Raw genomic sequence first — 41,507 nt, forward strand, 5'->3', positions numbered from 1 at the left:
CCGGATGAGTGACGAGATCCGCGATGTCGCCGACAAGGTCTTCACAAGAGATCTGTTCGGAGCCGATTGAAGAAGATCGAAGAAGATTGAAACAGGGGGGTGCCGACCAGCCCTCTTGGGCACGTGCCGGAAAACCCTGCGCGCCGCTACCCCAATAACAGGGCCGTTTCAAGCAGGGCAAAGTTCCGCAGGACCGGATCCGGTCCTGCGGAAGCAAGCGCTCTGCGGGGAGGTTACCGCGCGGCGCGGGAAAGAAAATTTCCCCTTGGTGGAATCTCTCCCAGACGCTTAGACTTTGATTAAAGTCAAAGACCACTTGTCCAAATCAAACCATTTTTGACCCTGGGGGGTGCCGAAAGGCGCAATTGATTCCACGCAGGATGCAGCACGCAAAGACAGAAAGGGAATGCACCGTGTTCACGGCTTCTTTCCATTCGATTCTGATCCGCACGGCTCTGGCCGTTCTGCTGCCTGTGGCCGGGTCTTCGGCGCAGGCCTTTTCGGCGCAGGTCAACGGCTGTCAGTTGCTGCACGATCAGGCCTCGGTGATCTGCAAGGCAAAGGTCTCCTGCCGCGATGCAACCGCGGCAATCGAGGCCATTCGCCCCCTGTTTACCCGCTGCGCCGCCGGAGAGTCCGTGCGTCGCAACGATGTTGAAGACGCCATAGGCGCCTTCAAAACCCCGCGCTACTTCCGATGCTGCATCGGCAACGACCTTGTGTCGCTGTGGCCATCGCCTGTTCCATTTGACTGAAAGGATGCCGACCATGGCTTTTGATGATTACAGATCACTCTTGGTAAGCGACACCGAAGGCTGGCATGACGGCAGTGACGTCATCACCTATTCGTTCCTGGGCACCGACATGCCCAAATATTACCGCCGCCTGGACACCGATGGCGACGGCATCAAGGATTCCTGGAACATCGGCGGGGAGATCGTTCCCTTTACCAATGACTTCTCCATGACCGTGGAACAGCGGGCCATGACCTCCCTGGCCATCGAGGCCTGGAACGAGGTGGCCAATGTCAACCTGCAGCCCGGCACCATCGCCCGCGGCGGCACCGACAGCGATCACGGCACCCCGGTCACCGGCGACGGCACCCTGGTGGCAGCGGGCGGCGACGCCCTGCCCGTCAATGACGATGGCTATTCGCTGGTGGACATGTCGGCGGTCTTTGAAGAGGGGCTGAACTTCTTTGGCGTCGATTACGATGCCAGCCAGATCTACGTGAACACCAATGGCAACATCACCTTCGGCACCGGGCTGTCGCAATATACCCCCTCGGGGATCTCGGCCGGCACCATCCCGTTGATCGCCGCCTTCTGGGCCGATGTGGACACCCGCGCCGGCGAGCCGATCTACGTGGATGTGGACGCCGAGGCCGATGTGGTCACCATCACCTGGGAAAACGTCGGCTTCTATAGCCATCACGCCGAGCCCAGCAACTCGTTCCAGATGCAGCTGTTTGACCGCGGCGAGGGCGATTTCGACATCGTCTTCCGCTACGAGGACATCAACTGGTCGGCCGGCACCGCCTCGGGTGGCGATCCCGAAACCGGGCTTGGCGGCACCCCGGCCCGGGCCGGCTATTCGCCCGGTAACGGCGCCGACTTCTTCGAGCTGCCGCAATCGGGCATCGAAAGCGATATCACCAACCTGGAAAACATCACCGGCAACACCGGTGTCGAAGGGCTGTGGGTGTTCGAGGTCAGAAACGGTGCCATCGTCGGCGATATCGCCTTCGGCTCCACCGGCTTCGAAGATACCGGGCTTTATGGCTTTGTTGCCGATTTCCCCAACCCCGACCACCTGGGCGACCGCCCCTCGCGCGCGGGCGACATGTGGATCAACAACGCCAATACCGACCAATACATTCCCGGCGTCGGACCGATCTACGGTCACACCAGCTGGAACACCTATCTGCATGAACTGGGCCATGCCCTGGGCCTGCGTCACCCCAATGAGCGTCCCAACGACCCGGATACCAACGCCCAATACACGGTGATGTCCTATGCGGCACATCCGTCGGAAGCGGACGAAAGCCTGATCGACCAGTCCTTCTCGCTGACCCCGATGGTCTGGGACATCCAGGCGCTGCAGGAGCTTTACGGCGCCAACACCACCACCCGCACCACCGACACGGTCTATTTCGGCGATGGCGGCGGCGAGAACGGTGCGCTGGAATATCAATATGCCACCAATGCCGACAATGACCTTGGCATGCAGGTGCGGGGCCAGGATGGCAATTACCGCGATGTCCACCTGACCATCTGGGATGCCGGCGGCAGCGACCTGATCGATGCCTCGGACCTGAGCACCAGAAGCTTCATCGACCTGCGCCCGGGCCGCTATTCCACCATCGGCGAGGAAACGGACAATATCGCCGTTGCCGCCGCCGTGCGCGAAGGTGGCGAGGTCATCAACTATATCGAAAACGCCTGGGGCGGCAGCGGCCGGGACCGGATCACCGGCAACAATGCCGATAACGAGCTCCTGGGCGGTGGCGGTCGCGATGTGATCCGTGGCAACCGCGGTGACGACATGATCGAGGGCGAGAGCGGCAACGACAAGCTCTATGGCAATGGCGGCGGCGACCTCATCGAGGGCGGCAGCGGCAAGGACCGGATCAACGGCGGCAGCGGCGGCGACGTCCTATTCGGCGATGGTGGCAACGACAACCTGTCCGGCGGCAATGGCAACGATGACCTGGACGGTGGCGCCGGTAACGACAGGCTGCTTGGCGGTCGTGGTGCCGATACCTTCATCTTCGGCACCGGCAATGACACCGTGCGTGACTTCAACACCGGCCAGCGCGGTGAGGTGGTGGATCTCAGCGATGTGGCCGCGATCACCGACTTCAGCGACCTGATCGCCAACCACGCCACCGATGTCAGCGGCGGCGTGCGCATCAGCGACCTCGGCGGCAATACGATGCTGCTGGAAGATCTCACGGTGAGCGATCTGGCCGCCAATGATTTCTTGTTCTGATTGAAATCCTTGCTGTCCCCCCCGGTTTTCACCCGGGGGGGGACAGAAACCTGACTTGCCCAATCCCAAAAATGGTGAACACTAAAGATCCGACGCATTAACCATCTGCCGGAAACGGCCGCTCTTGATGAGCAGTGGAGGGATCTTTCTATGACCACCTATAATATCACCGGCTTTGCCGTCTTGCGCAGCAACCGCCAGGGACAAGAAGACGTCATCAGGGGCGTCGAAACCGGTATCGAGCTTTCAGCCTATGTGCCCGAGGGCACCACCACCCTCAGCTATACGAATTCCGCCAACCCCGACGAACCCGATCAACCCCTTGCCGATGTCACGGTCGAAGGTGCTCTCGCCTATATCGAGGGCGAGCCTCTGGACGATGACGAAACCGCGATCCTGCGGGTGCGCTGGACGGATGGCGGCACGACCCGCACCACCACGGTGCTCGTCCTGACCTTTTACGATGCCGAGGTCGACGGCTACAGAAATGTGGATGCCGATGCGATCTTCGTGCTCGATGGCGATCCCCTGCCCAATATCACCACCGCGGCCCAGTGGGAGGCCTTTGACGGCAGCATCGAGTCGGTCGGTCCGGCACGGGGCGATCTGGCGCCCGGGCAGGATATCCCGCTCAGCAGCTTCTTCACCTCCTCGAGCGAGAACGACCTGATCATCGGCACGGGTGGCAATGACGAGCTGATCGGCGGGGTCGGCAACGACACCATCAACCCGGTGGATAATGGGGATTCCGACTACATCCAGCCCGGCAGCGGCAATGACCGGGTGATCTTCTCGGATCTGGAGCGCGGCTATGTGCATCTGGATCACTCGGACCTTGATGCGGGCGTCACCATCACGATCAATGGCAATGCCAACACCGGGGTGATCGACAAGGGTAGCAATGGCAGCACCCGGCTGATGGATGTGCGCAACCCGATCCTGGCGGGCGCAGATATCGGTGGCCTGGGCGTGGTCGGCACCACTCACAACGATGTCTTCCGCGTCACCTCCGCCGATGGCGGCTGGATGCAGCTGCAGGGTCTCGGTGGCAATGACCGCTTCGTCATCGGCGACAGCGACGGCGCGGTGCGGCTGGATTACAGCAGCTCCAGCAGCGGCGTGGTGGCCAACCTCGGCCGTGGCCGCATCACCGATGACGGGATGGGTGGCGCGGACCGGATCTCCGGAAACGGGCAGATCACCGAATTGCGCACCAGCATGCATGACGACAGGGTGATCGGATCGGGCCGGAACGAAAGCTTCATCCTGATGGCCGGCGATGACACGCTGGACGGCAAGGGCGGGTTTGACCGTCTGCGCTATGACCGCTCCGGCGTCGATGCGGTCGAAGTGCACCTTGGTCGTGGCGAGGCCAGCGGCACCTGGCGCGGCGAGAGCTTCACCCACGATATCCGCGGCATCGAATACGTGCGCGGCTCGCGCGACGGCAACGACAAGCTGACCGGCAACGGTGCCGACAACCGCCTGGAAGGGCGCGGCGGCAATGACGTCCTGAAAGGGGCCGGTGGCAATGACACGCTGCTGGGCGACGAGGGCCGGGACAAGCTGATCGGCGGCAAGGGCAGCGACACCCTGGATGGCGGCGCGGGCAACGACCTGCTGGTCGGTCAGGCCGGCGGCGATACCTTCATTTTCTCGGAAGGCGCCGACCGGGTGAGGGGCTTTGGCGGCGCCGATGTGATCCAGCTCAGCAATGCCGCGGGGATCACCAGCTTCAGCGACCTCAGCAACAACCACATGCGCGAATCCCGGGGCAACGTGATCATCGAAGATGACAACGGCAACAGCATGACCCTGCTGAACCGCGACATCAGCGACCTGAGCGCCGACGACTTCCTGTTCTGATCCCTGCCGAGCAGCGCAGACACAATGACCACCGCCCGGCCCCGGCCGGGCGGTATTGTTTTTGGCAACTGCAAGGCAGAGCAGGCTCAGAACAGGAAGTCATCGGCATCAAGCTCTGCCGGGCGCAGATCCTCCAGCAGCACCCGGCCCGCGCCGGTATCGATGCGGGTGCCCGCCGCGCTGCGGGAGATCTCCAGATCCTCAAATCCCATGCCCCGTCCAAAGATCCCGGAAAGATCGATCAGATCCTCGCCGGGGGTGAAATCCAGGATCCGATCGGCGCCATGCCCGCGGGCAAAGACATCCGCCCCGGCGCCGCCAAACAGCCGGTCCTTACCCTTCAACCCCAGCAGCACATCGCTGCCGCCGCCGCCATAAAGCTGATCCTGCCCTTTGCCGCCCGCCAGCCGGTCATTGCCCAGCTCCCCAGAAAGGACATCGGCACCGGCATGGCCCTGCAACAGGTCATCGCCATCGCCGCAAGCTGGATCAAGATGCGGGAGGTGTCTTCCGAGGTCGAGGAATGGCTGCTGCTGTGACGCCTTATCCCTTGGTGCCTTATCCCTTGGTGCCCTGACCGCGGGCATAGACATCCTCGTAGCGGATGATGTCATCTTCGCCCAAGTAGCTGCCGGTCTGCACCTCGATCAGCACCATCGGCACCTTGCCGGGGTTTTCCATCCGGTGCACCGCGCCCAAGGGGATATAGACCGACTGGTTCTCGGTCACCAGTTTCACCTCGTCATCGACGGTGACCTTGGCCGTGCCCTCGACCACGATCCAATGCTCCGACCGGTGGTGATGCGATTGCAGGGACAGCGCCGCACCGGGGTGCACATGGATGCGCTTCACCTGGAAGCGATCGCCCACCACCAGGCTTTCGAACCAGCCCCAGGGGCGGTGATCCATCGGGAATTCGGTTGCCTGTTTCGCCGATTTTGCCTTCAGCACCGCAACCGCCTGTTTCACGTCCTGCGCGCGGGAGGCATCTGCCACCAGAACCGCATCGGGCATGGCCACGGTGATCACGTCCTTAAGGCCGATACCGACCACCTCGAGCCCCGCATCCTCGGAGCGAATGAGGCTGTTCGCGCAGTCGATCGCGGTAGCAGGCCCGGAGGTGACAACGCCGTTTTCATCCGGTTTCGTCTCACGCCAGACCGCGTCCCAGCCGCCAAGATCGGACCAGCCAGCCGCAAAGGGCACCACGGTCAGGTTATCGGCCTTCTCCATCACAGCATAGTCGATCGAGATATCCGGGCAGCCCTCCCAGGCGACAGGATCAAGCCGGAAGAAGCCGAGATCCGGCGCCCCATCGGTGATCGACGCAGTGACCGGCGCCAGAAGTTCCGGCGCATGGGTCGCAAAGGCCTCAAGGATGGTCTTCACCGAGAACAGGAAGATCCCGGCATTCCACAGGAACTGGCCCGAGGCCAGCATCGCTTCGGCGGTCTGCGCGTCGGGTTTTTCTACGAACCGCTTGAGACCGATGGCCCGCGGGGTGAAGTCACCCGGATCGCCGTCCAGTTCGAGATAGCCATAGCCGGTTTCCGCATGGGTGGGCTTGATGCCGAAGGTGACGATCTGGCCCGCAAGGGCCGCCGCCTGCCCGGCCTCGACGGCAGCGCGAAAGGCGGGCGCATCGGGCACCACGTGATCCGAAGGCGCCACCAGCATCAACGCCTCGGGGTCGGTCTTCTCAAGATAAAGCGCCGCCGCCAGCACCGCCGGCGCGGTATTGCGCCCGGCCGGTTCGATCAGGATGGCGCCGGGATCGATGCCCGCCCCCGACAGCTGTTCGGTGACGATGAAGCGGAAATCGGAGTTGGTCAGCACCATGGGTGCTGCGTAGCCCGCCCCGGACAGCCGCTGCGCCGAGGCCTGAAACAGGGTCTCCTCCCCCACCAGGGGCACGAACTGCTTGGGGTAGCTCTTGCGCGACAGGGGCCACAGCCGCGTGCCTGAACCACCGCAGAGCAGAATGGGAGTAATCATGGCAACACCTTCCGAGTTCATTTCATCCGCAGGTTTTCCAGCCCCTGCTCCAGGAACCAGGCATAGGTTTCCGCGATGCCCTCTTTGAGCGGGATGCTGGCCGTCCAGCCCAGGCGGGCCAGGCGGGAGACATCCATAAGCTTGCGCATCGTACCATCGGGCTTGCTGGGATCGGTGGAGATCTTACCCTCGAACCCGGTGACCTCGGCCACCATCTGCGCCAGCTCCAGGATGGTCACATCCGTGCCCGAGCCCACGTTGATATGGCTCAGCATCGGCTCGGTCTCGCGCTGGTAGGTCGCATCGTCCAGATCCATCACAAAAAGCGAGGCCGCCGCCATGTCGTCCACGTGCAGGAATTCCCGCATCGGCTTGCCCGAGCCCCAGATCGTGACCTCTTCCAGACCGTCCCGCGCCGCCTCGTGGAAGCGACGGATCAGCGCCGGCAGCACATGGGAGTTCTCGGGGTGGAAATTGTCACCGGGCCCATAAAGGTTGGTCGGCATCACCGAGCGGTAATCGACGCCATATTGCCGATTGTAGCTTTCGCAGAGCTTGATGCCCGCGATCTTGGCCACGGCATAGGGTTCGTTGGTCGGCTCCAGCGTGCCGGTCAAAAGCGCATCCTCGCGCATCGGCTGCGCCGCTTCCTTGGGGTAGATGCAGGAGGAGCCCAGCTGCAACAGCTTCCTGACGCCCGCCGCATAGGCCTGATGGATCACGTTGCATTCGATCATCAGGTTTTCATAGATGAACTGGCCGGGGTAGCTGTTGTTGGCAATGATGCCGCCCACCTTGGCCGCCGCCAGGATCACCTGATCGGGCTGTTCCTCTGCAAAAAACGCCCGCACCGCCGCCTGGTCGGTCAGGTCCAGTTCGGAGGAGGTCCGGGTGATCAGGGTCAGGTCTTCGCCTGCGGCCTTGCGGGCCTCCAGCTGGCGCAGGATCGCCCCCCCGACCATGCCGCGATGGCCTGCAACATAGATCTTCACCACGGGGTTACCCTTCCACGCTGACCGGCAGATCCATGCCGTGTTCTTTCAGCAATGCGTGGCGGCGGGCGGTCTTCAGATCCTCGGCCACCATTTCGGCGCACATCTCCTGGGTGGTGATCTCCGGCACCCAGCCCAGCTTTTCCTTGGCCTTGGCGGGGTCGCCCAGCAGGGTCTCCACCTCGGCGGGGCGGAAATAGCGCGGATCGATACGCAGGATCACATCGCCCACCTTCAGCGCCGGCGCCTTGTCGCCTTCGATGGCGGCCACGGTGGCGATCTCATCGACGCCTTCCCCGGAGAACTCCAGCTCAATGCCCAGCTCACGGGCAGACCAGGTGATGAATTCACGCACCGAATACTGCACGCCGGTGGCGATGACGAAATCTTCCGCCATGTCCTGCTGCAGCATCATCCACTGCATGCGCACGTAATCCTTGGCATGGCCCCAGTCGCGCAGCGCATCGATATTGCCCATGTAAAGGCAGGGCTCCAGCCCTTGCGCGATATTGGCCAGGCCGCGGGTGATCTTGCGGGTGACGAAGGTCTCGCCCCGGCGCGGGCTCTCGTGGTTGAACAGGATGCCGTTGCAGGCATACATGCCATAGGCCTCGCGGTAATTGACCGTGATCCAGTAGGAATAAAGCTTGGCCACCGCGTAAGGCGAGCGCGGGTAAAACGGCGTCGTCTCCTTCTGCGGGGTCTCCTGCACCAAGCCATAAAGTTCCGAGGTGGAGGCCTGGTAGAAGCGGGTCTTCTTCTCAAGCCCCAAGAAACGGATCGCCTCGAGCAGGCGCAGGGTGCCCATGGCATCCACATCCGCGGTATATTCCGGGCTTTCGAAGGAGACCGCCACATGGGACTGGGCGCCCAGGTTATAGACCTCGTCCGGCTCAACCTCCTGGATGATCCGCGTCAGGTTCGAGGTATCGGTCAGATCGCCATAATGCAGCTTGAACTTGGCGTGATCCACATGCGGATCCTGGTAGATGTGATCCACCCGCTGGGTATTGAACAGCGAGGCCCGGCGCTTGATGCCATGCACCTCATAGCCCTTCTCCAGCAGGAATTCCGCCAGATAGGAACCGTCCTGACCCGTCACCCCGGTGATCAGCGCCTTTTTCATATGTTGTCCTTACCAAACCCGTGCAGACAGAAACGGCCTGCAATATTTCCATATCTTCTCCCCTTGGGGGATTGGCCGCATATTAGGCGATGATCACAGAGGATGCCATTGATCACATGGCTTTTCATTCGGCATAACCGACACACTTAAGCTGACTTTAGAAACCAGACAAAGCTGTTTCCTCAGCAACTGCTCACGCAGAACAGGGGTCGATTCCGGCTGAGTGCAGAATGACACCCTAAGCGGCCAGGACGCGTTTTCCGTTCTCTCGGAGCTCCCCGTTAGGGCCAACGTATCGGTAAATGGTGACAGGTTTGACGCCGAGCTCCTTGGCGAGCTGCGCGACTGAGGTGTCACGGTTCGACATAGCCGCCTGCGCAAGACGCACTTGGGCTTTGGTCAGCGCAAATTTACGCCCCCCTTTTCGCCCTCGGGCCCGGGCCGCTTTGAGGCCGACGACGGTGCGCTCCCGGATTAGTTCCCGTTCAAATTCTGCCAGAGCTGCAAAGATGCCGAATATCAACCGCCCTGCAGCGGTGGTGGTGTCGATCTGCGCCCCTTGCCCAGTCAGGACGCGGAGGCCGATCTCGCGATCGGTCAGTTCCTGCACGATTGTAACGAGGTGTTTGAGATCACGGCCGAGGCGGTCGAGCTTCCAGACGACCAGGACATCGCCTTTGCGCAGAGCCTTGAGGCACGCATCGAGGCCTGGCCTGGTGTCGCGCTTACCGGAGGCCTGATCTTCGTAGATGCCATCTGCCGCTACGCCCGCTTCGATGAGCGCGTCTCGCTGTAGATCGAGGGATTGGCTGCCGTCGGCTTTCGAGACTCGGGCATATCCTATCAGCATGAGGCTATCTCATACGGTCGTTTGCGATGCTGTTTGTCGTGGCCTTGCATTTCCGGACCCAAGTAAATCTTAATATGTGTCGAAATCAAAGATACACAAACACCCTATAGAAAGCAAAAGAACTATGGCGCACCGCACCATCCTGACCGCGCGGCAACGCGTGGCGCTGTTCGACCTTCCGACAGACGAAGCCAGCATCCTCTATCACTACACGCTGTCGGATGACGACCTTGAGCACATCAATGTGCGCAGGCGTTCAGAGAACCGGTTCGGGTACGCGCTACAGCTATGCGCGCTGCGACATCCGGGTCGCCTGCTATCGTCTCGCGAGGTGATCCCTGAGTCGGTCGTCCGGTTTATCGGGGCCCAATTGGGCATGACCTTTGATGAGATCCTTCCCTACGCCGCTCGGCGTCAGACCCGTCAGCAACATCTCCATGACCTCCGTCAGGTCTACGGCTTCAGGATGTTCTCCGGTCACCGCGCACGCGAGCTGAAGGCCTGGCTGGCGGGCGAGGCGGAGAACGCGACCAGCAACCATCATTTGGCCCGCCGGTTTGTCGACGAGTGCCGCCGGACCAAGACCATCCTGCCAGGTGTATCCGTCATCGAGCGTCTCTGCGCGGATGCGCTTGTCGCGGCGGAACGCCGGATCGACAGTGCCATCGTGGCCCGGCTGGATGAGCCCCTGAAAGCTCGCCTTGATGCCCTGCTTACGGAGATGGTCGAAGGCAAGGTCAGCCGGTTCGTCTGGTTGCGCCAGTTCGAGGTGGGACAGAACTCGGCCGATGCCACCCGCCTCCTCGAGCGGCTGGAATTCCTGCAGGAGATGAAACTGTCGCCTGACATCCTGGCGGGCATTCCACCCCATCGGGTGACCCGCCTGCAACGTCAGGGGGAACGCTATTTTGCCGATGGTCTGCGCGACATCAGCAGTGATCGCCGCCTGGCCATCCTCGCGGTCTGCGCGGTCGCATGGCGTGCGGCGCTTGCCGATGCGGTGATCGAGACCCATGACCGGATCGTGGGCAAGACATGGCAGGGCGCCAAGAAGCTCTGCGATGCCAAGATCGCTGACGCAAAGACGGCGGTGCAGGACACCCTGCGCACCTTCAAATCCCTTGGTGCCGCCTTGCTCGACGCCAGAAGCGATGGCGCGCCCTTGGAGCAAGCCACGGAGCTGGCCTGCGGGTGGGAACGGCTTGAAGGGTTGGTTGCCACCGCCGCCGAGTTGACCGATACGATGGCCGCTGACCCCTTGGCCCATGTTGGCCAAGGCTATCACCGGTTCCGGCGCTATGCTCCGCGCATGCTGCGCGCGTTGGATATCCAGGCGGCGGGCGTCACTGCACCCTTGCTGCAGGCCAGCACGCTGATCGCGGACGATGAGAGACCCGAGAAACGACCGGTTGGCTTCCTGCGGCGCGGCTCGAAATGGCATCGCCATCTGAACGCCCAGGAGGAAGATGGCCACCGGCTCTGGGAAGTGGCGGTGTTGTTCCACCTGCGGGATGCGTTCCGCTCCGGCGATATCTGGGTGCCTCATTCCCGGCGCTACAGCGATCTGAAACTGGCTCTGGTTCCCGCCGAGGCGGTGAAGGATATGCCAAGATTGGCCGTGCCGCTTGATCCGGAAGCTTGGCTTGCCGACCGCAAGGCGCGCATGACCGACGGCCTGGCGCGGCTGGCCAAAGCGGCGCGTGCCGGGGCCATTCCCGGCGGGTCGATCGAGAACGGCATCCTGAAACTCGACCGCCTGACCGCTGCGGTGCCCGAAGAAGCGGACGAGCTGGTGCTCGACCTCTACGACCGGCTGCCCGCCATACGGATCACCGAGTTGATGCAGGAGGTCGATGCGGATATCGGCTTCACGGAAACCTTCATCAGTGCGCAAACCGGCGCGCCCTGCAAGGACCAGATCGGCATGCTGACGGTGTTGCTGGCTGAGGGTTTGAACCTCGGGCTCAGCAAGATGGCCGAGGCGACCAACACCCATGATTACTTCCAGCTCTCCCGTCTGTCGCGATGGCATGTGGAGAGCGACGCCATCAATCAGGCCCTCTCAATGGTGATCGAGGCGCAATCCCGCCTGCCCATGGCCAGGTTTTGGGGCGGTGGCGTGACCGCCTCAAGCGACGGACAATTCTTCCCCGCCGCCCGGCAGGGCGAAGCCATGAACCTCATCAACGCGAAATACGGCTCTGAGCCGGGCCTCAAGGCCTACACCCATGTCTCCGACCAGTTCGGCCCCTTCGCCACCCAGAACATTCCGGCCACCGTAAGCGAAGCGCCCTATATCCTGGACGGATTGCTGATGAACGAGGCCGGGCGGAAGATCACAGAGCAGTATGCCGACACCGGCGGGTTCACCGATCACGTCTTTGCCGTGACCTCGCTGCTCGGCTTTCGGTTCATCCCGCGTATCCGCGACCTGCCATCCAGACGGCTCTACCTCTTCGACCCGGCGTCAGCGCCAAACGAATTGCGCAGCCTGATCGGTGGCAAGATCCGCGAGGGCCTTGTCGTCCAGAACTGGCCCGGCGTGCTTCGGTCTGCCGCCACCATGGTGACAGGCGTCATGCCGCCCAGTCAGTTGCTCAAGAAGTTCGCCGCCTATCCGCGCCAGCACGAGCTGGCCCTGGCGCTCCGTGAAATCGGCCGCGTCGAGCGCACTCTCTTTGTTATCGAATGGCTCCTCGACGCCGACATGCAGCGGCGGGCCCAGATTGGCCTGAATAAGGGCGAGGCCCATCACGCCCTGAAAAACGCCCTGCGCATCGGTCGCCAAGGCGAAATCCGTGACCGTACCGCCGAGGGGCAGCACTACCGCATGGCCGGTCTCAACCTGCTCGCCGCCATCATCATCTACTGGAACACCAAGTATCTCGGTCAGGCCGTCGCCGCGCGGCAGCGGACCGGGTTGAATTGCGATCCCGCTCTGCTCGCGCATATCTCCCCGCTCGGATGGGCCCACATCCTGCTCACCGGCGAATACCGTTGGCGGCGGCAAGTCGGGGCAAAGTTGTGAAGTAATCACCTCTATTTCTTGCCACCTTCACGGCCACCAAACGGACGCACCACGCTCATAGCCACAACGCAGGCGGCCACAGGGCTCAAGACCGGGGAAAAAGCAGGGGGGGCGGGAGCCTTAGGGTGTCATTCTGCACTCAGCCGAAATCTACCCCTAGTGGAGCGATACTTCAATAATTTCAAATACTTTCACCGCATCTCCACGCACTTCGAAAAGCTCGCTGTCACATTCTTCTCAGCCGTCGTGCTCGCATCAGCCAAAGAATTTATGCCCCCACTACCTAGTCCAGCTGCAGCGTGATTTCTCCCCACGTACTACGCAATGCTAGGTGATCTCCGGGCCGGACGGGAACAGCGGGACACAAGCCCCCGGTGGCAATCCACTGTCCGGATGCCAATGGCATGTCATAGCGCAGCGCCAACGACATAAATTCCGCCGCAGCGCCAAGTGGTCCCGAGATCACATTTTCTGTGCTGCCGGTAATAGGATCCTGTCCATTCAAGAGCATCTCCACTAGAAGAGGATGCTCAAAGCAGGCTAAATCAAAGGCCCGGATGCCTGTCAGCCATAGAGCTCCGGCCCCGGCCCTGTCCGCGATCTGCCCCATGAGTTCTGGTTTCAGATCCGACGGAAGCACTGTTGCTGGGATTTCAAAGCCAAGCGCCATTCGGCTGAACCGCGCGATAGGCGTGGTCGCGTTCCAATCCGCGATCTCCAACATGACTTCCGGCTCGGCAAGAGGTGCGAGCAGGCCTTGCAAGGATAAAGTATCGGTGTCTGAAACGAGCTCCTGTTCATGCAAGGGACCAAAGAAAATCTCCTGGTTATTAAAAATTTTGCGTGACCATGGGTTTGCTCCACCAATCTTCCAGGCCCCGGCATCCCGGATCTGAGAGCGGCTCACGGCATAGGCTTGTTCTGGCGTTGCGGGAAGATCGGACAAGGCAATTGCAGCCTCTTGCCCTGCTGCACGCGCGCTGTTCAGCGCTTCCACAAGATGTACACTGGCGTCCTCAATCATCTTTCCGTCCGAATATCTGTTACATGATGTCTCTAAAGACGTTCTTTGTCCTAGAGGTTGTTATCTGAAGAGAGGTATGCGTCAAGTCGGCAACCACTGGCGACACAGCTGAGGGGGTTACGGCTTGCGCATCAAAACTTGCGCAACTAAGCTGTGTCCGCTTAGTGATCGAAATAGTTAAGTATCGATTGAACCCTACCCTCCGAAACAGAGAACAAAGACAAGTATGACACTACGCGCTGCCATCATTGGATACGGAAAAATGGGTCGTATCCGCCACGAGGCCATGGATCGTCACGGAGGATTTGAGGTTGTAGTTGCCTGTGATACCGCGCTTGATTCTGAAGCCAGCATTGCAATGGTGACCGATCCGATGGCGGTTTATGATTACGACCCCGACGTTATTGTCTGCAGTGTACCGAACATGATGATCCCAGATGTGGTTTGCACCGCTTTGGAACGGGGGAAGCACGTTTTTTCCGAAAAACCACCCGGCCGAAACTCTGGCGATGTGCGTCGGATGATAGCTGCGGAAGAGGCCGCGCGTGCCGCAGATGCAAATCTGGTTTTGAAGTTCGGCTTTAATCATCGTGTCCATGATGCGATCGAAGAGGCCAAGAAACTCATCGACGCTGGTACCATGGGAGATCTCTACTTCATGCGCGGCGTTTATGGCAAAGCGGGGGGACCCAACTACTCCCAGAACTGGCGCAATGACCCCGAGCTTTCCGGTGGCGGCATACTAATTGATCAGGGCATTCATATGCTTGATCTGTTTCAGATGTTTGCTGGCCGCTTCACCGATGTGCAGAGCTACGTTCAGCGCAAATTCTGGACAGATGTGCCCGTCGAGGACAATGCCTTTGCGTTGATGAAGAACGACGATGGCATCGTCGCCTCGGTGCATTCTTCTGCTACTCAATGGCAGCACACCTTCCGACTGGAGCTTTATCTACGCAACGGTTTCATCTCAGTAGACGGGATTCTCTCGGCTTCCGGCAGCTATGGTACCGAAGTGCTTACCGTGGCCCTCAACCGGCATGACGCCACAGGAAGCCCAATCCCGAACCCCGAACAACAGGAACTGCGCTTTACCGAGGACAGATCCTGGGATAAGGAAATTGCAGAATTTCACGCTGCTGTTGTGGCGGGGGTCCCGCTTAAATGTGGTACCTCTCAACAGGCGCTGGATGTGATGGAATTGGTCGAGGCGATCTATGCAGCCGATCCGGAGTGGAACGCCGCGCGTCAGAAGACCCCGCAGGCGGCAACGGGATAAGAACATGCATACCCCAGTTTTCCTCGACCATCTGCCCGATATTGAGGTTGTGGCCGGCCAGAAGCCCGCTGAGTACCGGCTACGCCGCAATCAAGCTCTCGGAGCACTGATGCTGGATGCATCCTGTTCCTGGACCGAGCGTAAGGCTTGCCCCGCCTGCGGCCAGAGCAGTGACAAGAACCCAATCTTCTCGCAGGCTTTGATGGAGTTTCGCCGCTGTGCGAGTTGCAATTCCATATATGCTGCGCGGAGTCCGCAACAGGCCACACTCGACCGCCTGCGGCTTGACCAAATTGCCCTCACCGAGGCGCAGGGTGACCGGGGCGATCGCGAATTCGAGTTCACCTCACTTCTGAACTGGATTAGTCTCACCGAGGCGCGGCTGGTGCGCAAGCTGGACCGGGTAATGGATATCCGCTTTGCCTCGCAAGCCCTTGCTTGGCCGGAGGCCACCGATCGGTTGAGCCACAACCGGGCCTGGGAGTTCTTGCTTCTGGAACCCGACAGCAACGATTTTGCAGGTCTGCGCGCGGCAATCACCCGTGCGGCACCAACTGCGATCTTGATGCCTGCGGAATTGGATCGTGTCGCCAACCCCGAAGCGCTGCTTGTGGCCCTGAAAGAGGTGCTACCGTCGGGTACAGTGATCTTTGTCGCCAGTTCCTGTGCCGACGGGCTTGAGTATGAGATCCTCGGAGCAGACTCTCCGAGTTTCGTGCCATTGGATCGGTTAACGATGTTTTCCGTCAAAGGTTTTGAGGATCTGACCACTCGCCTCGGCTTGCGCGTAATCGAGGTCTCCACTCCCGGTCGCCTCGATGCGGTGATCCTTGACCGCTATTTCAAAAGCGCTGAAACCAGCACTATTCCCTTCTGGTCCAGCTTCTTCCGCGAAGCCGATAAGAACCGCCTGCGCGATCTGCAGATCCTGCTGCAGCGTAGCTTGAAATCCGGTGTCATGCGCTTCGTTCTCGAGACGTGACCCCGGGGCGGCGCTTTCCTAGACACACTTAGGCCACTGCAAAGGTTTGCCAAATGACCGAGTTTTTCCCAATCGCCTCTTATGACAGCTGCGAAAGCTTTGCCGGAGACTATTTCGCAACCCTAGCCCATGCGACCCAGGTGAGCGACCTGAGCGCGCTGGACAAGGTTGCTGCTCTGCTGAGCGAAACCATCGCGGCAGGCAATTTCATCTATATCTGTGGCAACGGCGGCTCCGCCGGCATTGCCAACCACTCGCTCTGCGACTTTCTGAAATGCGTGCGCACGGATACTGATCTTGCGCCGCGCTTCATGTCCCTGTCGGCGCATACCGAAATGAACTCTGCCTTGGCCAATGACATCTCCTATGATGAGGTCTTTGCCTATCAGCTGCAGTCCATGGCACGGCCTGGCGATCTAGTTTGGACCGTCAGCTCTTCCGGTGACAGCCAGAACGTGGTGCGGGCACTGGAGGTGGCCAAGAAAACCGGACTGAAATCGATTTCCTTCACCGGCTTCTCCGGCGGTCGTTCCAAGGATCTGGCTGATGTGAATGTTCATGTGAATGCGCAGAACTATGGGGTGGTAGAGGACATTCATATGGCCTTCATCCACATCCTGACCCAATACCTGCGCATGACCAATATGGATGCAAGCCTGATCGAGGGGCGCAAGTTCTGATATGAGCGCCGCTCTTCATGATGCGCTTTGTAACCTCCTGCCCCGCCTGGTGCAGGAGGTTTTTGCGCAAAAGGTCGACATTCACGACAAGGGCGATGATGGTCTGGATCTGGTAACGTCGGTGGATCTGGCCATGCAAATGCGCTTGAAACAGGAGCTGCCAACCCTGCTGCCCGGGTCCGTTGTGGTGGGCGAAGAAGGCTATGCTGCCTATAAAGGTGGCGCGCCGGTCTGGCTGGTCGATCCACTTGACGGCACGGTGAACTTCGTGGCCCAGCTGCCTGCTTATAGTGTTGCCGTGGTGCTTTTGATGTCGGGCCGACCTGTACTTTCGGCGGTCTACGATGTCCCACAGGGCGATCTTTATTCCGCAGAAGCTGGGCGTGGCGCCCGCCTCAATCGCGCGCCTCTTATACGCCGCAGCCATAAGGCGCGCCTTGCCGTGATCTCATCAGGCTTGCTGAAGGATATGGCCAACCGTGCTCCGGAGGCGTTGGTCGAGCTTCTCACCGGCTTCAAACTGCGCAATTTCGGCAGTCAGGCGCTGCATCTGTGTTATGCCGCTGCTGGCCGTGTCAGCCTGGTCGCAAGTCGCGAAGCCAAGGGCTGGGACGATTTGGCCGGTGCGCTGGTCGCTCAAGAAGCTGGTCTGACCTATGGTAGCTACGTCCCGAGTGACACACCGCGCCCGATGGATCAGGACCAGCTAAGCCTCTGCGCGCCTCAAGACCTGTTTGCCCACACCGCATCGCTTTTTTCACGCGCGTCCCGCTGACAGCGCGCCGACTACTCGTAAGGATACGCCGATGAAAACCGTTGCCATGATCCCCGCCCGCATGGGTAGCCAACGTTTGAAGAAAAAGAATCTCGCGCCGCTCGCAGGCCAGCCCCTGATCACCCACGCGATCGAGAAATGCCAGACGTCACACCTGTTCGATGAAATCTATATCAACTCGGAAAACGCTGAATTCGGCCGGTTCGCAGATCAATACGGCGTCAAGTTCTATCAACGCCCTGAAGAACTCGGCAATTCAGTCGCCACCTCGGAACAATTCGTTTATGACTTCCTGAAGAACGTCGATTGCGATCTTCTGATCCAGGTGCATTCCATTGCCCCACTCCTGACCGCAGAGGAAGTGAAGTCCTTCACGCAGGCATTTATCGCTTCGGATGCGGATGTAATGCTGTCGTGCATCGAAGATCAGATCGAAGTGGCCTATGAAGACCAACCGGTTAATTTCACCTTTGCCGAGAAGACCAATTCTCAGGATCTAAAACCGACACAGCGGGTAACCTGGTCGATTACTGGCTGGCGCGCTAAATCCTACATTGAAGCGGTCGAGAGCGGTTCGATCGGTACCTATAACGGCAAGATTGCTTTCTATCCGGTTGGCGCCATCTCGGGTCATGTGATCAAGACCCAGGAAGATCTGGACATTGCCGAAGCGCTACTGAGCGTGTTGGCCAAACATAAAGACGCGTGAGGAACGAGTTAATGAAAGTTCTTGTGTCCAACATTATGATGATTAATGAGCGCGAGCGCTTTGATCAGATCCTGCGCGAGCGCGGTGTCACCCCGATCTGGCCCGAGGTGAACCAATTCATGGATGAGGCCCAGTGCCTAGAGTTTGCGGGTCAAGTGGATGGCTGGCTGGCCGGTGATGATCAGATCACAGAAACCGTGCTCAAAGCCTTCCTGCCGCGCCTCAAGGTGATCTCTAAATGGGGCACCGGTATCGATAGTATTGACCTAAAGGCTGCCAAGGATCTGGGCGTGCCGGTCTGCAATTCGCCGGGCGCCTTCCGTGATGCGGTCAGCGAATATGCCATTGGTCTTTTGCTGTCGGCGACCCGCCGACTGGCCCGCACCGACCGGATGATCCGGCAGGGCGAATGGCCCAAGGGGCGTTTCCCGGGCATGACAGGGAAAACCATGGGGGTGGTTGGTTATGGTGCCATCGGTCAGGGCGTCGGTCAGCGGGCACGTGGTCTCGGCATGGAGGTCATTGCCAATGATCCCTTCATGGCTCAGACCGTGGATGTTGCTCCCGATGGCGCGGCGCTGGTGTCTTTTGAGACGCTTTTGGAGCAGGCCGATGTGATCTGCCTGTGCTGCAATCAGACTGCGGAGAACTACCATCTGATCAATGCTGATACGCTGGCGCGCGCGCGTGATGGTGTGATCTTGTGCAATGTGGCCCGTGGTGGGCTGGTGGATGAGAACGCACTCATTGCGGCTTTGAACACAGGCAAGGTTGCAGCCGCCGCTCTGGATGTGTTTGAGGTTGAACCTCTAGCACCCGACCACCCCTTACTGAGTTTTGAAAATGTTTCTCTTTCCAGTCACAATGCAAATAGCACCGTGCAAGCCATTGAATATGTACATGACAATACGCTTAAAAATCTGTGGGAGCATCTGGGCCTCTAAATGACGGAATATTTCGGGCGTGGCATTGCCTATCGCCTGCAGGGTGCACGCGCATTGCCCGCCCAGCAGGACACAGCTTCAGCTACGACTTTCGATCTTGAGTATTGGGCGGCCAACAGCAACCTGACTTCTCTGGGTTTGGAATTATATGTCAGCCAAGGCAGTGCCCGGCTGCGCCTTTGGCATGAAGATGCCAAAGGGCACCGAAGCGAAATTACCGACCTGGACAGCCCTACTCCAGGGTCTCAGTTCAGCCCCCCCCTGCAGCTTGCTGGGCTGGCGGAAAAAGGCGGGCGTCTACTTGCCGAGCTTCTGTCTCCAGAAGCTGATGCAGGAACGATTGACATCTACTTTGGCACGAATGACCTTCCGACAACCCCAAGCGCACGCATTGCCTATGTTCTGCCTCCTCAGGCAGAAACAAAGCGCCTGACCGCGTGGTTCAACGCTGTTTTGGAGCGCCATGCCCCGCTGCGGTTGCGCGACCACTGCCTCCTTCTGCCCGCCCCCCAAGCGAAATCCGACAGTGGCTGGCAGCGCGAGGCGCTGTATGAGGCGGCCTACGGTACACATTCAGACAAGGGCATCACCCATCTGGCTATTGTGCCCGCTGACATTGATGTTCTGGGGTTTGATACCTTTGAAGAGATGGTGCTCCGTAGTCTCGGTCTCGCTTTCTTTCTGCGGGATCCTCCCCTGTCTCAAGCGCCGAATGCTCTGCCCTGGCCTGTGGCCCTGATCGACCTGCATCAGATTTATTGCCATGGGTTGCCCCCCTCAGGGCCATCCCTTGATCTGTCGGCTTATCTGGCCTGGATCCATACGCCTGAGATTGCGGGGGCCGCCCAGTCCGCGTTCAGGCGCACAGGGCGGTTGCGAACCTTGTTTCCCAACTTGTTTTCCCAGTCACCAGAGGTCTCGCCTATGCTCGCTCGTAGCAGGCTTGCTCTGAGCCGCCAGCTGCGCCGACAGGCCCAGAACAGCCATCACGCATTGCATCATCTGGAGCAACGCCTGGGTCCGCTCTGGGACATGGACCGGCTTGAAGCGGATCGGGATCGTGCCAATCGGCTGGCGCTGAGCTTGCTGCGGGATCGCCACAAGGGCTGTCGTGCCGTGATCGTCGGCAATGGTCCAAGCCTCACGATCTCAGACCTGGACCGGCTGCAGGGAGAGGTCACCTTTGCCTCTAACAAAATCTATCTCGCCTATCCGGAGACCTCCTGGCGCCCCACGTATTATTCGGTAGAAGATCATCTGGTTTTGCAAAATAACTGGCATGAAATTAAAGCGTTGCAAGGCAGTTTGAAATTGTTTCCCGCCAATACCCGTGATTATGGGTACCACGCCGCAGATACGGTCTTCGCGCCTTTTCTGCCGCCGCACTCTTTTGCAGACCCACTATCGGATCCAGAGTTCCCGGCCTTCAGTAGTGATCTCGTTCAGGGTATTTCATGGGGGTCGACAATTGTTTATAGCCAGATTCAGATGGCGGTCTTCATGGGGTGTCAGGAAATTGTGCTGATCGGCTTGGACCACAGCTATCAATTGCCAGACACCAAAGACGGCAACACCTATCGGCACGCGGGAGAACAGAACCATTTTCACCCGGGCTACCGCACTCCCGGGGAACTCTGGCACCAACCGAACCTTGATGTTTTAGAAGTGTCATACACGCGCGCCAGACAGATCTGTAACGAACGGGGAATACGGATTGTGAACGCATCGCGCAGATCAGAGCTTGGGGTGTTTGACCGGGTCGATTTCGACCAGGTATTCCCCGCTGAGGATCCCTTGAAAGATATGTCCCATGGCCACTGAACCGCAAATCTTCGATTCCCGCCCATGCACCTTGGGCGAAGGTCTTTTGTGGCACCCAACCCGTCAGCAGTTGTTCTGGTTTGACATCGTCAATTTCAAGCTCCTGTCCCGGCAGGGGGATCAAGCGCTGACCTGGAGCTTTGACCGCCATGTCAGCGCTGCTGCCTGGATCGATCACGACAACCTGCTAATAGCCAGCGAAACAGGTCTCAGCCGGTTTAATCTGGAAACCAGCCAGGAGACGATGCATTGCGAAATCGAAGCCAACAATCTTCTGACCCGCTCTAATGACGGGCGCGCCGATCCCTGGGGCGGTTTTTGGATGGGCACCATGAGCAAAGCCGGAGAGGCCGAGCAAGGCACGCTCTATCGCTGGGCGCGGGGCGAGCTGCGGGTGATCGAGACTCGGATGAGCACGCCCAATGCCATCTGCTTTGATGAAAGCCGCGCCTGCGCCTATTACGCTGACACTAAGACCCGGATCATTTGGCGCCAACCGATTGATCCAGCCACCGGCTGGCCAGCAGGGGATAAACAGGTCTTTGTCGATTTGCGTGCCACCGCCTTCAGCCTCGAGCACAAGCCCGACGGCGCCGTGGTGGATGCGGAAGGCTGCCTGTGGAACGCGCAATGGGGATCTGCACGGGTCGCGCGCTATAGTCCCGAAGGCCAGTTTTTGGAGGCGGTTGATTTCCCCACAGGGCACACATCTTGCCCAGCCTTCGGAGGGGCGGATATGTCCACCCTCTATGTCACAACGGCGCGACAGAAATTGCCTAAAGATTACCCGAACTGGGAAGATACCGCTGGGCAGACCTTTGAAGTCGCAGGCAATAGTGCCGGTTGGGCTGGCCAAACTGAACCTCGCATGATCCTATAAGCACACAACCGGAAATACTGACATGGCACTTTCGAAATCACACCCGAGCCAAACGGAACCCTCCCAGCCCACAGCCGACGCTGACTGTACCCGGTTTTCGCAAATCCACGGGATCTACCCGCTGCAACGCTATGTGCGAGAATTTGGCGCGTCGGTGATCAACAGTTTTGACGTGTCCGCCTGGAAGCACGCCAGTTGCCTCAATTGGCTGGGGATCCGCTTGGTGGTGCGCAGTGGCCATGTGCGCGTTACCCTGCGCCAGATCGGCGCAAACGGCCAGCATCTGGATCTCGGCCAAGTGGAACAAGACGGCGTCGGTACACAGTTGTTTCCCTCCCGACGCTTAGAAGATCTCAACGGGGCGCTGCTGCCGGTGGTCGAAGAGCTGAGCTCAGAGCCCAACTACGATCTGTTGTTTTGCACCGATGATCAGCCAGCCACTCCGGATCTGCGTATCAACTACGTGTTCTGCACCTTCAAGCGGGCCGAATATGTGCAGCATAATACCCAGGTGTTCCGCGACTACCTGCATCGCCACCGAGCCCAGGCTGAGGCGCACCTGACCCTGGTCGACAACGGCCATGACGGCAGCCCCAGCGGTGGTGCTGGTGTCTGCGGAGTCACCACAGATGATCATGTCACCGTCTTTGCCAATAACAACACCGGCGGGGCTGGCGGATTTGGCCGCGGCATCTATGAAACAGTCTATGGCGGGCTGGCAGGCCAAGGTTTCACTCATGTGTGCCTTTTGGATGATGATATCTATCTGCACCCGGAAATGTTTGCCCGCAATACTGCCTTTATGCGTTTTCTAAAGCCAGGTTTTCACGTCGGCGCGCCGATGTACCCGACTTCAGAGGCGCAGAAAATACCTCGCCGCAGTGCTTGTTTCGGCCACAAGTTCCGCGGCTCGGTCCATCCTAGTGACACCGCGCTTGGCGCCGGGCTTGAGACTCACGATATTCCCGCCTTTCTCAATATGGACCGCAACCCCGACAGCACCGGTTGGTGGTGGAGTTGCTTTGCAATCTCCGATGTGCTGCGCATTGGCCTGCCATACCCATTTTTCATTAAAATGGATGACGTGGAATACTCCCTGCGCCTACAGCAGGCGGGGGTCGAGTTGGTCATCCCCTTCTCTTTTTGGGTGCTGCATGATGATTTCGAGGAAAAATACTCGGCGGCCATGCAGTATTTCCGTTTTCGCAACCGTTGGGTGCTCTTGGCGCAACAGGACCGAATTCAGGACAGCGATGCATTTGTCCATGAGTTCGACCAGCTGGTGCGAGGCTTTGTTTCGGCGCGCAAATATGAACACGCCCAGCTGCTGCTAAATGGGATGGAGCATTTTCTGCAGGGGCCGGAGTATCTGATCGTGCAGGAAAAGCAGATCCTGTCCGGTATCTTCTCACTGGTTACCCAGGAAAAGAATGTTCCCATGCCCACCCCCCCCGAGGGGAGCCAGGTGGTCAATGAGCTGCCCCTGCCCAGCAGCCCGCGCAATATGCGGCTGACGGCGCGCACCTGGAACAACCATTTCCTGCCCCTCCAAGAGCGAGTGGTCATCGACACCACTCGACATAGTCAGCCCACGGATTGCCGTCGTGCTAAAGAAGTGAGCTATTGGAACCCCGGTAAGGGGGTCGGGTTCACCGTCACCCGACAGTCGATCCGCGCCCTGCGTCAAATGCTGGCCCTGCGCCAACTGCGCCAGCGGATCCCACAGCTCTTTCCCGGCCTACTGCCACGCTACCGCGCCGCTAAGACGCATTTCACCTCACCTGCCTTCTGGGCTGGCTATGGTCCACATGAGATGACACCCGGGCTGCGCGCGGATGCAAACAGTAAGACGCTGAATGACCAGATGCAGGCCCAAGCCCGTCAGGCTCAGCTGCTGCGCCCCCAAGCACCCGCGGTCAATACCTGCCACGTTACCGCCGACGACCTGAGTTTTTTCAACGCCATGCGCAATCGCTATCACGGACAGCGTTGCTTCGTGCTGGGAAATGGCCCCAGCCTCACTGTCAGTGACCTGGAGCTGTTGAAGACCGAGGTGACATTTGCCGCTAACAAGATCTACCTCTGTTTCGATGAAACAAACTGGCGCCCCACCTTCTATTCGGTGGAAGACCTCCTGGTGGCGCAGAACTGCAAGGCCGAGATCCTGGCGGTGGATGGCACCACCAAGATCTTTGCAGACCACATGTTGCCCTATCTACCGCGCCAGGCCAATCACCACTATGCCCGCTGGCTGCCGCCCATGGACAATCGCTCGCCATTCCGCGAATTTTCCACCGATCTGACCAAAGGCATCGCCTGGGGGTCAACGATCACCTATTCGATGCTGCAGATGGCAGTGCATATGGGCTTCAAGGAAATCTATATCCTCGGTCTAGATCATTCCTATGTGGAGCCCAAGACCCGGGATGGGGGCGCTTTGGTCTCTGAAGGCGAGGTGAACCATTTCCATCCCGACTACCGTAAACCCGGAGAGCGCTGGCACTACCCGGTGTTGGACCGGTTGGAACGCTCTTACCAATATGCCAAGGACTATTGCGATGCGCTGGGGGTAGATGTCTATAATGCCAGCCGGTTCTCCAAACTGGAGGTCTTTCCGCGCGCCGACCTTAACGAGGTGCTGAGGCGCCCAGAGCAAGCTACACCACTTCGGGGCAATTCAGAATATCGTGAAAGACGGTAGCTTCATGGCCTCGCAAAAAAACGAAAATAGGGCCAAAGCGTCTTCTTCTAAGGGCGTGCTTCATGCCCCGGCATTCCAGGATCTCCCCGTGGGATCTGTCCATTACGATCATTCTACTGGAACCATACGTGTATTCTTCCGCATCGACAGATTCACCGAGAACGAAACTTTAACTCTGATCAGCCCGGATGGCTCCGTTCACAACGCTAAGACACGCCGCCTGTCGGCACGGGGAAAAATCCCAGAGCGGATCGTTGCGGTTTTCAAGCCGACCCGGGTTCAGAGCCTATCCGGACCTTGGACCATCATCACGTCCAACCCAGCGCAAGCAGTTCCGGCCTTATTCATCTACATTCCTGAACAACATCGGGTTCGAAATTGGTGCGAGGGCCCAGCAAACCGTGGCGAGCTAACCACCATCCTGTCCTTTCCTCGAAGCGGCAGTAATTTCCTACAGAACATCATACGTAACAACAGCGCCCAGGTCGGATGCGTTAGTATCTACCAAACGGGACAGAAGATGTATGATCCAAAGCTCTGCCTGAAGTCCCATGCACAGGATTCCGCGACCCTGAAGACCGAATTAACAGAAATTTGGGGAATTACCGCCCCCCCTCGCCGACACATTGTCCTACTGCGCGACCCGCGTGACGTGTTTATTTCGCTCTATGATTATGTCGCCGGGCAGCGCAAAACCCCAGTCGACCCACAATCCTTTTTGACCACGGATTTCTACTGGTATCTGTTCCGCCCACCCATACTCGAATTGATCCGCGACAGGGCCCATGCACAGGCTCAAACCGTGCTTCAAGCTTATCGAGACTGGTACCAGTCATGGGTTATTGATCCCCCGATGACGACAGAAATACTGTATCTGCGCTATGAAGACTTGGTCACAAATCCCACCGCCACATTCACTCGAGTCTTCGGCTGGCTCGATGAACCCACGGTTGCGACTTGGAAGGGGCTCGAAACCCTCGTTTCGCAAAACGGAGAGAGCCACCGGAAGCGCGGCAAAGCGGGAGGTTGGCGGCAAGCCTCCCCCCTTTACCAACCGATCCTGAGGCAAATCGAGGCCGAACTCAAAACGGAAATTGCGGAACTCGGATACACTTAAACTGCAGCCTAAGGCACGTTCTGGACACCTGCGTGCTCAGGGGTCAGGAGGTCGCAGTACATCTTCCAGATAAGGTGGGATTACCCCAGTGAGGACACTTCCCAGCTCCCACGCCCTGAACACCCTACTAACAAATGGCTTGGCCTGGCCGAGAGTCTTTTCAAGCGATGCAATAGAAAATTTTTCCTCGAATACGATACGGCCAATGTCCGCCAAAGCATAGTTCCACCACTCCGATCCTTTCAATCGCGCGCGGAATTTCTCTGGATTTTCTTGATTTGTTTCGAAGCGATAAGAGACAACATCTGCCGGAGCGCCAGCCACAATTGCAAACGGGGGGACATCAGCATCAACGTATGAATTTGGAGCAATTATCGCTCCGTCGCCCACCGTCACTCCCGCGCAGATCACTGCATTACGACCGACTGATACATCATTTCCGATCACTGTTTGCGGCGGGGTGGATAATGGCCTATCTGAGAAAGTAAGAAAACGGCGCCATTCGGCAGACAAAGGCCGAAATGCTGCCGCGCTCGTGGTTAACCGATTTCCAGAATTGCCAATGTAGCCGATCATGGCCCGTGCCTCGATCGTACAATATCGCCCAATCTTGCAATTACTGAGGATCGCCTTATCAATGACCGTAAACGCACCGATATGGACTGGATTCGCAGGCCGAATACTTCCACTCACGCGCACGGGGACTTCAAAAGACGATTGGAAATGTGCTCGTAAATGTGGTGCAGTGATGCCAATAGCCGACAAAGATGTCCGTGGTTCTCTCCCCACCGGGGCTTCGAAAATCCTAGGGAGTTCGCTCGGCGAATAACCTACATCCGATGTATCGATCCAATCAACATCGACGGAGTGTTCTTGCTCATTGAGAAAGTCAATTTCACCCCGGTATTTTGATACTACTAAATTCCAATCTTCAAGGTCATAAAAACTGCGGTAGTCCACTTTAATCGGGTTCGCATTCAATATTGGCATACTTTGATTTGAAAAACCAAACTCTTTGCACGCGACCTTATAGGTTTCGGATATCTGATCGAAATCCACAATAACATCGACCATATTCTGGCCGTTGTCGTCCAATGCATAATCGGTTATCTGTTCAAACTCGGCATGATCACTCCGTAGGTATTCCTTGAAGGACATGCCTTTGACCCAAGGGTATTTATCTGCACTCCGTGCATTGTGGCGCCTGCAATGCAGATAAAATGAAGCGACCCTCTCCCAGAATGGCCGGTTTGCCAGCAAATAAACCTTCTTGAATTCGGTCCCATCAGGGTCCAACTCGTCTCGTATCTCTTTGGCAAAGGAGTGCTTCCAAATTTTCCCTGCGCGGCGGCTCGCAGTGCTGCGGGCCTCACCGTCTGCATCGTAACCAAGATAGAAGACACGGTCGGGCGGCAACACGTCGATCAAGCCCTTACAGAAGGCAGTGCCACCACACTTCTTCATATGTACGAATAGAATCTTACCATCAACAAGAAGCATTTCGTCCTCTCTCTTCTCTCACCCGGCCTCGTTCATATTTCGAAAAAAAACCCAAAATGAGTTTTCCTCCGAGCTTGGTGCAATTTGCGCGCACCGGCCTCCAACATGCAACCCCCATCCGAGCCCTCACAACGGTGCGACGAAAAACGCCGGTGCCGCCTCGCCCTTGTCCTGGGCCGCCGCAAAGCCGCGCGCGGTGTCCAGCGCCTCGCGGATGGTCACATCCATGTCGAGATAGCGATAGGTGCCAAGACGGCCCACGAAGGTGACGCCCGATGTCTGTTCGGCCAGTTTCACGTAATCGGCCAGAAGCGCTTTTTCCTTCACCTGGCGGATCGGGTAATAGGGGATGTCTTCCGGTTCTGCCGCGCGGGAGAATTCACGATAGAGAACAGAGCCCTCGTGTTCTTCCCAGGGGGAGAAATGCTTGTGCTCGGTGATGCGGGTATAGGGCACCTCTTCCTCGCCGTAGTTCATCACCGCGCAGCCCTGGTAATCGCCTTCATAGGTGAAGCGTTCGAAATCCAGGGTACGGTAGCCCAGACGGCCCAGCTCGAAATCGAAATAGCCATCCAGCGGGCCGGAATAGAAGACGTGATCGAACGCCTCGCCCATCTCGCGGCTGAAGGTGGTCGACAGTTTCACGGTGATGCCGGGATGATCCAGGATCTTCTCGATCATCGACGTGTAGCCATTCTCCGGCATGCCCTGGAACTGGTGAAAGAAGTAGTTGTCGTCGTAGTTGAAGCGCACCGGCAGGCGTTTCAGGATCGAGGCGGGCAGTTCAGAGGGCTGCACCCCCCACTGCTTGATCGTATAGCCCTTGAAGAAGGCCTCATAGAGATCCTTGCCCACGAACCGCATCGCCTGTTCTTCAAAGGTCTGCGGATCGTCGATCGAGGTATCGGCCTGCTCTTCAGTGATGAAGGCGCGCGCCTCGTCGGGGCGCAGGGTCCGCCCGAAGAACTGGTTGATGGTGTGCAGGTTCACCGGCAGCGAGAAGACGCCGCGCTGGCCCTTTGGATCGACCGAAGTGGTCTTCACCCGGTTCTTGTAGGGCAGGAAGGTCTCGAAATTATTCACATAGTCCCAGACCTCGGCATCGTCGGTGTGGAAGATATGCGGCCCGTAGACATGCACCATGACGCCGGTGTCTTCGTCGCGCTCCGTATGGCAGTTGCCGCCGATGTGATCGCGCGCATCCACCACGGTGATGTCATGGCCTGCCTCGGCCAGATGCCGCCCGATCACCGCGCCCGAAAGACCTGCGCCTACCATAAGAAGTTTCATAATACCTGTTCCTCAATCCTGTGTACTGGCCTGCTGGACCGTTATTTCTGGTTGCTCGCCAGCATGATGCGCGTCTTGCCCGCCAGTTTCTTGAAGGTCTCGGGTTTCTCCAGCAGCATATCCGACAGGATGCTGGAGAAGATCTGAACGCTGCTCACCACATCGGCAGAGAAATGATCCCCCGCCTTCAGGCTCTGCCGCTCTGTGGTGGTCTTGGAGTCGATCGCATCCAGCGCCTCGATCATCGGGCTGCCCGAGAAGAATTCCCGATCCAGCGCCTCGGCATCGGCGCGATAGCGCTCCTGGATCCGCTCGGCGAAGCGGGCGGGGATCTTGAATTTCTGACCGCTCTTGTCCAGCCCGGCCTCGCGGATGCGCTCGCTGGTGGTGCGCCCCAGGGCGCTGCGCGCCTCGGTCAGCCGCGGCGTCATCTTGCGTCCGCGCTGCTTCTGCCGCGCCCGGAAGACGCTGTGCACCTCGCGCAGCAGCGCCAGCTGCGGCACCGTCAAAGAGGTATTGGCCGAGATGTCATCGGAGACGGTGAAATCCTCATGGCCCAGCACGAAGCGGAAGAAATCCGCCACCGCGTCCTCCTTGTGCAACTCCTTGCGCACGAAGGGGCGCAGGGTGAAACGGTCGCCAAAGACATCGCGCCATTTCTGGAACCGGGGCAGGTAATCGATCCCGCCACTCTCTGACATCTTGTCCAGATAGGTTTCAAAAGACCCCATGGCATTGCCCAGTTTCACCCGCTCGGAAAAGGAGGACAGCAGCTTGTCGGGATGCGGGCGCACATAGGCGACCAAGCGCATCCGGTCCTCGAACCCAGGCCAGAATTCGGCAATCGCCCCGGCAAAGACTTCAGGGTCTACGAACTGGAAATGCTCGGCCGAGACGACCCCATAGTCGTCGTCGCTCTGCTGCAGGGCCGCGTTCACCCGGGCAAATCGCTTGCCGCGCTCCCCCAGGCGGTGCTTGCGGGTCAGGGTCTTGGCCATGGCGATATGGTGGTTGCCGGTCGGATAGCAGAGCGAGGCGCCCGGAATATCATAGGCCTTTTGCACCAGCGCCCGCTGGATGGAGGTCGATCCGGTCTTGGTGTCCCCCAGGTGAACAATCAGTTCCTTAATCATCAAGCACCCTTTTTCTATGTCTCGGCAGACGCGGCATCCGCTTGCAACGTCTTCATAAAATCGATTTCAGCCGGGGTTTCCCACCAGCCGGCAATGCTGCAGATCCGCTCCACCGCCTCCCGGTAGACCTCCATCTCGGCGCGGGCGTCGGTCGCGCTGATCTGTGCAAGGTCCGCAAAGAAACCGGAGCGGCCCACCACCTCGCCCAGCCAGCTGTCGATCGGCTGGAACTGCTCCTGAAGACGCGCCCGATTATCCGCTCCGAACAGTTCGATATCATGGCTGGGCGGCAGGTCCAGCCGAGCGGTCATCTGGCGCAGGCTGTTGCGCAGCTGCCCTGCCTCACGCGCTGGCAGCGCGGCATTGGCGCGGCGGGAGATCTCGTAGATCCCGCGATGGATGGAATCGTTCTCGCGCCGCTCCGGCGACAGACCATCGGGCATCTGCAGCCCGGTCTGGGTGATGAAATCATTCACCGAGCCGCCATTCTTGCGCACATCGGCATAGTCACGCAGGATCACCTGCGCCTGCGGCAGCGCCTTCATCCAGCCCTCGACCATCAGGCGGTAATTGAAGTGGATGCCCTTGAGATAGCCATCGATCCCGGTCGTGCGCAGCGGCTGCAGCTGATGGCCGAACTTCAACCGCTGACCATGCCAGGAGGCCAGATATTCATCGATCCGGCGCAGAGTGGCCACCACGGTGAATTCGGCGCCCGGGAAATATCCCGCCAGCCGCTCGATCAATGCCGGAGAGGCTCCGTTGAAATTGGCAAAGACCTCGGCCGCCAGGATCACCGTATGGGGATCGGTGAACCGGACCTGCTGCTTGAGCGCATGGGACATCTGCCCCAGGGCAGGCAGGCGTTTGTGATAGGCTGGCACCGATCCGGACCGGTGGTCCGCCAGCATCCGGAAGGCCAGCGCATTATGCGGCTCGCGCACATTGATCGGCAGGGACCCTTCGGGCTGCAGCTGGCCATTGGCCATGGCCGCAAAATGCGCCATGCCTTCGAAATCCACATAAGGATACAGGATGCCGGCACGGGCCAGGTCCGCGGCATTGCGCGACAGGTAGTCCTGCAGCGAGGTCGATCCCACCTTGTGATGGCCGATGAACAGGATGACCTTGAGCGGTGCCCGGCCCGCATGTGCGCCCATCCGAGCACCTGTCTGCGGGGTCTCCTGCTGAACTGGATCCGGGGTCTTCTCGAGCTCCTGCTCCACCTGGGGAGAGGGGCGGCGTAACAGTCGTTTGATCGCTTTCACTCGGCGGCATCCTGCTGAATATCTGCGTTGGTCTTCAGGCCCAGCTTGGCCTGCCAATAGTCCTCACTGGTGATCCCGTCATAGCTGTTGCGGTAGTCCGCCGCCAGTGCATCATAGGTCTTGAGGAAGGCCCGCGCATTGCGGATCAGACGACGGATCTGGCGCCAGGCCGCGCCCTTGGAGTGGCGCACCGTGTAGAACTTGTCCTGATCCGCATTGAGCACGGTGATTTCCGACGCCCCCCAGACATAACCGATATGACCGCGGTTCGGCGCCTCCAGGGTGATCTTGCGCCCCAGACGGGCAAAACCGGGGATCAACAGCCCGTTCAGCGTCAGTTTCATCGCCATCCGAACACCCCAGCTTGGCGGAGCCTTGCGCACCGGCGGCAAGGGCCTGCGCGGATCCAGTTCCTGCCAGGCCTCGTCATGGGTCAGCGCCTTCAGATCGGCGCGGCGGGTCGCCATATCGGCGTGCTGGTCGAAGAACTGCGGCCCCCGCATCACGTCTTCCATCGCCAGGTTGATCGCGGCCAGGGTGTCGTAATGCATCCTTGGCAGGTTGCGCAGGAAGAACCAGATGGCGATCTTCAGCACCCCCTTGGCGCCCACCTCCAGCGCGGGCAGGCTCATGTGATGCGCCATATGGCTGCGCAGGTCCAGGTACCACGTCTGCGGGCTTTCCTTCTCGGTAAAGCTTTCCTGGAAGGAGACCACCCCGTTGAGGGTGAGGATATTGAAGTCATTGGCCAGCGAGAAGCTGACATCGTCGCCGCGCACGAAGAAGGGAAAGGCGAGGTGCTTGGCTTCCTCCACCGGGAAGGCGAAATACCACCAGCCGCCATAGAAGGTGTCGGGCACGGGCCGGGTGGCCTTGTTCTCCATCTCGACCATCTTGATGGGATCGCGCAGGTCGGTGCCCATGTGCAGGGGCTGGCAGCGGGTATGGAACAGGGCGCCGTTCTCCCAGATCGCCCAGCGGTGCTGTTCGCTGATCATCGCCCCGGCAATGGCGGTCTTGGGATCCGTGGCATAGGCCAAGAGCATCCAGGTCCGCTCCAGGCTTTCCATGTGGATCGAGGCATCGTCATCCATGAACAGGCAGTGAGAGGCGCCCTGGGCGCGGGCTTCCAGAAGGCCGCGGGTGAACCCCCCTGCCCCGCCGAGGTTCTCGTTGGGAATGATGCTGACGCCCTCGGGCGGCTCCAGATCGACCGTTTGCCCATTATCGGTGACGATCATCTGCACGTGGTCCTTCATCCAGGACTGCGCCCGAAAGGCGGAAAAGCGGGTCACCGTGCGCGCCACTTCGGCTTCGCGACGGAAGGTGGTCACCGCCAGCGCCAGCTTTGGCTGGCGTTTGGGGGCATCGGCCGTCTGCCAGCTGGCCCCCGTCAAGGCCCCTGCCCCCATCGCCTTCAGCTCGAAATAAAGCACGCCTTCGGCATGGCCTTCTGCCAGCAGATGCGACAGATCCACCCGCAGATGTCCCTTTTCCGCGCCGGTCTTGGGGAAGGTCACGATGTCGCTCAGCACCCGGTCCCAGGACCGGCCGCGCGGCGCCTGGAACACCGAGAGCTCGAACTCCCCGCTCCCCTCAAGGCACAGGGACAGGGAGGAGAGACCGCATTCGCGCTGCCATTTTTCCAGGTTGAAGAGGTTGAACCAGGAGGAAAAGCACGCCTCCCCGCCGGTGGCGAAACGCAATTCACGCTGACTGTCGGAAACCGCAACCGGCCCCTGTACGCGCAGATAGAGTTCCCGCTCGGTACAGATGCCGAACTCTGGCCACATCAGGGATTGCAGGGTGGTAAACCCTGCCGCTTGCGCCTTTTCAGCCATCGTCGAAACTCCTCCGGACCTGCACCTTTTCCCACTTCAGGCTCCTTACTGGAACATGGCTCAAAAGTACAATTCATCTTGCCTGTGACAGTGCAGATTCCCGCACCACATGCCCCTGATGCAGCACGAAAACAGGCAAAGACCGGCAGATGGGCGCATATCGCACAGATTGAGCCGCCCTTCGACACCCGGCCTCAGGCCAGCATCGCCTCATGCACAGCGATCGCCTCCTCCAAATCGTCGAAATACTGCATCTTCCCGTGCTCCAGCACGATGCCTGCATTGCAGAACTTGCGCACCTGCCCCATCGAATGGTTCACCATGATGGCGCTGGACTGCTGCATCCGGTCGTTAAAGAGTTCGCGGCTCTTGCGCTTGAAGGCCTTGTCGCCCACTGCCGTGACCTCATCCACCAGATAGGTGTCAAAGCGAATGCCCATGGAGGCCCCGAAGGTCAGCCGCGAGCGCATCCCCGAGGAATAGCTGCGCATCGGCATGTGGTAGAATTTCCCCAGTTCGGCAAAATCCTCGACGAAGGCCACCAGGTCCTCCGTATCCACGCCGTAGATGCGGGCGATGAAACGGACATTCTCCGCCCCTGTCAGCTCCCGGTGAAACGAGGCCCCCAGCCCCACCGGCCAGGAAATGGTCCCATCCGAAATGACCCGCCCGTGATCCGGGCGCAGGGTGCCCGCGATGATCTCCAACAACGTCGATTTGCCGGCCCCGTTGCGCCCCAGAAGCGCCAGGGACTTGCCCGTCGGCAGGGTGAGGTTGAGATTGTTGATGACAATCTTGCGCTCGCCCCGCAGCCAGAAGCTCTTGGTCAGATTCTCGAACCGGATCATGAACTCAGCCCCTCGCCCGCCTTAGCTGCGGTCCCGGATCGAATAGTAGATCAGCGCCAGGATCGACCAGGTCAGGAGCAGGAACAACCCGGCCAATCCCGACAACATGTAGCGGCCCGGATATTCCGATTCCTGGGCCCGGGTGGGTTTGATATAGGTGGCCAGATAGCGGCTTTGCCGGGTGGCCTCGTCGCGCGCCGCCTCCAGCGCGGTCAATGCGGCGCGGTAGGTTTCCTCGGCATATTGCAGATCCACCGTGAGCCGTTCGAATTCGGCGATCAGCGAGGGGTAATCCTCGCCCACCGCACCGGTATCGGTATTGCTGGAGGTAAAGGTCTGCCGCTCGATGTCGATACGCTCGCGGATCACGTCGATATGCTGCTGCGCCTTTTTCAGACGCGGGTCGCTGTCGCCCACGGTGCCGCGCAGCAGATCATATTCGATCAGCGCCTCGGCCAGCTGCTGCTGCAGGTTGTTCATCACCCCCATGCGGCCCTGGATATCGGCCTCGGGATCGACGATGCGGGTGCGGGTGCGAAACTGGGTCAGCGCCTCGCGCGCGCCCTTCAGCCGCTCCAGCGCCTCGTCCAGATCCTCGCGGGCATAGCGCATGGCATCCTCGCGCGCCTGTTCATTGAGCGCATTGATGCGGGTCTGGCTTTCTTCGACGATGGCACGGGTAATCGTCTGAGCGGTATCGGCATCAAAAGCCACCACCTGCACCTCGGTCAGCCCCGAGCCGCTGTCATAGGAAATGCCGACAATGCGGTGCCAGTACCAGATCATCTCTTCCAGGGTGGCATCGGGCCAGAGCGAGAACACCCAGTCCCGGGGCCAGTGCTGGCTGAAATGAGGTCGCAACGGCACGGCACGATCCACCGCCTCCACCATTTCCTGGCTCTGGATGAACTCATAAAGGATATCGCCATCCGAGGCGGTGGTGCTGCCCGCGAAATTGGCCAGACCGCCCAGGATATCCGTGGCGCCCGAGCTTTCCTGGCTGCGCACGGTGAAACCGGCGGTGGAGATATATTGGTCCTCGGCGATGGTGAAGAGATAGAAGATCACCGCAGCCAGCGGCGCCAGCACCAGGAGAAGAAAACTGGCGACAAGCCCCCAGTGGCGCCGTCGCATCTGTGCGGGCCGGGCAACCGGATAGGCCGGGGCTTCCGCAGCCTGCCGTTTCGCATCCTCCAGGGCCGCCTCGGTGGCCTTGACCTTCTGGCGCAGTTTCTTGAGTTTCTTGCGGCCTCCCCCGCCGCCGCCGTTTTTCTGCTGCGCGCCCGCGGTTTCATCTCCCTGACCGGCGGCGCCCCCCTGTACATGGGAGGGCTGCTGAGGAAGCTTTTTGACATTGCTGTCGGTATCGGCTCCGCCCTGCGCAGCCAATTTCCTGCCTGCTCCGCCCATTTTCTTGCCCGAAGATTTCAAACCCATGGCCGGATGGTCCTGTGTCATATGCGCCCGTTTCAAAAGCCCGAGAAGAGACTCCAGAGCCATTTGTAATTACTTGTTCTATGGCTCATAGTATCGCTTGCAAACCCCTCATTCACAACACCCATTCACAGCGATCCCATATGGCCAGCCTCCCCCCCGCAGCCCCGTCAGGGTCATCGCAGTCTCGCACCACTCAAGCCCTGCCACCGGCTCAAACCCCGACGAATGCCGACCGGAGTCGGCGGCGGTTTGCCAGTCTGCGCACCGTGACAGCCCTGATCCTGCGCGAGATGTCGACCAGCTACGGGCGCACCCCTGGTGGCTATATCTGGGCCGTGCTGGAGCCGTTGGCAGCAATCCTGTTTCTCAGCCTCGGGTTTTCCCTGATCATCCGCACCCCCTCGCTGGGGACCAGCTTTCTGCTGTTCTATGCCACCGGCTATCTGCCCTTTGACCTATATGGGCAGGTCTCCAATACCTGCGCCCGGGCCTTGAATTTCTCCAAACCGCTGCTGAAATACCCCGCCGTGATTTGGCTGGATGCGATTCTGGCCCGCTTCATCCTGAACAGCCTCACCAGTATCTTTGTGATGATGCTCTTGCTGAGCGGTGTACTGATGGTGATCGACAGCCGCACGGTGCTGGACATGCCGCCCGTCATCGAAGCCGTTGCCATGGCAATGCTGCTGGGGCTGGGCGTGGGTACGGTGAACTGCGCTTTGATCGGTCTCTACCCACTTTGGGGAATTACTTGGGGGATCCTGACTCGCCCGCTGTTCCTGGCCTCGGGCGTCTTTTTTCTCTATGAGGATTTGCCGCCACTGGGTCAGGAGATCCTATGGTACAATCCCCTGATGCATATCACCGGGTTGATGCGCACCGGGTTCTATCCGACCTATGCGGCCTCCTATGTGAATGGCACCTATGTGATACTTGTCAGCCTTATTCTTCTCGCAATGGGGCTGGTGCTGATGGGGCGCTATCACCGCGACATCCTGAACCGCTGATCAAGGGCGCGCCTAATCCGCGGTGCTGAGTACCTTTTCTGCAAGCGCCAGCACATCCGCATGAGGCACATGGGTCTGGCGGCGCAGCCCGTCGCGGATCGCCCGTGTCATCAGCCGCAAGAAGGCACGCCGCTCCCCCTTGTGCACCCGCACCTTTGACAGCCACTTGGGCAGGATCACCAGCATCGCGGGCCAGAACCACGGCCCCGCCGCCATCCGGTACAGCAACAACAGGTTGCGGTGATAATAATAGACCTTCCACAGGGGGATGAACCTGCCCCGCTGCGCCTGCTCCTCGCCCGCCTTGGGCTGAAAGGTGCTCAGGTCATGTTCAAAACGCACGCCGGGTTCAAAGCCGATGCGCCCGCCCGCTTTGCTCAGCCCCAGGGTATAAAGCCCGTCATCGCCATAGATGAAGAGATCGGGATCGGGATAGCCGATGCGCCGCACCGCATCGGCCGAGATGAAGAACCCCACGAAGGAGGTCACATCGATCTGCATCCCCTCGCCTTCGTAATCGCAAGGCTGCACGTGAAAGCCCGAACGCCCGCCGCCAAACAGCGTGCGCAGGAATTCGCGCCCATGCCAGAAAGGATTGCGCGAGGGGCGGTTCATCTCGCAGATGCCGCCGCCGGGGAAATAGACCGCCGCGGCCACGCCGTCCCAGGCGCGGGCGGGATCCTGATGGGCGGGCAGGGCGTGGAACGCGGCCAGCGCACCGGGGACAGGGCGGCCATCGTCATCCATCACCACCAGCCAGTCGGGGCCATGCGCCTCCATCGCCCGGCGCATGCCCATCTCGAACCCGCCGGCCCCACCGCGGTTGGTCTCGCTGATCTGCACATCCAGGCGCGGATCATCCAATGTCGCCAGCCAATCCCCGGTGCCATCGGTCGAGGCATTGTCCACCACCACCACAGCCGCCAGCTCCTCGCCTGGGCTGTCCAGCAGCCGGGCGATGGTGTCCTTCAGCTTGTCCAGGCGATTGTAAGTCACCACCACGGCCACCAGGCGGCGCTGGGGCTGGCTCGGCTCGGTCTTTGGGCTCACGAAGATCTGCTCCCCGCCTCTGGCTATCCGTTGGTGTCCGGGCGCAGAACTCATAAATGAGCCTCCATGTCAAATGCTTTGCCTTCTGCCGCCCTTCGCAAAGACGCCGGATAGGGTTTGACAGTGCCGCCGGAAGCGGCCACCAAGCGCATCATGCGCACTGCTCTTGTCACCGGATCGGCCGGCTTCATCGGCTATCACCTTGCGGACCGCCTGCTGGCCGCGGGCTGGCGGGTCGTGGGGCTGGATTGCCTCTCGCCCTATTACGATGTCACCCTGAAGGAGCGCCGCCACGCGATGCTGGCGGAGGCGCCCGGCTTCACCCCGGTGATCGGCAGGCTGGAGGATCCCGGCCTGCTGATGGATCTCTTTGCCCAGCACCGCCCCGATGCGGTCATTCACCTGGCCGCCCAGGCCGGGGTGCGTCATTCCATCGATGCGCCGCGCGATTACCTTGAGGCCAATCTGATCGGCACCTTCGAGCTGTTGGAGGCCGCCCGCACCCATCCGCCCGCGCATCTGTTGATGGCCTCCACCTCCTCGGTCTATGGCGCCAATACCGAGATGCCCTTTGACGAGCGGCAGAAGACCGACACGCCGATGTCCTTCTATGCCGCCACCAAGAAGGCCGGCGAGGCGATGGGCCATTCCTATGCGCATCTTTACCGCCTGCCGGTCACCATGTTCCGGTTTTTCACCGTCTATGGTCCCTGGGGGCGGCCCGACATGGCGCTGTTCAAATTCACCAAGGCCATGCTCGCGGAGGAACCGATCGAGGTCTACAACCACGGCCGCATGAGCCGCGATTTCACCTATATCGACGATCTGGTTTCCGGCATCACCGGGCTGATCGATGCGGTGCCGGGGGATACCCCGGTCGGGGAATGCGACAGCCTCAGCCCCGTTGCGCCCTTCCGTGTGGTCAATGTCGGCGCCAGCCAGCCGACACCGCTGATGGAGTATATCGCCGCCCTGGAAGCGGCGCTGGACCGCCCGGCCCAGAAGATCCTGCGCGAAATGCAGGCCGGTGACGTGCCCGCCACCTGGGCAGATACCGCGCTACTGAGAGCCCTCACAGGATATGCGCCGCAGGTGGATGTGAAGACTGGCGTTGCCCGTTTCGTGGCGTGGTATCGGAACTATTACGGAGCCTGAACGCCGCCTCAAATGTTTCGCGTGCGAAACATTTTGATCTATTCCGGACCAAGCGTGGAGGGGGCAAATGTCTCGCACGCGAAACATTTGAGAGTCTGAACCCCGCAAAAAAGGCCCTAAAGTTATCTTTAGGGCCTGAAATCTTCGGAAATGAAGGTGGCGGTCAGCGGTGCTTCAGCCAGTCCCGCAGGGCTGCCACCAGCTCCGCATCGACCGCATCTCCGGTCAATTCGATCCGGTTCTGATCCGGCGAGAACCCCAGCCGCACCCCGGCCGCCGCCTGCACGGAAATCCGCTCTCCCACCGCGGTACCCGGGGTGCGGATGCCGGGAGGGGCACTGGGGCGAGACGGAGCGGGGGCACCCGAACCTTGCGGCTCTACAGGTGGGGTTAGAGACGCATCCTTTTCTTCATCCAGCGCCCGGTTCAGGATCTCGATCTCCTCAGCCGGGGTCTGGCGCGCTGCGGCTTGCAGGGCGGCGCGCAGGCGGTCTGCAAAGCCTTCATCCTCTGCCATGGCCCGCACCAGGGCGAGGCCCAGCTTTTCGCTGATGGCCGTGGGGAAGAACAGCACCGCATCCAGCTCCTCCACCAGGGTGACAAAGCTGCGGATCTTGGAGCGCTTGGCGCGCGGCACATTGGCAAAGAGACTCTGAAGCGCCTTTTTCAGAGTCGGAAACACCTCTTCCTTCATCGCCCGCACCGCAATACGCGCGCGTTCGTAATGGGACAGGTTCACCCGGATCTCATTCTCTTCGACCATGGCGATATAGGCGTCCTGTGCCGTATCGGGGCGAATGATCAGAGCCTTCACCGTGGCGAACTTCGGGTCTGATGTCTCGGCATAGAGCCGCTTCAGCGCGCCAAGGCGGCGCCAGCCCGAGATCAGCCCGTGGCTGCGTCCATCGGGGCGACCTTCCAGAGGCACCAGTTCGATCGGGGTCTGCTGGCCCCGGGCCCGCAGGGAGTCCACCAGGGCATCCATTTCCTCGGCATCCTGTTCGATCCGGTCGCGCACCAGATGGGTTTCGTCGATGGCCGAAAGCGGCACCTCCTCGATCATCAACCCCTTGGCGCGGGCGTTCTCCAGCACATCGGACAGCTCGCGCAGGGCGGCGGTCGAGGCCGCCTCAGACGCGACCTGCGCAATGGGGGCGGCGCCCACGGACATCGGCCCGCCGAGGGCGGATTTGCCTTCCGGCGCGCCGGACAGATAGGTGGTCTGTGCCGGCATCAATCGTTTGCGTTTGGCCATCTGCCCATCTCCTTCTGCCTGTCTCCTTTGGCCGCATACCCTGCGCCATCATCCTTGACCGCGGCTTATTCCGCCGCGCTCTGCATCTGCACCTCGGCGCGGCGCCAGCAGCCGATCAGCAGCCGTTTGAAGGCCGCATAGGTTTCATCGAAGGTCTCGCGCCCGCGTGCATAGGTCTCGCGGTTGAAATCGCGGTAATCGGCCTCGTAGATGCCCGAAACCTGCTCGCCGGCCTGACCGATCAGGGCGGTGAAATCCTGTTTGTGGGGGGAGAGTACCGGGCCCATATAGGCCTGCATCAGCGCCGCCAGCTCGCCCTGCTGGGCACTGTCGAAGCGGGTGATCACCGCGCGCACCGCATCCCATTCAAAGCCCATCTCGGGCCGACCCAGGGCGCGGGCGGCGAGGTTCTCGCCCTCCTCGATCGAGGCAAATGTGGAATGCAGCATGTCGAAGAAGCGCCCGGTCGAGTCGAACTCCAGAAAAGACGCCCCCATGGGCACCAAGAGGATATCGGCGGCCGACAGCCCGTTGATGGTGAGATAGCCAAGCGCCGGCGGGGTATCGATGAAGATCACGTCATACTGCTCCAGCACCCCGTCCGCCTCGAGCCGGTCAGTAAGCGCATCCCAGAGCTTCCAGCTCCGCGCCGCCATGCGCCAGACCGGGATCTGGAACTCGGCCCAGTAGAGGTTCAGCTGGGCGCCGATGAGGTCGATATTGGGCCAGTGGGTGCTTTGGATCACATCCGCTGCCGTCATCTCCATCGCCGCCGTCAGGCTGTCGTCCAGCGGCTGGGGTGCATCGCCGCGATCCAGACGACGCTGGTTCTCATGACGCAGGTGCTCACCGTAGTGGCGCGCCAGGAGGGGAAAGGCGGTCTGCCATTCATCCTCGACCCGGCCCCCGAAGATCGAGGTCATCGACCCCTGGCTATCAAGGTCAATGACCAGCACCTTGTAGCCATCCAGCGCCGCCGACATGGCCAGATGCGCCGCGGTGGAGGTCTTGCCCACGCCGCCCTTGAAGTTGGCCACCGCAACCATCTTGGCGGGCAGCCCCTTGGGACGGTAGGGGATGTAATCCTTGGCCTTTGATCCTTGCGCCGCGAAATGGGCGCGCAAGCGCAGCACCTCCTCTAGGGTGAACCACTTGGCGCCACCTTCGGTTTCCGAGCGTCCCTGGGGCAGATCCGGATTGGCCTTCAGCACCCGGCGGAAATGGGCCTGGGCGACGGGGATTAGGTAGCGGGTGATCTCCCAGGTGGAAAACAGGCGCAATGTCTTGCGCCCCTCCTCATCCAATCCCCGGCTTGCCAGATCGGCGCGACCCCTTGCGCAGCCTTCGGCGATGCTTGCAAAGCCTTGGGTGCTGGTGGGCGCATCAAGGTCCGCCAGGGCCGCATCGGGATCGATGTTGAAATAGGGAGGCAGATCGGCGCTTCGTCCCGCCTCTTTGCCCCTTGCGTCTTTTCTGTGGATATCTCGTGCCATGGGAGGCTGTCCGCTTTGCTGTCCTTTGGCAGCGATCCCGACCGCCGTTCCTGGTACCACGGGATGATGTGCTGCCTTTTTGACAGGATATCAAAAAACAGCGCACATGGAAGCAATATGCGCATCTCTTTTGATTTTTCTAAGCAAATCCAGCAGTTGCCACTGCAAAAACAGGGGGCGTTGGAGCGGGGAAAACTTTTCTGCCCTGTTATTTATGAGTTATATTATAGTTAAGGGAGATTGCTCTTTGGCGCAAATCCCTTTTTTCATGGGCGATCGAGGTGGATTTTTGATCTGCAGTGACTCTGAAACCCCGATGAAATGACTCCAATCCCCCGAAGAAGTGATTCCGGAACCCCGTTGCCTGCGCTTGTGGATAACTTTAGGGTGGGCGGGTGTTGTCACGTTAACTCGCCGAATTTGCAAGTTGGCAAGCTGTTCGTTGATCAAGCGGCCTGTGCCGCGGATTT

General features: G+C 59.9%; 33 protein-coding genes. 16 read left to right on the plus strand and 17 right to left on the minus strand.

Translation table 11 applies throughout. From position 1 onward, the window contains the following. The first annotated feature begins 413 nt into the window (after positions 1–413). The 3 genes from PXK07_RS16825 to PXK07_RS16835 all read left to right on the plus strand — a co-directional run bounded on the left by PXK07_RS16825 (position 414) and on the right by PXK07_RS16835 (position 4,857). Positions 414–755, plus strand: a complete 342-nt coding sequence (locus tag PXK07_RS16825) for a hypothetical protein (protein WP_274849512.1) — start codon at positions 414–416, stop codon at positions 753–755. 13 nt (positions 756–768) lie between these two features. Beyond that, positions 769–2,991 (plus strand): nidogen-like domain-containing protein, encoded by a 2,223-nt coding sequence (locus PXK07_RS16830; RefSeq protein ID WP_274849513.1) that lies wholly within the window; start codon positions 769–771, stop codon positions 2,989–2,991. A gap of 150 nt (positions 2,992–3,141) precedes the next feature. Next, complete coding sequence (locus tag PXK07_RS16835) at positions 3,142–4,857, plus strand: calcium-binding protein (protein ID WP_274849514.1); 1,716 nt, start codon at positions 3,142–3,144, stop codon at positions 4,855–4,857. 86 nt (positions 4,858–4,943) lie between these two features. Here PXK07_RS16835 and PXK07_RS16840 read toward each other — a convergent pair whose 3' ends face one another. From PXK07_RS16840 to PXK07_RS16860, 5 genes are all read right to left on the minus strand, one after another. Further along, complete coding sequence (locus PXK07_RS16840; protein ID WP_274849515.1) at positions 4,944–5,318, minus strand: hypothetical protein; 375 nt, start codon at positions 5,316–5,318, stop codon at positions 4,944–4,946. 97 nt (positions 5,319–5,415) lie between these two features. Then, positions 5,416–6,852, minus strand: coding sequence for a mannose-1-phosphate guanylyltransferase/mannose-6-phosphate isomerase (locus PXK07_RS16845; RefSeq protein WP_274849516.1), 1,437 nt, complete (start codon positions 6,850–6,852; stop codon positions 5,416–5,418). 17 nt (positions 6,853–6,869) lie between these two features. Beyond that, the gene (gene fcl, locus PXK07_RS16850) at positions 6,870–7,847 is read right to left on the minus strand and encodes a GDP-L-fucose synthase (RefSeq protein WP_274849517.1); all 978 of its coding nucleotides are present in this window, start codon (positions 7,845–7,847) and stop codon (positions 6,870–6,872) included. Positions 7,848–7,851: 4 nt separating this feature from the next. Further along, positions 7,852–8,970 carry a GDP-mannose 4,6-dehydratase gene (gene gmd / locus PXK07_RS16855; protein WP_274849518.1) on the minus strand — a complete coding sequence of 373 codons (1,119 nt, stop codon included), beginning with the start codon at positions 8,968–8,970 and terminating at the stop codon, positions 7,852–7,854. A 238-nt stretch (positions 8,971–9,208) separates the two neighbouring features. Next, entirely contained in the window at positions 9,209–9,820 is a 612-nt protein-coding gene (locus PXK07_RS16860; RefSeq protein ID WP_274849519.1) for a recombinase family protein, read from the minus strand. Positions 9,821–9,944: 124 nt separating this feature from the next. Between PXK07_RS16860 and PXK07_RS16865 the strand changes: the two genes are divergently transcribed. Next, positions 9,945–12,848 carry a Tn3 family transposase gene (locus PXK07_RS16865; protein ID WP_274849520.1) on the plus strand — a complete coding sequence of 968 codons (2,904 nt, stop codon included), beginning with the start codon at positions 9,945–9,947 and terminating at the stop codon, positions 12,846–12,848. A 283-nt stretch (positions 12,849–13,131) separates the two neighbouring features. Here the strand turns inward: PXK07_RS16865 and PXK07_RS16870 are convergent, their stop codons facing one another. Continuing rightward, a complete protein-coding gene (locus PXK07_RS16870) occupies positions 13,132–13,872 on the minus strand; it encodes a hypothetical protein (RefSeq protein ID WP_274849521.1) in 741 nt (246 codons plus the stop codon). A gap of 226 nt (positions 13,873–14,098) precedes the next feature. Between PXK07_RS16870 and PXK07_RS16875 the strand changes: the two genes are divergently transcribed. The 10 genes from PXK07_RS16875 to PXK07_RS16920 are packed head-to-tail and all read left to right on the plus strand — an operon-like array spanning position 14,099 to position 25,760. Next, positions 14,099–15,151, plus strand: a complete 1,053-nt coding sequence (locus PXK07_RS16875; RefSeq protein ID WP_274849522.1) for a Gfo/Idh/MocA family protein — start codon at positions 14,099–14,101, stop codon at positions 15,149–15,151. A gap of 4 nt (positions 15,152–15,155) precedes the next feature. Continuing rightward, the gene (locus PXK07_RS16880; RefSeq protein ID WP_274849523.1) at positions 15,156–16,133 is read left to right on the plus strand and encodes a hypothetical protein; all 978 of its coding nucleotides are present in this window, start codon (positions 15,156–15,158) and stop codon (positions 16,131–16,133) included. Positions 16,134–16,186: 53 nt separating this feature from the next. Further along, a complete protein-coding gene (locus PXK07_RS16885; RefSeq protein WP_274849524.1) occupies positions 16,187–16,813 on the plus strand; it encodes an SIS domain-containing protein in 627 nt (208 codons plus the stop codon). 1 nt (position 16,814) lies between these two features. After that, the gene (locus PXK07_RS16890) at positions 16,815–17,588 is read left to right on the plus strand and encodes an inositol monophosphatase family protein (protein ID WP_274849525.1); all 774 of its coding nucleotides are present in this window, start codon (positions 16,815–16,817) and stop codon (positions 17,586–17,588) included. Between the two features lie 31 nt (positions 17,589–17,619). Continuing rightward, positions 17,620–18,297 carry an acylneuraminate cytidylyltransferase family protein gene (locus PXK07_RS16895; RefSeq protein ID WP_274849526.1) on the plus strand — a complete coding sequence of 226 codons (678 nt, stop codon included), beginning with the start codon at positions 17,620–17,622 and terminating at the stop codon, positions 18,295–18,297. Positions 18,298–18,308: 11 nt separating this feature from the next. Continuing rightward, complete coding sequence (locus PXK07_RS16900; RefSeq protein ID WP_274849527.1) at positions 18,309–19,241, plus strand: phosphoglycerate dehydrogenase; 933 nt, start codon at positions 18,309–18,311, stop codon at positions 19,239–19,241. Continuing rightward, positions 19,242–21,062, plus strand: a complete 1,821-nt coding sequence (locus PXK07_RS16905; RefSeq protein ID WP_274849528.1) for a hypothetical protein — start codon at positions 19,242–19,244, stop codon at positions 21,060–21,062. Further along, positions 21,052–21,942: an SMP-30/gluconolactonase/LRE family protein gene (locus PXK07_RS16910; RefSeq protein ID WP_274849529.1), complete on the plus strand. Its 891-nt coding sequence runs from the start codon at positions 21,052–21,054 to the stop codon at positions 21,940–21,942. The genes PXK07_RS16905 and PXK07_RS16910 overlap by 11 nt, the downstream gene beginning before the upstream one ends. A gap of 22 nt (positions 21,943–21,964) precedes the next feature. Further along, on the plus strand, positions 21,965–24,643 hold the full coding sequence (locus PXK07_RS16915) for a 6-hydroxymethylpterin diphosphokinase MptE-like protein (RefSeq protein WP_274849530.1): 2,679 nt from the start codon (positions 21,965–21,967) through the stop codon (positions 24,641–24,643). Positions 24,644–24,647: 4 nt separating this feature from the next. After that, complete coding sequence (locus PXK07_RS16920; RefSeq protein WP_274849531.1) at positions 24,648–25,760, plus strand: sulfotransferase domain-containing protein; 1,113 nt, start codon at positions 24,648–24,650, stop codon at positions 25,758–25,760. Positions 25,761–25,796: 36 nt separating this feature from the next. On the opposite strand, the gene PXK07_RS16925 is transcribed toward PXK07_RS16920, so the two are convergent. The 7 genes from PXK07_RS16925 to PXK07_RS16955 form a co-directional block, all read right to left on the minus strand. Further along, complete coding sequence (locus PXK07_RS16925) at positions 25,797–27,260, minus strand: hypothetical protein (RefSeq protein ID WP_274849532.1); 1,464 nt, start codon at positions 27,258–27,260, stop codon at positions 25,797–25,799. A 126-nt stretch (positions 27,261–27,386) separates the two neighbouring features. Then, the gene (gene glf / locus PXK07_RS16930; protein ID WP_274849533.1) at positions 27,387–28,550 is read right to left on the minus strand and encodes a UDP-galactopyranose mutase; all 1,164 of its coding nucleotides are present in this window, start codon (positions 28,548–28,550) and stop codon (positions 27,387–27,389) included. Positions 28,551–28,591: 41 nt separating this feature from the next. After that, positions 28,592–29,683, minus strand: coding sequence for a hypothetical protein (locus tag PXK07_RS16935; protein WP_274849534.1), 1,092 nt, complete (start codon positions 29,681–29,683; stop codon positions 28,592–28,594). A 14-nt stretch (positions 29,684–29,697) separates the two neighbouring features. Then, positions 29,698–30,951: a hypothetical protein gene (locus PXK07_RS16940; RefSeq protein WP_274849535.1), complete on the minus strand. Its 1,254-nt coding sequence runs from the start codon at positions 30,949–30,951 to the stop codon at positions 29,698–29,700. Beyond that, positions 30,948–32,792 carry a glycosyltransferase gene (locus PXK07_RS16945; RefSeq protein WP_274849536.1) on the minus strand — a complete coding sequence of 615 codons (1,845 nt, stop codon included), beginning with the start codon at positions 32,790–32,792 and terminating at the stop codon, positions 30,948–30,950. Before PXK07_RS16945 ends, PXK07_RS16940 begins: the two co-directional genes overlap by 4 nt. Before the next feature lie 194 nt (positions 32,793–32,986). Further along, positions 32,987–33,640, minus strand: coding sequence for an ABC transporter ATP-binding protein (locus PXK07_RS16950; RefSeq protein ID WP_274849537.1), 654 nt, complete (start codon positions 33,638–33,640; stop codon positions 32,987–32,989). A 21-nt stretch (positions 33,641–33,661) separates the two neighbouring features. After that, positions 33,662–35,077, minus strand: coding sequence for a sugar transporter (locus PXK07_RS16955; protein WP_274849538.1), 1,416 nt, complete (start codon positions 35,075–35,077; stop codon positions 33,662–33,664). Positions 35,078–35,343: 266 nt separating this feature from the next. On the opposite strand from PXK07_RS16955, the gene PXK07_RS16960 reads away from it, so the two are divergent. Further along, positions 35,344–36,084 carry an ABC transporter permease gene (locus PXK07_RS16960; protein WP_342455888.1) on the plus strand — a complete coding sequence of 247 codons (741 nt, stop codon included), beginning with the start codon at positions 35,344–35,346 and terminating at the stop codon, positions 36,082–36,084. A gap of 12 nt (positions 36,085–36,096) precedes the next feature. Here the strand turns inward: PXK07_RS16960 and PXK07_RS16965 are convergent, their stop codons facing one another. Continuing rightward, positions 36,097–37,134 (minus strand): glycosyltransferase family 2 protein, encoded by a 1,038-nt coding sequence (locus tag PXK07_RS16965; protein ID WP_274849539.1) that lies wholly within the window; start codon positions 37,132–37,134, stop codon positions 36,097–36,099. Between the two features lie 153 nt (positions 37,135–37,287). Between PXK07_RS16965 and PXK07_RS16970 the strand changes: the two genes are divergently transcribed. Beyond that, on the plus strand, positions 37,288–38,289 hold the full coding sequence (locus PXK07_RS16970) for an NAD-dependent epimerase/dehydratase family protein (RefSeq protein WP_274849544.1): 1,002 nt from the start codon (positions 37,288–37,290) through the stop codon (positions 38,287–38,289). Positions 38,290–38,452: 163 nt separating this feature from the next. Here the strand turns inward: PXK07_RS16970 and PXK07_RS16975 are convergent, their stop codons facing one another. The 3 genes from PXK07_RS16975 to PXK07_RS16985 form a co-directional block, all read right to left on the minus strand. Further along, positions 38,453–39,544 (minus strand): ParB/RepB/Spo0J family partition protein, encoded by a 1,092-nt coding sequence (locus PXK07_RS16975; RefSeq protein ID WP_274849540.1) that lies wholly within the window; start codon positions 39,542–39,544, stop codon positions 38,453–38,455. Positions 39,545–39,609: 65 nt separating this feature from the next. After that, the gene (locus PXK07_RS16980) at positions 39,610–41,037 is read right to left on the minus strand and encodes an AAA family ATPase (protein ID WP_274849541.1); all 1,428 of its coding nucleotides are present in this window, start codon (positions 41,035–41,037) and stop codon (positions 39,610–39,612) included. A gap of 219 nt (positions 41,038–41,256) precedes the next feature. After that, positions 41,257–41,507 (minus strand): hypothetical protein (locus PXK07_RS16985; protein ID WP_274849542.1); only part of this gene is annotated, 251 nt, incomplete at its 5' end.

Source organism: Phaeobacter sp. QD34_24 (assembly GCF_028890115.1).
Taxonomy (GTDB): domain Bacteria; phylum Pseudomonadota; class Alphaproteobacteria; order Rhodobacterales; family Rhodobacteraceae; genus Phycobacter.

What these genes read in the sequence shown, in the direction of transcription:
- PXK07_RS16860 (WP_274849519.1), bottom strand. Translation starts at nt 9,820, where the DNA reads ATGCTGATAGGATATGCCCGAGTCTCGAAAGCCGACGGCAGCCAATCC.
- PXK07_RS16980 (WP_274849541.1), bottom strand. Translation starts at nt 41,037, where the DNA reads ATGGCACGAGATATCCACAGAAAAGACGCAAGGGGCAAAGAGGCGGGA.
- PXK07_RS16925 (WP_274849532.1), bottom strand. Translation starts at nt 27,260, where the DNA reads ATGCTTCTTGTTGATGGTAAGATTCTATTCGTACATATGAAGAAGTGT.
- PXK07_RS16865 (WP_274849520.1), top strand. Translation starts at nt 9,945, where the DNA reads ATGGCGCACCGCACCATCCTGACCGCGCGGCAACGCGTGGCGCTGTTC.
- PXK07_RS16905 (WP_274849528.1), top strand. Translation starts at nt 19,242, where the DNA reads ATGACGGAATATTTCGGGCGTGGCATTGCCTATCGCCTGCAGGGTGCA.
- PXK07_RS16945 (WP_274849536.1), bottom strand. Translation starts at nt 32,792, where the DNA reads ATGGCTGAAAAGGCGCAAGCGGCAGGGTTTACCACCCTGCAATCCCTG.
- PXK07_RS16915 (WP_274849530.1), top strand. Translation starts at nt 21,965, where the DNA reads ATGGCACTTTCGAAATCACACCCGAGCCAAACGGAACCCTCCCAGCCC.
- PXK07_RS16910 (WP_274849529.1), top strand. Translation starts at nt 21,052, where the DNA reads ATGGCCACTGAACCGCAAATCTTCGATTCCCGCCCATGCACCTTGGGC.
- glf (WP_274849533.1), bottom strand. Translation starts at nt 28,550, where the DNA reads ATGAAACTTCTTATGGTAGGCGCAGGTCTTTCGGGCGCGGTGATCGGG.
- gmd (WP_274849518.1), bottom strand. Translation starts at nt 8,970, where the DNA reads ATGAAAAAGGCGCTGATCACCGGGGTGACGGGTCAGGACGGTTCCTAT.
- PXK07_RS16880 (WP_274849523.1), top strand. Translation starts at nt 15,156, where the DNA reads ATGCATACCCCAGTTTTCCTCGACCATCTGCCCGATATTGAGGTTGTG.
- PXK07_RS16935 (WP_274849534.1), bottom strand. Translation starts at nt 29,683, where the DNA reads ATGATTAAGGAACTGATTGTTCACCTGGGGGACACCAAGACCGGATCG.
- PXK07_RS16890 (WP_274849525.1), top strand. Translation starts at nt 16,815, where the DNA reads ATGAGCGCCGCTCTTCATGATGCGCTTTGTAACCTCCTGCCCCGCCTG.
- PXK07_RS16950 (WP_274849537.1), bottom strand. Translation starts at nt 33,640, where the DNA reads ATGATCCGGTTCGAGAATCTGACCAAGAGCTTCTGGCTGCGGGGCGAG.
- PXK07_RS16835 (WP_274849514.1), top strand. Translation starts at nt 3,142, where the DNA reads ATGACCACCTATAATATCACCGGCTTTGCCGTCTTGCGCAGCAACCGC.
- PXK07_RS16870 (WP_274849521.1), bottom strand. Translation starts at nt 13,872, where the DNA reads ATGATTGAGGACGCCAGTGTACATCTTGTGGAAGCGCTGAACAGCGCG.
- PXK07_RS16885 (WP_274849524.1), top strand. Translation starts at nt 16,187, where the DNA reads ATGACCGAGTTTTTCCCAATCGCCTCTTATGACAGCTGCGAAAGCTTT.
- PXK07_RS16875 (WP_274849522.1), top strand. Translation starts at nt 14,099, where the DNA reads ATGACACTACGCGCTGCCATCATTGGATACGGAAAAATGGGTCGTATC.
- PXK07_RS16895 (WP_274849526.1), top strand. Translation starts at nt 17,620, where the DNA reads ATGAAAACCGTTGCCATGATCCCCGCCCGCATGGGTAGCCAACGTTTG.
- PXK07_RS16900 (WP_274849527.1), top strand. Translation starts at nt 18,309, where the DNA reads ATGAAAGTTCTTGTGTCCAACATTATGATGATTAATGAGCGCGAGCGC.
- PXK07_RS16830 (WP_274849513.1), top strand. Translation starts at nt 769, where the DNA reads ATGGCTTTTGATGATTACAGATCACTCTTGGTAAGCGACACCGAAGGC.
- PXK07_RS16975 (WP_274849540.1), bottom strand. Translation starts at nt 39,544, where the DNA reads ATGGCCAAACGCAAACGATTGATGCCGGCACAGACCACCTATCTGTCC.
- PXK07_RS16970 (WP_274849544.1), top strand. Translation starts at nt 37,288, where the DNA reads ATGCGCACTGCTCTTGTCACCGGATCGGCCGGCTTCATCGGCTATCAC.
- PXK07_RS16845 (WP_274849516.1), bottom strand. Translation starts at nt 6,852, where the DNA reads ATGATTACTCCCATTCTGCTCTGCGGTGGTTCAGGCACGCGGCTGTGG.
- PXK07_RS16955 (WP_274849538.1), bottom strand. Translation starts at nt 35,077, where the DNA reads ATGGGTTTGAAATCTTCGGGCAAGAAAATGGGCGGAGCAGGCAGGAAA.
- PXK07_RS16920 (WP_274849531.1), top strand. Translation starts at nt 24,648, where the DNA reads ATGGCCTCGCAAAAAAACGAAAATAGGGCCAAAGCGTCTTCTTCTAAG.